Below are 42,569 nucleotides of genomic sequence, written 5' to 3' on the forward strand. Positions count from 1 at the left end.
ATTTTATTAAAAGTTTTCTGAAATTAGTAGAAATTGTATCATCTTTTTTTTCTTTCATCTCTTGTAATTCTTTTAATAAATAATTTTTAATATTATTTATCATTAAATTTTCAAAGTTATAATTAATAAGACAATATTCGATATCTTTTTTATAGCTTAATTTTTTGTTATTATAGTTTTTCTTAATATAAATAGTAATCTCATCAATTGAATTTACAATATTGTTATGGGAAGAAATTTCAGTATTAAATGTTTTTAATTTTTTAAGTCTTTTTTTTAATTGTTCAATTTCTTTTTTATTTAATAAATTTTTTAATAATATTTGTTTAGTGAGATATTTAAAAGCAGGGTAGCCTGTTCCAATGTTCTGTAAAGCTAAGAATCTTAAATTAGATTCTAAATTATCAAAAGATTCGTTAGCTATATAATTATAAAGGTAATCTAATACAGAAGGTGTTTGGATAAGTATAGCTCTATCTCCTATTGCCACAGCAATATTTTTATCTTTTATAATATCATCTATATTTTTATTAGGTAGAAAATTAACAAGCTTCTGTTTTAGTTCGCCTTTTTTTCCTTCAGATATAATTAATTGTTTTATTATATGTTGAAATTTTGAAATTTCAGCAGGAGTGACTCCTTGATTAATTTTTGAAATTTTTTTATAAATCTCAGAAAAGTTATCAGTAGTGATAACAGTAAAGCTACAATTTATTTCTTCATCTGTTCTTATTTCTTCAGAAATATCCATTTTTCCTTCTTCACGATTGACTAAAATAATTCTTTTTCTTAATTTATATTTTTCCTCATCGTCCAAAGAAGTGGAAAATTTTTTAATAATATTTCTTATATTCAAATCTGTTAAAGAATATCCAATAAAAATAATTGGAAAGTCTAATAGTAAAGAAATTATTTTAGAACTAATTAGTATGGAATTTTGATTATATTTTTCATAATCATTTTCTGTAATTACTATGCTGTTTGGTTGTTTACAACAGCCATGAACTTTATATAATTCACAGTAGCCAGTTTCTGATTGAAAAAGTCCTTTTTGTCCTACATAAGTTTTTAAAGAATTTGTATTAAAAGTATCTTCTACAAAAGTATCATAATTAGTTGTAAGAAGGATTCTAGATTTTTCTATCATATGTTTAAAATCTAAAATTTCTGATTTTTTATTATTTTTTAATTCATAAGAAAGAAACATATTAGATAAGTATTGTTTAAAAGGATTAATTTTATGAGTAAAAACAGATTTAGGGTTGATATTTTTAATTTCAAGATTTCCTGAATTAAATTTTTCTTTTATTATCTTTTCTATTTGGCTAGCAATTTTAATATTTATTTCAAAATTTTTTTTTAATTTAGAACAATTTTTATCTAAGCTATCTTCTATTTTATTCAATTCAGAGTAAAAATTTTCATTACTTACATTTTTCCAAATTGTTTCTAATAATTCTATCCAACTAGGTGAATTTTTCAAATATCTTTTTGGAATTCCAGAACCTATAAAAATGATAGGAAATTCATTGTTTTTTATTAATTCATCTAAAATAGCCATAATTCCTCCTCTTTATGAAATGTTTTAGTTTATAGATAGTAAGTTATCTATAAATTTTTCTGAATTGTTAAAAATTTCAGTATTTATTTTTTTAATATTAAAATGAATAATTTTTCTTCTAAATTTTTTGTTAATGGTTTTTTCTACTTGTTCTGGATTATTGTCATAAATATATAAGTTGTGATGTTCATCATTAAATTCTTGTTTTTTTAAAAGTTCTATTATATGTGGTTCATTTTTTAGAGAGTTTCCTATAATAATAAAATTTTTACAAGTTTTAAGTTTCTCTTCAAAAATATAAAAATATTCTCTTAAAACATTATCTTCCATAATTTGTTTTTTCTTTAGTTCAGGTTGATTAAAAATCATTAGTGGATTTAAATTTTCAGAAGTTTGTCTTAATTTGATAGTTTCATAGAAATCTTTTTTAAATTTGTATGATCCATGAATATGGAAAAATAGTTCATCTTTATTAAGATTATCTTCTATCAAAACTAAATCTCCATGTTTATTTTTTCCAAAGCCATCAGGAATAAAAGTACCGTGGTTAGTTAAAATAGTATCTTCAATCCCATCATAGTTTGTAGTTAAAAATAAAGGTTGAATATTTTTTTCAGTTAAGCTACTTCTAATTTTATCTCCAAAGTTAGGAAATAGTTTTTTAATTAGTTTGTAATTATCACTTTGTTCAAAAGTTCTAAATTTATTACATATTTCTAATATTTTTTCCCCAATAGCTTTTTCCATTCCTAGTTTTATAGGAGCTATATGTTCTTTACAATCGGGTATTAATTTTTCCAAAGTATCTGAATTTGATAAAAAATTTAATACTAGATTAATCATTTTTATAATTTCTTCACTATTTAAAGTTGGATATTCTTTCATTAAATCTTTGAAAAATTTATCAAATTCTTTCCATAATGCAGTTATTTCTTGTATTTTATCATTTAAATCGTTGAGTTCTTCTTGAGTAAGATTTAGTTCGTTAGTATAATTAGAAATACTATTTTTGATAAAATTCATTATCATATAATTAAAACCATTACCTGTAAGTATAGTCATAAAATTGCTTCTCCTTTATATTAAAATTAATTTGTCATTTAATAAAGATAAATCACTTTAAGTATATACCTTTATGTATTTTTATTCAAGTAAAGCAATAATTTAATTACTTTACTTTTGTTTTTATGAATAGTATACTTATTAGTGAATTACTAATCATATAAGGGGGCAAAATGGCTAAGAATAAGAAGGAAGATAACATTAAAGATCAACTTTGGAAAGCATGTGATAAATTAAGAAATAATATGGATCCAGCAGAATATAAATATGTTGTTTTAGGGTTGGTGTTTTTAAAATATATAAGTGATAAATTTGAAGCTAAAAACAAACAATTAATTAAAGAAGAATCAGAAGGTGGTTATGAAAAAGGAGAAATATCAGAGGATAGAGATGAATATATAGCAGAAAATATATTTTGGGTACCTGCAACTGCAAGATGGTCTGAAATAGTAAAGCAGGCAAAAACTCCAGAAATAGGAAAGATAATAGATGATGCTATGTTTGAAATAGAAAAAGAAAACGAAACTTTAAAAAATGTGTTATACAAAGTTTTTTCTAATCCAAATCTTGATAAAGGAAAATTGGGAGAATTAATAGATATCATAGGAAATATTAATTTAGTAGCTAAAGAGGATGAAAAAGAAGATATTTTAGGACAAGTATATGAGTTTTTCTTAGGAAAATTTGCAAATTCTGAAGGAAAGAATGGAGGACAATTTTATACTCCTAAATCAATAGTTAAAACAATTGTAGCTTGTCTTGAGCCAACTAAAGGAAGAGTATATGATCCTGCCTTGTGGAAGCGGTGGTATGTTTGTTCAATCTGAAAAATTTGTGGAAGATCATAGAGGACAACTAGGAGATATTTCTATATTTGGTCAAGAAAGTAATGGTACCACATGGAAACTTTGTAAAATGAATTTAGCTATTAGAGGAATAGAAGTTGACCTTGGAAAAGAACCAGCAGATACCTTTACAAATAATCAACATGCTACAAAGAAAATGGACTATATAATGGCAAATCCTCCTTTTAATGTGAAAGATTATTGGAATGAAAGTTTAGCTGGTGATGTAAGATGGAAATACGGAACACCACCTGAAAATAATGCGAATTATGCTTGGCTTCAACATATGGTACATCAATTAAAACCTACAGGAGTTGCAGGGATTGTTTTAGCAAACGGATCTCTATCATCAAATACTTCAAATGAAGGAGAAATAAGAAAAGCTATGGTAGATGGGGATATTGTTGATTGTATCATTGCTTTGCCAGATAAATTATTCTTAACAACAGGAATACCTGCTTGTATATGGATATTAAATAGAAATAAATCTAATCCTGATCATAGAGAAAGAGAAAATGAAACTTTGTTTATTGATGCTAGAGATTTAGGAGAAATGATAGATAGAAAAACAAGAGAATTTAAAGAAGAAGATATAGAAAAAATAGCTAAAACATATCATTCATGGAGAAATAAAGATGGAGAATATAAAGATGAAAAAGGATATTCCAAAGCAGCTAAACTAGAAGAAATTCAAAAGCAAGATTATATATTAACACCAGGAAGATATGTTGGAATAAAAGATGAAGAAGATGATGGAATACCATTTGAAGAAAAAATGCAAACTTTAACAAAGAATTTATCTGAACAATTTAAAAAATCAGCAGAACTAGAGGCAGAAATAAGAAAAAATCTAGCTTCTATAGGATTTGGGGTGAAATAATGAAAGATATATTAGAAGAAATAAAAAAAGGTGAAAGTAAAACTTTAGAATTTAAAGAGATATTGCCTAATAATAAAAGTATAGCAAAAACTGTAATAGCTTTTTCTAATGCGGCTGGTGGAAAATTAATTGTAGGAGTAACAGATAAAAGAGAAATAGTTGGAATAAACGAAGATATATTTGAAGTAAAAGATAAAGTAATATCTATTATTTATGAAAGTTGTTGCCCTAAAATTAATCCAGAAATTTATACAAAAAATATTGATGGGAAAATAATTTTAGTAATTGAAGTTTTTAAAGGATCGTTAGTTCCTTATTATCTTAAAGCAAAAGGAAAAGAAGAAGGAACATATATAAGGATAGGAGCAACAAATAGAGTTGCTGATTATGGAAATATATTAAATTTAGAAAGAAGAAGAAAAAATATTTCTTATGACGAGGAAATTGAGTATGATGTAGAATATTCCAAATTAGATTTAGGGGTATTGTATCATAAATTTAAAAAATTAGGAAAAGAAATAAACGAAGAAAAAATGTTAAATATGAGGTTATTAAAAAAAGATAATGAAAAAATTTATCCTACAAAAGGACTATTAATTTTATTAGGAAAATATGAAAATGTTATAACTAAATGTTCCTTGTTCAAAGGAAAAAATATGAGTATCTTTTTAGATAAAAAAGAATATACAGGTGATTTATTTTCGCAATTAGAAAATATACAAATATTTATAAAAACACACTTAAATTTATTTGCAAAAATAGAAGGCTTACAAAGAAATGATTATTTAGAAATCCCAGAAGTAGCTATTAGAGAAGCACTTCTTAATGCTATGGTACATAGAGATTATTCTAATGAAGGTAGAGATATAAAAGTTGCAATATATGAGGATAGATTAGAAATTATTTCTCCAGGAGAATTTCCTTTAGGAATATCTAGTGAAAATATTTATAGTGGACGTTCTGAGATAAAAAATAGAGTAATAGCTAAAGTTTTTAAAGAACTAAACTACATTGAACAATGGGGTAGTGGTATAGTAAGAATATTAACTTTATGTGAAGAATATAATTTGAAAAAACCAAAAATAGAAGAGAGTGGAACTTTTGTAGGGGTTACATTATTTAGAAAAATTAATACTTCAAAAGAAATTGAAAGTACTGGAAAAGTACTGGAAAGAGATAAAAGTACTGGAAAAGTACTGGAAAGAGATAAAAGTACTGGAAAAGTACTGGAACCATCACAAGAAGAAAAAATATTAGAATATTTAAAAACAAATGAGAGCATAAAAAAATCAGAGGTAGAAGTTTTATTAAAGGTTAAAGACTCAAGAGCTAGAAAAATATTAGCAGAAATGGTAGAAAGAGGATTTATAGTCAAAGAAGGAAAAGGGAAATTAACTCACTATAAATTGAAAAGTGAGGTAGAATAGATGAAAGAAAATACAGAATGGAAAGAAATTGAGTTGGGAGATGTTATACAATTTAATCCAAGAGAAAGCATAAGAAAAGGTGAGATAGTAAAAAAAATATCTATGGATAAACTGAAAGAATTTTCAAGAGAAATAGTTGGATATGAAGAAACCTTTTTTACAAGTGGGACTAAATTTAAAAACGGGGATACTTTAGTTGCTAGAATAACACCTTGTTTACAAAATGGGAAGACAGCTCAAGTAAATATTTTAAATCAAAATGAAATTGCTTTTGGTTCAACAGAATTTATAGTTTTAAGGGAAATTGAAAATAAAACAGATAAAGATTTTATATATTATCTATCAATTTCAAATAAATTTAGAGATATTGCTATAAAATCAATGACTGGAACTTCAGGAAGACAAAGGGCTCAAAGAGATGTTATTGAGAAAACAAGTATTTATCTCCCACCATTTTTAGAACAAAAAAAAATAGCAGCTATTTTAAAATCATTAGATGATAAGATAGAACTAAATAATAAAATGAATGAGACTTTGGAAGAAATGGCTCAAACTATGTTTAAAGAATGGTTTGTTAATTTCAATTTTCCAAATGAAGAAGGGAAATCTTATAAAGATAATGGCGGTAAAATGATTGAATCAGAACTTGGGATGATTCCTGAGAGGTGGAGAGTAGAATCATTAGACGAGATAGCTAACTATCTGAATGGTTTGGCGATGCAGAAATATAGACCTGAAGGAGAAAATAAATTAAAAGTTATTAAAATCAAAGAGATGAATAATGGGGTATCTAATGAAAGTGATTTATGTTCTACTTTAATACCGGACCAATATAAAGTATATAGTGGTGATATTTTATTTTCATGGTCAGGAACATTAAAATTAATGTTATGGAATGGTGAAACAGGCGGTTTAAATCAGCATATTTTTAAAGTGATTCCTAAAAATTTCCCCAAATGGTTCGTATATTTATGGACAAAAATGTATATGAAAAAATTTACAAATATAGCAAAAGGGAAAGCTACTACAATGGGCCACATAAAAAGAGAGGATTTAAAAAAGGCAAAAGTGGTAGTTCCTTATGAAGAAGAATTAAATAAAATCAATATAAAAATAAAGAATATTTTTGATGAAATAATAAAGATAAATCAAGAAATAAAAACGTTGAGTCATATTCGGGATTTTTTGCTTCCTAAACTTATGAGTGGAGAAATAAGAGTGAAGTGATTGTATGAATAAAAAATTTTAGAAAAATTAATTTAAAGGGAGGAGAAAATATGTTTGGGCAAAATGACAATAATAAATTTTCTTTAAAAGAAAGAATATTTATTTCACATATAGGACAATCATATAGACTTTCAACATTTCTTAGTTTATATGAAAATTCTTGTAATATTATTTATAATTCTCTACAAGAAAAAAAGATGGAAGGTATAGATATGGTTTCTGTTCCTTTAATTTTTCTTATGAGACATAGTATTGAAATAGGATTAAAGGGTCAAATACAAAATTTAATGAAATTAAGTGAATGTAATGATTCTAAAAACTCTTTAGAAGGTCACTCTTAAAAAAAATTATTAGAATGTTTCTCTCTTCATACAAAAAAATGTTTTGAAAAACTTAGTATTAATGATAAAGTAAAAAAACAATTTGACGAAAAAATGATATTTATGTCAGAAATAGTTAATGTGTTGGATCTTTTAGATGAAAAAGGAACAACGTTCAGATATCCAAAGGATTTAAATGGCAATAAAAATATAGAGTCTAATAAAAAAATAAATTTATTGGAATTAAAAAATAATTTTGATCATTCTATGAGTCTCTTATATTTAACAGATCAGGTTCTTTATGATTATACAGATGAGATTATATATTGACGAACAAATAATTTTGTTTTAAGAAGATGTTTAGTAGAGTAAAAATAAAAAAGGAGATTGATTGTGAATAGACATTTAAGTATTTTTACACCATATCAAATTACTTCAAGGGAAAATAATCTTACAAGATCATTAGCTATTATGCTTAAAAATGAACCGTTATTTTTTGATTTGTTTTATACAGAGATTGTTGGAAAAAGTTTAGGAAAAAATCTTTTATCTAAAAATATTATTGTAGATACCGAGGTGTTTGCAAAAGATATAAGTATTAAAGATTCTGGTATAGGAAATATTTATGGAGTTACATTAAATACAGTAAAATACAGAGATAATTTAAATACAAGTAAAACTACTAAAAAACCAAGAATGGATTTAATTATTCAAGTTGAAGAAACTTTAATTGTTGTAGAGGTTAAACGTTTAAATGAAGATCCTAGAGAGCAATTAAATAATCAAATAAAACGTTTAAATTGGGGAAATGTAAATCAAAATTTTAAATATAAATCTCTTATATGGTCAGATATATTAGATATAGCATTTAATCTTCATAATTTTAGGGAACAATTAGCTTCTCCTAGTTTATATCTTAATGAATTTAAAATGTTTATTGAGAACAATTTTCAAGATTTACTTCCTATACAAAAATTATCAATTGAAGGTTTAGACAATAAAATACTTACTAACAGAAGAATTATGCAAATAAAAAAAGAAATAAATATTAAAATTCATGGTGAAGATTTTGAAGAGGAAGTTAATTGGGTAGTTTTAAAAGACCAAAAATTTGCTGAAAGGTGTGAATTATTAGTAGGGGAGAATAAAACTTTAGATTTAATGGTTTGGCCTGGAGATAACAGAAAACAGGGTATTAAGTTATATAAAAATAAATTTATTTTAGAAGATGTTTTAAGTAACATAAAACAAGGAATTAAAAATTTTGATAAAAATATTAAATTTAAAGTTTCAGGTCATACCTATATAAGATTTGCTCATATTATGGGAAAAGGAATTTTCTGGGAAGATATTCCTGATGATAAAATAAGAGATGTATCTGAAGTTTTTAAAGAAATAGGAAAGATGGTTTATAAAAAGGATAATAAAAAATGGGAAAAATCAAAAATTAATATTTCTAAATATGTCAAAGATAAAGAGGAATTTATTAAAAAATTTAGTAGATATTTTGAAGAAACTAATAGAAGTTTTACTAATATAAATGTAGGAAATGAGATTAAACTATCTATTTCTTTTGAACAAATTGAAAAATGGGAACAAGAATGTAAGACTGCTGATTATTTAAAAAATATTATAGAAAATATGATGAAATATATTTATTATAAAGCTTAAATTAAGGAGAAATCTTATGAATTTTACAGAAAATCAATTGGAAGAAATATATATAGAACTTCTAGAAGATCTTGGATATGAACATAAAATTGGTAGTGAAATAGAAAAAGATCAAAGAGGAAGCTATCAGGAAGTATTGCTATTAGAAGAATTAAGGAATGCAATATATAGAATAAATAAAAATATATCAAAGGATTCTAAAGAAGAAGCTATAAAAAAGATAAGACATTTATCAAATCCAATTCTAATAGGTGCCAATGAAGAATTTCATAATATGATAACAAATGGAATAGATGTTCCTTTTAGAGATGAAGAGGGAAATGATAGGTATGATAAAGTATACATATTTGATTTTAATAATATAGTAAACAATTCATTTTTAGCAGTAAACCAATTTACTATAATTCAAAAAACAAATAGAAGACCAGATATAATCTTATTTGTAAATGGAATTCCTTTAGTTGTGATAGAGTTAAAATCTATGATAAATGAAGATGTAGGGATAAATACAGCATATAATCAAATTCAAAGATATAAAGATGAAATATCAGATTTATTTAAATATAATTCATTTATTGTTTTGAGTGATGGGATAAATGCTAAGGCAGGAACTATTTCTTCTAAATTAGAAAGATTTATGAGTTTTAGAAGTGTTGATGGGGAAGAGATTAGACCTAAAGATGAAATGATGATGGAAACTCTTACTCAAGGAATGCTAAGCAAAGAAAGAATTTTAGAGATAACAAAAGATTTTATTTTATTTATGAAATCTAAAAATGAAAGTATAAAAATATTAGCTCAATACCATCAGTTCTTTGCTGTAAAAAAAGCTTTACAAAATACAAAAAAAGCAAAGGAAAGTGGAGGTAAAATAGGTGTTGTCTGGCATACTCAAGGTTCTGGGAAATCATTGACAATGACATATTATACAGGGCAATTAATGAAAAAATTTAATAATCCTACAATAGTAGTAGTTACAGATAGAAATGATTTAGATAATCAATTATTTGATACTTTTTCCAAATGTAAAAGTTATTTAGTTGAAACTCCAAAACAAGCAGAAAATAAGGATGAATTAAGAGAATATTTAAATGTTCAAAGTGGGGGAATAATATTTACAACTATTCAAAAGTTTGCTCCTAAAAAGGATGAAGAGTTTATTGATATTATATCCAATAGAAAAGATATAGTAGTAATAGCTGATGAGGCACATCGTAGTCAATATGGCTTAGATGCAAAGGAAGATGAGAAGGGAAACATTACTTATGGTTATGCTAAGCATATTAGAGACGCTCTTCCTCAAGCTAATTATATTGGATTTACAGGAACACCTATAGATTTTGAAGATAGATCAACTGTTTCAGTTTTTGGAAACTATATTGATACTTATGATATGACTAGAGCAGTTGAAGATGGATCTACAGTTAAAATATACTATGAAAATAGATTTATAAAATTAAAATTTAATAGAGAATATTTGGATCATTTGGATACTGAGGTAAATGAAACAATAAAATATCTAGAGGAATATGATACAGAAAAGAAAAAAAGAGAATTTTCTAAATTAGAAGCCCTTAAGAGTAGTCCTTCTAGAATGAAAGAACTAGCTTTAGATATTGTTAATCACTGGGAGAAGAGAAGAAGTGTTGCCTTTGGAAAATGTATGATTGTTTGTATGTCTAGGAGAATATGTGTAGATCTATACAATGAAATTATAAAATTAAGGCCACAATGGCATAATGAAGATAAAGAAAAAGGTAAAATAAAAGTTGTTATGACAAATAATATTTCAAAGGACCCTATGGAATGGAAACAGCATTTTACAACAAAAGATGAAAGAAAAGATCTAGCAGAGAGAATGAAAGATATTGGTGATGAGCTTGAAATAGCAATTGTAAGAGATATGTGGCTAACTGGTTTTGATGTCCCTTGTATGAATACAATGTATATTGATAAAAGTATGGAAGGGCATAATTTAATGCAGGCTATAGCTAGAGTAAATAGGGTATTCAAAGATAAAGATAGTGGTTTAGTTGTTGATTATGCAGGAATAGCAGATAATCTAAAAAAAGCTTTAAATCAATATTCTGTTTCAGATAGAAAAACCACAGGAATAGATTTAAAAAAAGCAATAAGTGTTATGGAAGAATATTATGAGATTGTAAGAGATATTATGCATAAATATAATTATGAAAAATATGAAAGTAAAAAACCATCAGAAAGAGTAAGAGCTATTATAGGTGGAATGAATTATATTTTACAATTGGATATAGAAAAAGAAGGAATGGAAAAGGAATTTATTAAACAAGTTTCTGCTTTAGCAAAAGCACATGCTCTTTGTATATCAACTTCAAGAGGTAAAAAAATAAATGAAGAAGTAGCTTATTTTAAAGCTGTAAAAGCAACTCTTGTAAAGATAGAAAAACCTAAAAAAGAAAGAGAATTAACAGAGGATCAAATTAATAAAAAGATGGCAGATATTTTAGGAAATACAATTATTTCTGAAGAAGTTATAGATGTATATAAAGAATTAGGGATGAAAAATCCAAATATGTCTGTATTATCAGATGAATTTTTAGAAGAAATTAAATCAATGAAATATAAAAATTTAGCTGTAGAAATGTTGAAAAAATTAATAGAAGGAAAAATAAGAATCAGCTCAAAGAAAAATTTAGTTATGTCAGAAAAATTTTCAGATAGATTGAAAAATTCTATGGAATCTTATAAGAAAAAAGCTATAACAAGTTTTGAAGTAATGGAAGAATTAATAAAAATGGCAAAAGAATTTCAAAAAAAACAAGAAGAAGGAAATTCTTTAGGATTAACAGATGATGAGATAGCTTTTTATGATGCTTTAGCAACAGAAGATATCTTAGCTCAGTTAGAAGATTGTGAAATTTTAAAAACTATTGCAATAGAATTAACTAAATCAATAAAGAAAAATTTAAAAGTTGATTGGTATGAAAAAGTATCAGCTCAAGCATTAATGAGAAGGAATATAAAAAGATTACTTAGAAAATATAAATATCCACCAAAAGGGCAAAAGGAAGTTATAGAAACAGTGTTAAAACAGGCTAAATTAATGTGCCAAGAGATACCAGCTTAAAATCTATGAAATCCAGGAAAAGAATACCTGTTTTTGTAGTTTAATAATTTTTAAGTGTTTAATATTTTTAAGTTAAAGGATAAAAATCATTTACTTTTATATAAGAAAAGAGTAAAATAAAGAAGAAGAATGAAATTAAAAAAACAGGTGATAATAATGGAATTTTTTTTAAATTTTAAAATTATAAATTGTAACTTTAAGGATTATTTTTGCATAGTTTTTAAAGCTTGTTTTTTAATGTTAAATATGAATAAATAAAACTCCCTTTGTAAAAGGGAGTTTTTTTATACTAAAAATAATAAAATAAGGAGATAATTATGTTTGGAATAGGTAGAAGAAATGAAATGAAAAGCATTGAAAGAAAATCGAATTCTTGTGTTAGGGATATTGAAAATAATCTAAGAGATATTATGAGAAATTTAAACGAAACAATAGAAATATCTAAAGAAAGTAAATTGCCTGAAAATAATATTTTAAGTCAAAAAGAACAAATGATTTTAGATATAAAAAAAGGAAAAGAAATTTTAGAAAAGTATAAAGGTAAAATAAGAATAGAAGGATTAAACATAGCAAAAGAATTGGCTTTAGAGGATTTTAAAGTAGGAATATCAGAATGCGAAGAAATGGTTTATTCTATGAAGAATATGGAAGTTCCTCAATCAGAAGATATAAAAGATTATTTTCAAGAATATTCAGACAATTATGAAGCGGCAATGATTGGTGCAAAATTAGCAGCAGGTGTTGGATTAGCGGCTACAGGAGGAGCAGCTGTAGGAAGTAGTTTGGCCTTAGCAGGATTTGCAACTTTTGGAATAGTAGGGACTTCTCTTTTAGGAGTTGGGAGTGTTTTAGGAGGAATAGGAGCATTGGCAGCAGGTCCTGTTGGATGGATTGTTGGAGGAATAGGTCTTCTTGGATTTTTAGGAAGTGCTCCGTCAAAAGAGGAAATAGCAGATGCTAGACTAGAATTATATAAGATGGAAAATAAAAGATCACAAATTTATAAAAAATATATGGAAACACACAGGGTTCTTGGAAAAGCAAAGGGAGTAATAAAACTTTCTAAAAATTTTACAGATATAAGAGAAAGATTGACTTTTATTTTTAAATTAAAAAGAGAAAAAATGGAAAAACTTATTGAAGATAATTTAAAAGAAAATAGAATTATTTTAGAAGAAAAAGTAAAATCAGATATAAATACTGAAATTAATAAAGTGGCAAGTTATTTATACCAAACTTACAAAGAAAAAAAGAAATTTTTCTGTTTTAAAAGAAAAAAAACTATATGGGAATTAATTGAAAATTCAGAAAACATAAAGGAAAGTTATTTATATATAAATAAATATTTAAGATTGCCTAGAAAATATAAAAATCCTGAAAACAAATTAAGTTTTATATTAAGAGAAATAAATTTAAATGAGATTGAAATTATAGATAATTTTAATAAAAAGGATAGTTATGAAATATTTAAAGATAATTTTAAAGATTATTCAGAAGAGAAAATAGATAAGAATTTAAAAATTACAAGTTTAGAAGCAAAGAAGAAAATAAAAGAAGTTGTAGATTTTATGAAATTATTAAAAAATATAATAATAACACCAATGATTAATTTAGATGCTACTAATTTAGAAGTTTCAGAAGAAATATTAAAAATTTCTCAAAGCAATGATTTAGAATATAAAGAAAATTATGTTAGAGATTTTTTAAATTCAGAAGAAGTTAAAAGTTTATTAGAATTATTGTCCTTAAGCTTAAAATTTCAAGAAAAGGGTGAATTAAACAATCAAGATTTAAATATACTAAATAACAAAATCAAGAAAATCTATCCAGAATTAGTTACAAACAAAAAAATAAATAAAAAAGATTTAGATGAAATTTTAGAAGAAAAAGAGAAAAAATTAGAAAATGAAATTAAGAAAATTGAAAGTTTTAACCTTACAGAAGACCAATTAGAAAAAGTAGGATTTAATAAATTAAAAAAATTTATAGCTTAGAAAGGATGAATATGAAAATTTTAGATTTTTTAAGAAAAAAGAAAAAAGAAGAAAAAACTATAAAAATAAATGAGGTTTCTTTTATTGAGAGTAATATATCTGAAAATAATTTTGAAGCAAGTAGGCAAGCAACCATTGGAAGAGAAATGTTTCAGGAAATTGATATGAAAAGAAAAAATGTAGATATTGAAAAAAGCAAAGGTTGGTACACGGAGAGTGAAGGAACAGCAACTTTTAATATAAATGCTGCAAAACAAGGTAGCAAAGCAAGAGCAACTATGCTGGATTCTAAAGTTAGTTGTAATGAAAATAAAGTAAAGGCTAATAGTGGTTCTCCTTATGATATAAGAATAAGTGAGCCTGAAAAATCAAAGAAAGTGGATGTTCAATCTAAAATGTCTAACAACTATAAATCAGCAGCTAAATATCAAGATGAGGAAAAATATAAAGGTATGCAAAGATTAGTGGCAAAAGGGCAAAGAAAACTTATAAAAGAAAATAATAATTTAAATATTAGTGACGAAACAAGAGGGAACATAACTGAAGAAATAAAATATACTGATAGTTCTGGAAAAATTGTTAAGTCTGATAAAATATCTTTAGACTTAATGAAAAATAAAAGAAAATTAAAATCGAAGGTCTTTAAAAAAGAAGCAAAAGAAACAATGACTAGTTCTTTAAAGGCGGCAGAAAATTCAATAAAAATGGGTTTTTTGGTGAATATGTTTGATGATATTTTTGAGCAAAAAGAGATAGATTTAAAAAAAAATGCAAAATATAGTGTGGATATGGGAGTAAAAGCGTTTGCCTATACAGGAACAAAAGATTTGGTTGTTAATAAATTAAAATATATTTCGAAGAATTCGTTTTCTACAGTGGCGACTGCATTAAATCTAGGACCAGAACTAAAAAAAATTTATTTATTAAATGAAAGCAACACTCCTAAGGAAACAATTAAAGAGGAAATAGAAGCTCTCATTTTAAAAACAAGTGTTGGATTTTTAGGATGTCTAGGAACAGCTATTCCTTTCGGAGGAGGAGGCTTAGTAGCAATAAATTACATAGGGAATAAAATCATAGCTAAATATTTTTATTCGGAAATTTCTTTATATGTAAGAGAATTAAGAATGAAAAATAAAGAGCAAGAGAAACTTTTTAAGATGTTAAAGGATAAAAAAAAGGAGCAGGATAATCTAATTGATGAATTTTTAAATTTGGTAGATGATTGTTGTGCAAAAAGACAAGAGGTAACAAAAGAGCTTTTGCTAGATTCCAGTCGAGAAAATATATCTAAAGCTTCAGCTATATTAACTAATAAAAAAATTAAGTCAACTACTGATCAGGAAATAGATCTTTTATTTGAAGAAGAACTTATAATTTAAAAGATACTTAATCCAGGAAAAAAATACCTATTTTTGTACTAATAAAATGGAAAATTGTACATTTCATAGTGAAAACAAGTGTTATTTAACAGTTTTTTGAACTTTTTTAAAATTTTATTTTCGTAAATAATTTAAAATAAAAGGATTACAAATAGAAATATAGCCGTTTATATGGGCTTTTTAGAGGGAGAAAATAGACCTATGCAATCCTAGTATAAAGGTTAAAAAGCTCTTTATAATGGAAATCACAAGGTCTATTTTTAGCTAAAATCAATAATTTTTAGTATTGTAAAGATATTTAATTAATGGATTTGATTGAAAGGTGTTATGATGAATTTTTCAAGTAATTTCATTACATATTTTTAATAAATAAAGAAAATAAAATTATATTTAAGATAGTTTTATTAAAAATTTAAAAAAGGAGGTGAATAATATGCCACTAAAACCAGGACCTAAACCTATTGCACAATCTACAGGAAAAGTAGATCAAAGATACAGAGACAACAAAAATACTCCAGGAAACACAAAAGAATTAAAACCATCTAAAAGTACAAAGAAAAAATAGGTCTAACAACAAAAAGGATGCTGTATATCAGCATTCTTTTTGCGTATACATTTGGTCTAAATGTTAACTAATTTTAAAGTGCTGGAAAGATATTGGAATAACAAATGGTTTTTGAAATAATAAAAAGTCAAGTTTTTAACGTTAAAAACTTGACTTTTTATGTGATGAATATATTTTAGAAACCTTTAAATATTTTCAATTAGATTTTCCTTATCAAGTTTAACATCCTTAATTTTTTCAAAACGATTTCAAATTTTATTTGTAGTTGTTGCGATATCTTTAACATCTTTAGTAACATTATCTATATGTTTTGCTAAAGCTTCCCATCTAACTTTATATCTATTAAATTCTGTTCCAAGTCTGTTTAATTCTTGATAAATAATGCCAGAATATTTTTCTCTTTCTAAATTTTTAAGAACTACTTGCATTGTTGATAACACTGACATTAATGTTGTAGGAGAACATATCCACACTTTTTTATTTTGTGAATATTCAATTAAATCAGAATGATACGCATTTAATTCTGCAAATATAACTTCAGCTGGTAAGAACATAATAGCTTGATTAGATGTTTCTCCAGGAATGATATATTTATTAGCTATAGCATCTATATGATTTTTAATATCTTTTTTAAATGCTTTTTCAGAATCTAATTTTTCTGTTTTACTTAGTAATTTATCAGTCATTTTTTTATAATTTTCTAATGGGAATTTAGAATCAATGGCGATGGTTCCCACTGGCTCAGGTAAGAATAATACAGAATTAAAATTTGTTTTTAAATCTTCACTTAAAGCATCTTTAAATTTAGTAATACTTTTGTTTAAATTTTCTTTTAATTCAGCTGAATCTTTTAAAACTTTTTCATTTGTAGTATTTATTTTATTTAATCATTTCCATTCTTTTTTTGAAAGAAGACTTGCAATTATTTCTACAGTTGGCAATGTTTCTTTTTTATCAAGGCTATCTTTCAATATATCTTTTAAATCTTGAAAACGATGACCTTGAATTCCTCCAGGTGAAGTTTTTATATAGTTGGTTTTATAGAATTTATCAACTATTGTATATTCATATTCACAACTCCCTAAGTCCCAATCTAACTCTTTATAGGAATCAGTTATTATATTTTGTATTCTATTTGTTTCATCTTCATTTAAATCTTCACTTGATTTTAATATTTTTTGATTTTCAACAGTTACATTAACTCTTTTCTTTACTTTTCCAATACCAATTACTTTTTTGTCGTGGTATATTCCAATATATCCATGTTCTCCAACATTTCTAGAACTAGGCATATAGTAAATATTATATTTCATATTTAGATTATAACTATTTCCACATGGGATAATTCTTAATCTTGAGGCGTTGTCAGTTATTAGTCCTGAGCTTCTACAATATTCTTCATAGTCATCTATAATAGCTATTAAAGTTGTATCATATTCATTGATAGTATCTCTAAAAACTAAGACAATGTCTCTAAAAGTTGTATTGATTAAATTAATACTTTTATCCTTCTCTTTAATAATTTCAGTCAAATCTTTAAATTGCTCATGTTTCATTTTAGTTGGGCTAAGTGTTAAGAGAATTTTTTGATCTTCATTATTAAAACTATTTAAGTGATTTAATAATTGAGAATTCTTAAAATTTTTAGCACTATCCATTTTAGTTTCAATTACTATTTTGAAACTGTTTTGAGTTATGGAACCGTCAGGAATAGAATTGCCATTTTTTTTCTGTTGTTCAAAATTGATTAATTCTAAGTGAGAATTAAGTTCTTCTCCAAGTAATGAGTTAATAAAATCTATAAATTTATTTGAAGATTCATTATAAAGTCTAGAAAATAAAAGTAAAGTATTGTTTGTTGCTACATTTTCTTTCTGGTGATATCTTTGAAAATAGTGTATATTTGACATAGTTTCATCTCCTTTATATTTTGAGAACTCTTTCATAAGTATACTTCAATAAAATATAATTTCAAAATAAATTCCATGAAATTCAGGAAAGAACACATATTTTTGGATTTAAGTTTAATAAATCACAAAAAAGCTTTACATTTAAAGGGTAAAGGAGTAAAATAAAATTAAAAAAATAGGTGATTATAATGGAATTTTTTTCGAATTTTAAAATTATAAATTGTAACTTCAAAGGTTATTTTTTTATAGTTGTTAAAAATCCTTGTGATAGCACTATATATAAATATTTGGAAGAACTCTCTTTTTAAGGGAGTTCTATTTTTTTATTGTAAATATTAAAGAGGCGAAGATTATGGATGAAGCAAAGGAGTATAGCGAAGGAATAAAAACATATACAATTACAGCTGAAGAAGCTCAAAAAAAATATGGAAAAACAATTTCTTATGATAGACATAAATTTTTCTGTAAATATTGCGGAGAATATGTGACTTTTGTTAGAGAAAATAAAAAGAAACCTTATTTTAGACATAGAGACGAAAATGAAGATACTAGAGCATGTAATCTTAGAGCTGAAAAAAATGAAAATGTATCTCTTTATGAAAAATTAGGGCCATCTTTATATTTGGAAGAATTTAAAAATGATTTTTTTAAATTAAAAGTTGGATTTTCGGGAATAAGAGAGGAATTTAATGAAATTTTAGAGAAATATGATCCAGAAATAATTATAGAAAAAGGGAATAATGAAGTTAAATACTCGCTTAAGAACTTTAATAAAAATGAGATTAATTTTAAAAATTTAGAACCTAAATCTAAATATAGTATTTCTTATGAAGCTAAAGAAGGATTACCTAATATAATAAAAAAGAAATTTTTCAATAAATGGGGAGCTAAAATAGAAGGAATCATAGCAGAAGGAAGTCTATTTAACAAAAAAGGTAAGTATCATAGGAAGATAAGAGCCAATGATGAGGTCAGTTTATTTACAGATTACTATTTGGTTTCTAAATATCCTTATGAGTTACAGCAAATGGATGGAATTTTTTTAAAAAAAATAGGGCAGTTATCAATTGAAGAAAGAGCAGTAACTCCATACATAGTATATGATATTAGATTTGATAAAATAAAAGAAAGTGATGTAAGGAAAATTAGAGAGATATTAAAAGTAATACTTGTTGAAAAATTAGAAGAAATTTCTCTTGTTTGGCCTCCAGCCATTGAAAATGATAATATAATTTCAACTATAGAGGATAAAAGAAACCTATTTATTATAAAAAATAAAGAAGAAAGAACTAAAGTTTTTAAACATGAAGGGATTTCAGCTGTGTCTGTTCCCATTGAATATTTTAAAAATTGTTTCTTATTTCAAATAAGAGCTAGAGAAAAAGAGAATCAAATAACTATAAATGATGAATATGGTTCTATTTATTTAATTCTGAATAAATATTTAAAGGAAATAAATGGTTGTGAAAACTATCTTGAATGTTTTGATGAGAAAAATAATTTTTTAGAAAATGGAGATTATACTAAATTACCTTTTAATAAAAAAATTAGAGTAAAATCAGCTAGTAAAACAACAATTATACAACTCAAAAAAAATAACGAAATAATATCTTATAAAATAGATAGAGAAGATGGTGTGACAGTTAATGATATTGAATTTGGAGATAAAATATATCAAATTGATGGCATAGAAAAAAAATTATTATTGTCATTCATAAAAAATAATTTAAAAGATAAAGAAAAATATGATTATGATTTAATATATAGAAAAATTCATAAAGAAAATGGGGAAAAAGTAGAAGTTCCGATTTGGATTAGAAATATATTATATTTTATTCCTTGTGATACAAAGTTATATAATTTAATAAAAAAGTATACATATAGTAATAGAATACCTTTTAAAGTAATACTTATTTTAAAAATATTTTTTAATGGTGATATAAAAAAACTTAAGGAGATTAATTATGGAAAATAAAAATTTTGATATAAAATTTGAAAAAATTGCAGTTGAAAATTTAAAAGATATATTAGAAATAATAGGAAAGAATAAGTTAGAAAAAATAATTCAAGGAAATAAAAAAGATATTAAAAATGAACCTTTAATTAATGGATTTAGATTGGGCCATATGGATTTAAATCTAATAATTGATATCTTTTATTCTCAAATAAAATTAAAAAATCAAAATTTATTAAAAGAAATCATAAAAGAAATAATTCAAAGTATATTTATAGAAACAGAAAAAGAAATATTGAATTTAGAGAAAAATAAAAATTTTGAAGATAATTTTTATAAAATAATTATAGAATCTCCGTTTGTTGAAAATATATCTTTGTACTTAAAATTTTCAGATGAAAAGTATGATAAAAATATAGAGAAGAATTATAAAGAATATAGGCAAAAATTAAAGGAAAAAGAATTATACTTAAATTTAGAAGAAAAAAGAAAAGAAGTAAAATTAAAAGATAAAAAAATTAAAGAAATTGAAAAAGAACATAAAAGTAAAATTGCAAAATTAGAAAAAGATATCAAAACTTTAAATGATTCTTTAGAGAAAAATAAAGAAAATTTAGAGTTTTTAAAAATTAAAAATATAGAGTTAGAGTCAGATAATAAAAAAATTAAAGAGGAAAATAAATCATTAAATAAAAAAGTACTCAAGACCCAAATAAATGTAGATATTAAGAATTTAGAAGAAAAAAAATCTAACTTGGAAAAAACATTGAAATTTTTAAAAGATCAAGAAATAGAAGTAAAACAAGAAATAGAAATTTTAAAAAAAGATGAAGATAAGCTTATAGAAGATTTAGAGTTAAAAGAAAATAAAAAAGATGATTTATTAAGAAAAGAAAGGGAATTGAAGATAGAAAACAATAGATTGAAAGAAAGCATAGATACATTAAATCTTGAAATGGGAAATTTTTTAGATAAATTTAATAGTGTTTTTAAAAATAACACTAAGAATAAAAAAGATGATTCTTTAGATGAGGTCTTAGTTTATCAAGTAGAAGATAATTATAATATCAAATTATCAGATGAAGAATTATCCGATGAGATAAGAAATAAAAAAAATCTTATAGAAGATTTTATGTATGACTTTTCAGATAATTTAGAAAATGTGGGTTTAAAATATGATAATGTTTGGTTAGCAAGATATATTTATTCTATTTTATCAAGTGAAGAAATTCCATTATTTGTTGGCTATAGTGCTGTTGATATATCAAATGCTTTATCAAATACTGTATGTTCTAAAAATGCAGATATAATAAATATTCCCATGGGATTTAATAATTCTAAAGAGCTTATTAATATAGTTGAAAATTGTGAAAGTGAAGTAGTTGTAATTAATAATATTTTAAAAATAAAATATGCAAAGATATTTAATTTATTAAATATAATTTTTAAGAATGAAAACGATAAAACTTTTGAATATTTTTCAAAATTCACTTCAAAATTTCTTTTAGGTGATGAAAATGAATGATTTGATTTATGAGATTAATTCAGATTTAAAAATAAAAAAATTAGCTGATGAGGACGATACTAGCTTTAAAGCTAGAATCATATATTCAGCTATGTCATTTTGGGTAAGAAGATGTACTTTTGATGATAAAGGGATTTCTTCAAAACATATTACTTCAAGATGCTCTAAGGTTCTAGAAAATATAATAGAAAGTTATCCAGAAATAAAAGATTGGTTTTTTATAAATAAAAACAATGTAAATTATCCAATAATAAAAATAAGAAAGAGATTAATTGCTTCTAGTGAAATAAAATATATTAATTTTAAAAAGGAATTGAGAGAATCTAAGCATCAAGAATTAGAACTTATGAAAGGAAAATTTATTCGTGGATATTGTGAGAACAAAGGGCTTACAATAAGTAGCTTAGGATATTTTAAAGATATAAGGGAGATACAAGATGAAGAATTAGTTTTAGCTTTAAATTTTTACTATATAGATAGAATGCCAGCAAAAGAAAAGCTTAAAATGAAAATAAAAAATATAGAATGGAAAAATAGGAAAAAAAGTAATATAGAAGTTTTTAACAGCAGAAAAAGAAGTATATTATCTAATTCCTTTGAAGATAATTATAATCTTCAAGAAGGTGAGTTAAGTGTTTACAGAGAAGGAAGTTATGGTTATGAGTATGGATTTATAAAAAAAGAAGAGGGAGAATATTGGTTTTCTCCAATAGGAGATTATGAAAAGGAACAAAAGGAAGTAAGAAGATATCAATATGCATTAAGAGATATATATGGAAACAAAGAAAAAGTAAGATATAAGTTTATAAAAGAAAGTAATGCATATAGATTAAAATTATTTAGTAGGCTTCCAAACCAAGAAGAAAGTATTTTATTTTTATTAGGATGGCCATCTAAAAATATAGATGATTTTTGTAATTTGATTTTTCCTGGAGAAATTTGGAAATTGATAAAGGGAATAATTAAAAATTTAAACATTAATTTAATAGAGGAGAAATAACATGAATTATGGAATAGAAAATACGCATAGCGCACTAAAAAATAAGCTTGTAGACTACATAACTTCTCAATATTTAGGTGAAAACAGATTACTGTTAAAAGCTTGTAAGAAAGAAATTAACAAACCAGGAGTATTGTTTCAGAAACCATTTATAGAAGCAAATCCAGCCTATGAGACTAAAAAAAATGGAATAAGAGAATCTAAATCCATTCCTCAAGAAGTGAAAAATATTTTATTGGATATGATGGATAAAAGGTTAGGTGTTTTTGAAAATCCATTTTCTCATCAAATTGAAGCTTTGGAAAGTTTTTATAAAAAAAAGGATTTATTTATTACAACAGGTACAGGGTCTGGTAAAACAGAATGTTTTATGTGGCCAATGATAAGTTCAATTGTTTTAGAAGCTAAAAAAAATCCAAACTCTTGGGAGCAAAAAGGAGTAAGAGCTTTAATGCTTTATCCTATGAATGCTTTAGTATCTGATCAAATAGGCCGTTTAAGGAAAATGATAGGTGACCCTGAAGGGAAATTTAGAGAAATTTTCTATAAAAATATAGAAAATAAAGATTTAAGAATCCCAACATTTGGTATGTATACAGGAAGAACTCCTTATCCAGGTGAAGATAAAGAAAGCAAATCAAAAGAATTAGTAAAAACTATGGAAAAAGATTTAGTTGAAAGAGATGAAAAAATAATAAAAAAACTTATAGATATAGGGAAATACCCATCTAAAATAAATTTAAAGAATTTTGTAAATAATTTAAAGCTTAATAATCACATTACAGATGAAAATGACGCCGAATTAATTACGAGACAAGAAATGCAAAAGGAATGTCCTGATATTTTAATAACTAACTATTCAATGCTTGAATATATGCTTAGTAGACCAATAGAAAAAAATATTTGGGAAGAGACTAAGAGATGGTTAAATGAAGATAAAAATAATCAATTATTATTAATAATCGATGAAGCTCATATGTATAAGGGATCTTCAGGTGGTGAAGTATCGTATTTAATTAGAAGATTATTAAGTAAATTAAATATATCTCGAAAAAAAATAAGAGTCATATTGACTAGTGCTAGTATTCCTAAAGATGGGATAAAAAAAGTTGAAGAATTTGCATGTGATTTAACTGGAGAGGAAATAGAAAATAATAATTTTGAAATAATATATGGAAAGCAAGAAAAAATAAATGAAAAAGAAGGGAAAGAACTAGATTTCACAAAATTACTAGATTTTGATATAGATAGATTTCAGATGGAAGATTTTAAAAAACTTTTAGCAATAAACGATTTTATAAAACTAGGGGATATTAATGTAAAGGAATCTTTTTCCAATTATTCACAAGCTCAAGTTTTTTTATATGATTACTTAAACGATTTAAAACCTATGAAAAAAATAATGAAACTTTGCAGGGGGAATGCAGTTTCATTTGAAGAGCTAATAAAAAATATTTTTAAAGATGATAATAAAGAAGTAGCTGAAAGAAAATTAGAAATATTATTAAGTCTAGCTCCATTAGCTAAGAATAAAGAAAATCAAATTTTATTTCCAGCTAGATTACATATGATGTTTAGAGGTTTGCAAGGATTATATGCTTGTAGTAATCCTAATTGCGGGAATGATTCCAAATTAAATTTAGGAGAAATTTTTTTAAGTGAAAGAAAAGATATTTGCCCGAAATGTGGAAGTAAAATTTATGAAGTCGTTAATGATAGACATTGTGGAGCCCTGTTCTTAAAAGGTTATATGTATTTTAATGGGAAATATGAAAATTTCTTTTGGAATAAGTTAGGAGATCAATTTGATGGTAATGTGAAAGAAGTTCATATGTATGTCATCCCTAAAGAGAGCGATATAATAGGAAAGAAAGATATAAAAATAGGATGGCTGAATTCTTTAACTGGAAAATTTTATGAAAATGATAACTATAAAGATGAAAAAGGTTATCTTCATGTTGCTTATAATACAAAAGAATATAAAGGAAAGCCTAACATTAAAACTTTTTACAACTGTCCAAAATGTGGGAGAAGTCATTTAAACATTTCTGATTTTTTCACAAAGGGAAATGAGGCTTTTTATAATGTTACAGCAGAGCAATTACGTATTCAATCAGCAAATATTTTTGATGAGGAAAAATTAAAAAGATTTCCTAATGCTGGAAGAAAAGTATTATTATTTTCAGATAGTAGACAAAGAGCAGCAAAATTGGCAAAAGATTTAACAAGGGCAGCAGATGATGATGCTGTTAGAAAAATAATGGTTCTTGCAGTGAAAAAATTAAATGAATGGGCTGAAAAAAATGATGAAGAACCTAATATAGATTTGTTATATATTCCTTTTTTAGAGATAGCCTATAATAATAATTTACAATTATTTTATGGGGAAGAAAAAGAAAGATTTAAAGAAGATTTAAAAAGTATAGGAAATAAAATTAGAAGAGCAAAAAGGAAGAAAAGATCTTTAAAGTATAAAGATATAAAGGGTGATATTGATAATCCACCAGGTTTATATTATGAGCAGTTGTTAAAATTATTATGCAATAGTTATCACTCTTTGTCAGACATAGGTTTATGTTGGGTTGAGCCTTGTGAAGAAGCTGACAATTTTGAAGAATTTGAAGAGATTGAAGAAATTATAGAAAAGAAGGAAATAAATTTAGCTATGGAAGAATTTATAGATTTATTTTCAGCTTGGGCAAATTATATAATGAAAGATTCTTATTCTTTAGGAGAAAAGATAGATAATGAGATAAGAAGAAATATAAGATCTTTTTCCTTTGATAAATTTGGTGTATCAAAAAGTGATTTTAAACTTCCTAAATATCTAATAAAAATTTTAGAAATAGAAAGAAACTTTTTAGATAAAGATTTTAAGAAACTCAAAGAAATGTTTTTTATATTTTTAAAAAAAGGTGAAAAAGACTATTATTTGAAATTAAATAGGATAAAATTGTGTTATGATAAAAATCAAGATTGGTATATGTGTGAAAAATGTTCAGGGGTATTTCCAAAAAAAATTTTAGGCAGATGTGCTCATTGCGGATCTGAAAAAATTGAGAAAATAAAAGAAAAAGAATTTAGCAAATATAATTTTTGGAGAAAACCAGTAATAGATTATTGTGAGAATAATCCAAAAAAATTAATAACTAGCATAAATACAGAAGAACATACAGCTCAATTATCTCACAAGGATCAAAGAGAAAAAACATGGTCAACTACTGAAAATTATGAAATGAGATTTCAAGATGTTCAAATAGATGATGAGATGCCAGTGGATGTTTTAAGTTGTACAACTACTATGGAAGTAGGGATTGATATAGGATCTTTGACGGCTATTGGTTTGAGAAATATCCCACCAAGAAGAGAGAACTATCAGCAAAGGGCAGGTAGAGCAGGTAGAAGAAGTTCTGCTATTTCAACTATAGTTACTTTTGCAGAAAGTGGACCATACGATAACTATTATTTTAAGTATCCAAAAGAAATAATTTCAGGAAAGGTAAATGATCCTTGGATAGATACAGAAAATTTAAAATTAGCTATAAGACATATAAATATGGTTATTTTTTCAGAATATTTATCTAAAATAAATAAAAGTATGGATGATATTCCTATTTCAAAATTTTATAGTGACTATTATTTAGAATTTTCTAATTTTTTAACAGCTTTTGAAATTAAAAGTGAAAAGAAAAAAGTGTTAATTCCTAGAAAACTTGATTCAAAATTAAATTTAGAAACTTTAAAATATAATTTAAAAGAAAAGTTAGAAAAAATAAAAAAAGTTCCAAGAATAGAAAATGAAGGAAAAGTAAAAGGAAAATCTTTATTAGATATATTATTTGAAGAAAGTATATTACCAACATATTCTTTTCCTAAAAATGTAGTGGGATTTTATATAGAAGATAAAACTGGCAGTAAAATAATCCAAAAACCTGAGCGTTCTTTAGATATGGCAATAAGTGAATATGCTCCTGGAAGAGTAATTGTAGTAGATAAAAAAACATATAAATCAGGGGGAATATATAATAACTATTCAAAATATGTTAAAGGTTATTGTGATAATCCAGCCAAACAATTTTTTAATAATGAAGATTATTTAAAGGAGCTTTATTATTGTGAAGATTATTCTTGTGGATGGTTTGGATTAGAGCCGCCAAAAGGAAATGTATGTCCTTTTTGTGGAGAAAGTGTAAAAACTCATAGTTTATTAAAGCCTTGGGGATTTGCACCTTTAAATGGAGAGAGTATTAAAGAATCTCAAGCTGAAAATGTAGTTTCTTATGCAGAAGAACCTTGTTATTCATTAACCCCTGAAAAAGATGATTTTAAAAGTTTAAATTTTGAAAATATAAGAGTTGCTAAAAGACCAGATCAACCTTTAATTATATTGAATAAAGGTAAAAATTTAAAGGGATTTAATGTATGTAAAGATTGTGGAGCTGCTGTTCCAGGAGATGAAGAGTTTTATAAAGTAAAGAAACCTTTCAAAACAAAATTTAATAAATCATGCAATCATAGCAATTTTCAGAATGTATATTTAGGTCATAAATTTATGACTGATATGGTTGTATTTGAATTTAAAGTGGATAAGAGTATTATAAATTGTAAAGTAGAAAAAAATGGTGATCAGTGGCTTAAAAATTCAGCAATAACATTAGCTGAAGCAGTTATTCTTGCAGGAGCAAGAATATTAGGTGTTGAATTTAATGAGATTAAGAGTGGGAATAGAGTTAGAAACAAAGGGGATTTTGCTTTTATAGATATATTTTTATTTGATAGCTTATCTAGTGGAGCTGGGTATAGTTCTCAATTATTTAATTTGTCGGAAGAATTGTTTAATGAAGTTGAAAAATTGTTATCAGAGTGTACATGTAGTAAATCATGTCATAATTGCTTGGAACATTTTTGGAATCAAAATGTACAAAATAAACTTGATAGATATTCTGGATTAGATTTATTAAGATGGGGGAAAACAGGTTTTGTTAAGAAAAAATTAGATTTTAATATTCAAAGAGAAATATTTAAACCTTTAGAAAAATTATTAAATTTAGATAATTATGAAATTTTTTATGAAAATGAAAAGATAAAAATAAAGAAATTAGATAAAACGATAATTGTATTAGTCTATCCAGTAATGTTAAATGAAAAGAGTATAAAAAAGAATGATAATACAATTTTGTTATCTGATAATTTGATTAAGTATGCACTTCCAGAAGCCTTTAATAGGATCAAAAATATATTATAAATTCCATGAAATTCAGGAAAGAACAGCCAAAAACTTTTGTCAAGTTATAGGCTAAATATGTGCTTTAATGAATCTTTTAATTTTATTTCAGTGTAAAAAGTACTAAAATACTTGATATTTTACAAATAAAGGGGTAAGATTATGGGTGGAGTTAATAAAATAGGAGGGGAAATATGAAACTTAAAAAAACATTATTAGTTTTAGCACTATTTAGTAGTATTGGAGTAATTGCAAATGCAGTGACAGCATCTAGTGGGAAAGAAAATGATAGAATTATTATAGCTCATAGAGGTGCCTCAGGATATTTACCAGAACATACTCTAGAATCAAAGGCATTAGCCTTTGCCCAAGGAGCAGATTATTTAGAACAAGATTTAGCTATGACAAAGGATGATAGATTAGTTGTTATTCATGATCATTTTTTAGATGGATTAACAGATGTAGCTAAAAAATTTCCAGATAGAGCAAGGGAAGATGGACGTTATTATGTTGTTGATTTTACCTTAGCAGAAATTGAAACACTTGAAATGACAGAAAACTTTAAAACTGTAGATGGAAAACAAGTACAAGTATATCCAAATAGATTCCCAATGTGGAAATCCCATTTTAGAATCCATACTTTTGAAGATGAATTGGAATTTATTCAAGGATTGGAAAAATCAACAGGAAAAACTGTAGGGATTTATCCAGAAATAAAAGCTCCTTGGTTCCACCATCAAAATGGAAAGGATATTGCAAAGGCAACTTTAGAAGTATTAAAAAAATATGGTTATACAACTAAAGATAGCCCTGTTTATTTCCAAACATTTGATTACAATGAATTAAAACGTGTGAAAACAGAATTATTACCTGAAATGGGAATGGACTTAAAATTAGTTCAATTAGTTGCCTATACTGATTGGCATGAAACAGAGGAACAAAATGCAAAGGGTGAATGGGTAAATTATGATTATGACTGGATGTTTAAAAAAGGTGCAATGAAAGAAATATCTAAATATGCAGATGGAATTGGACCAGGATGGTATATGATGATAGATGAAGATAATTCAACTAAGGGTAATGTAAAATTAACTCCAATGGCTGGATATATAGAAGTTTCAGGAATGGAATGTCATCCTTATACAGTAAGAAAGGATGCATTACCAGATTTCTTTGATAATGTAAACCAAATGTATGAAACATTACTTTATAAAGCAAATGCAACAGGATTATTTACAGATTTCCCTGATTTAGGTGTTAAATACGTAGAAAGCAAATAGAAATATTAATAAAGGTATATGCTAATTAGCATATACCTTTTATTATCCATACAAGTATGTTTTAGCAGAATAAATATAGAAAATAAAGTAAAAATAATAGAATAACATTCATATGAAGCAGAATATTAAATTCCAATTGAATCTAAAATTATTGCAGTGGCAGATTCCTTTGATGCAATGACTTCAAAAAGACCTTATATTTCAAACCCATTATCTTTAGAACAAGCAATTGTTGAGTTACAAAAATACAATTTGATAAGGCAATTGTTTATGTATTTGTCAATAAGGTATTAAGGCTGATTAATAGGGAACTTTAATTTTTTGAATTTAATTATTTTTTAATATAAAAATAGGAGGGATTATTTATGTTTACAAATTTATTATTAGAAGAGGAAAAAAGTGTGTTTTTAAAATTATTAGTGTATCTTTCAAAAATTGATAATGAGCTTTCTACAAACGAGGTAAATTTTATAAAAAAAGCAGGTCATGATATAGGTATTGAAGTAGATAACAATATCTTTGACTTAAAAGTTGGAAAATTAGAAGATTTATTATTTCAATTTAAAAGTAAAAGATCTAAAAAAATATTATTAATTGAATTAATTAATATTGCTTTAGCAGATAATAATTATAGTGTTGAAGAAAGAGGTGGGATACTTGAAATCTCTAGAATATTAGAAATTTCAAAAAATGAAGTTATAAATATTGAAAATTGGGTAGTAGAAGGAAACAAATGGATTTCTAAAGGAAGTAAAATAATATTAGATTAAGGAGGGAAAAATGGCTAGAGGAGATCATGTAAAAGTAAGTAGATGTTTAGGAGCATACTATCATCATGGTATAGATGTTGGAAATGGCAAAATTATTCATTATACAGGAGAGCCAGGGAAAAAAATAAATGCGTCTATAGAAATAACTTCTATTAATGAATTTTTAAATGGTGGGAAGCTTGAAATAGTAAAATATTCAAAGTGTTTAAGTGAAACTGAGACAATATCGAGAGCATTTGAATTAATTGGAGAAAAAAATTATAATTTGTTTTTTAATAATTGTGAACATTTTGCAAATTATTGTAAAGTAGGAGAAACTAAAAGTGAACAAGTTAATAATATGAAATATGGTACAGGTACAGCAGCAAGTACGGTGATGAGCACAACTGCAGGAATAGGAGCAGTAGCTAGTGTGGGAACAGTTGGCGGCTTGAGTGGAGCTGGAGTTATGTCTGGTTTAGCAGCAATAGGACCAGGAGGAGTAGTGGGAGGGATAGCTACATTATCAGCAGCTCCAGCAATAGCAGCAAATATTGCAATGAACAAAATATTGAATGATAATGATACCTTAACAATGGAAGAAAGAGATGCGAGAAAAGTAGGAAGAACAGCAGCTAAAGTAGGAACAGTAGCAGTAGCTGGCGGTAGTGTAGCAGCCATTTCATCTGCAGGAACAGTAGCAGGTTTAAGTGGAGCTGGTATTACTAGTGGTTTAGCAGCAATAGGGGGAACAGTAGGTGGAGGAATGGTAGCTGGAACAGCAATAGCGGTAGCAGCTCCAGCGGTAGCGGCTGTAGCAGTGGGTACTTGTATTTATAAAGCTTTTAAATGGTTAAGCAATTAAAATAAGATTTTTTAGCAAACAAACTATAAAAATAATATAAAGTTCCTTATTAATTTTAATTAATGTTAGAGTATAATAATTGTAGGTAAATTATCAATAAATAAAAAAAATAATATTTTTGTTCCTTCAGCTTTACGCTGAAGGAATTTTTGTTTCTGTTAAATCACTATAAATACAATTTTTTTTCTTAAATGTTAAAAGCTTCTGTATCCAAATGCGAGTCTCTTAATAACTTTTTTTTATTTATTTGAAAATTTGACATGGAGGAAAATAAGATGTAATATTAAAATGTTTAAGAATACTATTTGAAGGAAGGACGTTATAATGGAGAAAATTTTGCTACAAATTATATCAGGAGCAGCAGCAGCAGGATATATTACAAATGATATAGCTATTCAAATGTTATTCAAAAAATATTTTGGTAAATTTGGTGGGGTTATTGTTAGAACTAGAGATAGTTTTGAAAAAAATGTCAGTGAACTAGTGGAAGATGAAGTTATCAATCATGAAACTTTAAAAAAAGAAATAGATTCCCTTGAATTTAGAAAAGAATTACTTAATGTAGTTTCTGATTTTTATACAGTTAGTTTAAAAGAAAAATGTGGGGATAAAACCTTTGCACATATAAAAAATTATGATGAAAGTAAGGATGTTATAGTTGAAACTTTTAAAAATGAATCAAAGGCATTATTTGATCAAATTATAAGTAGTGGAACTTCTAGTATATATGTAAATAACTTAATTGATGAAAAGGGAAAAGAAATAATAGCAACTAATGTATATGATCTTGCCTATGAAGTTCTTAGGGACAAGGAGTATATATATAAGTTTTATAATAAATTAATAGAAGAACACAGTGAAAAAAAACTTTCAGATCTTGTAACATCAAAGGCATTTAACTTATTTGAAGCTGAAATTTTAAAAAATATAGATGGACTAGGGGAAAGGATACTTAAGGGTTATTCTGGTAAATTACAAAATACCTGTGAAAGTATATATGAGACTTTGGACCTAGCTGAAATTATAGAAGATTTCACAAGGAATATTCAAGATAAATCCCTATTGGATATACTTGGAAAAGAAAAGTCATTTATCTTAATAGAAGAGGTTAAAAATGATTTTGTGGAATTTATAAAGTCAGAAGAGGGAAAAAAAATTCTAAATAGTATATCCACTATGATTATAGAGATACTAAAGGAACAAAAAATAAGCTTAAGTGATATGTTAGATACAAGTATGAAATCAAAAATAGATAAGTTTTTTATAGAACAATTACCTAGTATAATTACTGAAATTATTTCTTGGATTAGAGAAAATAAAGAAAATTTTGAGATAGGCATAGAAGAATCAGTGGATGAGGTTATCTCCCAGTATGGGGTAGTTAAGGAGACTATATTAAAATTTATAAGAAATGTATTTATGGAAGACATAGCTAAGAAATACGCTATTATTAATAAGGGAATAGACTATTTAGAAAAGTATAAGGATGATAAAAAGTTAGGGGAAAAATTATCTGAAAAAGTTTTACAAATGTTTCAGGAAAAAAGTATTGGAGAGATAATATCAGAATTAGAAAAAAACAAGATAATATCTTCTAGTGGAATACAAGAGTTTTTAAAATTTAATATGGAAGAAATTATTAATAGGGTCCCAAGGGAAAATATTTTAACTTTGTTTAACATAAAAATTAGTAAGATGATTCCAAAGACTTTAGACATAAATTCTTTATTGGAAGAAAAAATAAAAGCTGAAATAATAATAATAGTAAAAAACAATCTTGAAAGTGGTAAGTTTGAAAAACAATTAAAAGAAACAGTTAAAAATGAAATATTTATATTAAAAGAGAAAAAGTTACGTGACCTTATAGGAAGTAACAAAACAGTAGAATTTCTTGGAAATTATTCTTTGGAAAAAATAAATGATAATAAACTTAAATTAATAGAAAATTTAAAAAATCAAATAGATGAAAACTTTGGAAATAAGAAATTAAATGAAATATTACCATGTGAGAGCTTCAATGGAGCAAGGGAAAAGTTTAGAGATTTAGTGGGAACTAAATTAGAAGAGGGATTAAAGGATTTAAAGGGAACTATAATAAGTGATCTTGTGGATAATATTTCCAAATCTAAAGATATAGATGAAAAAACAGTGGATATATTTTTAAATATAATAGACAACAAACTAGAAGAAATGTTAAAGGGAAACATAAGTAAGGTAGTGGCTAACAATATACATAGCTTAGATAACAGAGATCTTAATAGTATGGTTAAGGACTTTATGGGTAGAGAGCTAAGGGCAATTAACATAGCAGGAGCTGGACTAGGTGGGTTAGTTGGATTAGGAGCAGGAAATTTATCTGGAAATCTAGAAGTTAATATATTACTATATTCAGCAATTGGAGTAATAACTAATTCCCTAGCCATAGGAATGTTATTTAAACCATATAAACCTTTTATTGGAATTCAAGGTGTTATTCCTAAAAATAAACCAAGGTTTGCTAAGAATATGGCAAAGTTTGTAGATGAGAGACTTCTTAATGAAAAGGTAGCTGGGGAAATGTTTCGTGATAAAAAAGAAAATATTTTAAAATTATTAAAGGATGAAATAAGTGAAAATAATTTTAAATTAGTGGAAGAATTATTTCTTAAAAATAGTGATTCTATATTTAATTTAAGTTATGAAATTATTAAATGCAAAGTACATGAGAATCAAAATAGCATATACAATAAAATAGGGGATTCAATTGGAAAAAATAAAATAGATACAATTTTTTCAAAGGATGTGGAAAATAAATTATCAAATTTAAAAATTAAAATTATTCAAGATATGGATGAAATTTTCTTTAATGAGATGCGTATAAAATTTAGGTCAAATAAAGCCTTAGGTGACATTATTCCAATAAAAGTTAAAAGTCATGTGAATAATATGTTAGAAAATAAAATAGAAAAGTTTATTAGAACTAAAGGAATAGAAAATATTGAAAATACAAAGGTACTTAATTTCATATATGAGAGTTTAAATAAAAAAGATGAAATATTTCACAGGAAATTACTTGAGATAATAGGTAAGGATACTTCCCTTGGGAAAGATATTGGAAATTATATGAAACAATTATTAAATGACGAGAACTTAAAAAAAAGTATAATGGATTCTATAAAAATTGGATTTTCTAAGGAATTTCCTAAAGACAAGAGAATGGATCAATTGTTTAATGGGAAATTAATAGAGATAGTTTATAATAATAAAGAAAAATTTATTGAAACTTTTTATAATAAAATAGAGAACCTATTTAAAAATGAAAGACAGAACTTAATTAATACAACTATTAATGGAGTTACAAGTGAGTTAGGGTTATTTCAAAGGGGAACCTACAATGTAATAGGAGGAGATGAATTAATAGAGAAAATAGTTTCTAATTTTTTATATAATAAGGTTCCATATTTAATAGAAGATAGTAAAGGGATGTTATCAAAAGTTATAGAAGGAATAATAAATGAGTTTGCTAGTTCCAGTGTGGAAGATTTTTCAATAGAATTAAATCCAAGTGGTGTTAAAGACCTTGTTGATAATATTTCCACTTCTAATACAGGGAAAGAAAAGATTCAAGAAATATCTAAGTTAATAATGTCAAACTTCTTAGACAAAACCCCAGAAGATTATTTGAAAGTTATTAATATAAAAAGTCTAGTGGATGTATTTAAACTTTTCCAAGGGGATGTACTAAAGCTTTTAGAAAGTGTTAAGACAGGGAAAGAAGAAAAAATACAAAGTGTTTCTAACATAATAAGTAATTTGTTAGGAGATTTTATAGAAGAAGATGTATATCCTTTGAAAATTAATAATTTAACCACAAAATTTTCTGATGATGACATTAGAGAAGTAATGGGTAAAATATACACCAATGTATTTTACTCAAATACCTTTGAAAATATAGGAAAAGAATACACTAAAGATTTAGGGGATAAAGTTAAAAATATGGATGTTTCTGATTTTGTGGATATCCCTAATTTTAAAGATAATATAAAAAATCTTTTGAATAATGAAGAATGGTATTTGAAAATTAAGGGGAAATTAGGTGAAAATTGTAAACTAGACTTTGAAAAGAATATTTTATCAATATTTAATTCCATAGAATATTCAACTAAAATGGAAATTTTAGATATTCCAATTGATTCATTTATAAATAGTCTTGCAGACAATTTTCAAGGAATTATAAAATCTTTAAACATAGCTAAAGTTACAGAAGAAGAGATAAATCTAATGTCTGATGCTAAGTTAAGGGAAGTTTTCTTAAGGATAGTAGGAACATATTTTAGAAAACTTAAAATATACGGAGTAAATGGATTCTTATTTGGTATTAACAATTTATTTTCTATATTTTTAGTATTCATATATTTAGCACAATTATTAAAATCAAAAAAAGAAACTGAGCATAAAAAATAAAGAAAGAAAGCATATGTTAAACATATGCTTTCTTTTAATCATTTATACATTTTGGGATTACGGATATTAACTTTTTTATGTCCTCAGGATGGATATCCCCAATATTTCCAATTCTAAATGAATTTTTTTCAGTTAATTTCCCTGGATATATTACAAAGCCTTTTTCTTTCAATGTGTTATAGAAATTTTTGAAATTAAAATTTTTATTTTTTGGAGAAAGAAAAGTTGTAATTATAGGAGAAAGAGCTGATCTTTCAATAAGGGTTTCATAACCTAAATTTTTTCATTCCCTCTAGAAGAATAGCGTTATTTTCCTTATATCTTTTTTCTCTTTCTTTTATTCCACCTTCATTTTCAAGTTCCAATAAAGCCTGATAGAAAGCTCTAACCACGTGTGTGGGAGAAGTGAATCTCCATTTTCCATTGAAATCATTCATTGTTTTCCATTGGCTATAAAGATCTAAAGAAAGGGATTTAGCTTTATTTTTACATTTTATTATTGCTTCTATTTTCCCAATAATAAATCCAAAGCCAGGGACACCTTGAATACATTTATTAGAGGAAGAAATTAAAAAATCACAGTTTGTTTTTTCCATGTCTATTGATATTCCTCCAAAACTACTCATTGCATCTATAATATAAGAAAGATTATATTTTTTTGCTATTTCTCCCACTTCATTAATGGGATTTAATCTTCCTGTGGTAGTTTCACAATGAACCATGGCAATATGAGTAAATTTTTCTTCTTTTATTGTTTCTTCTATAGTCTTTAAATTAATAGCTCCCAACTCACCAAAATCTAATATTTTATAATTGTGTTTTAAAATATTTGAAATTTCTCCAATTCTGTTTCCATAAGCTCCATTTGCTATAACTAGCAGTTTTTCCTCTGAAGATATACTACCACCTATAACAGCTTCAACTGAAAAAGTTCCACTTCCTTGGATTAAAACAACAGAATATTTTTTTGAATTGAGATATGCAATATCAAGTAATCTTTTTCTTAAATCTTGCACAAGATTATTATAATCATCATCCCAAGTACATAAATCTTTCATCATAGCTTTTCTTACACTTTTAGTTGTTGTTAAAGGGCCAGGTGTTAATAATAAATAGGGATTTTTTTCTTCTAATTTTTGATTTATAATTTTAATAGCTGCATAAACTTCTGTAATATCATCTATAACCATATGTGCCCCTGCTAAAATCATTTTTTCTTTTACTTTTCTCATTTTTTCTCCAAGTATTTTTTTATCCATAGCATTAACTTCATCTTCCCTAAGTCCAAGTTCATTACTTCCTTTGATTACTCCAATTGTCCAAACCCCTGCATTGATTCCCTCTTTAATATCTGAAATAGTGTCTCCAATTTTTACAACTAGATTGGGATCTTTTATATTAAATAAGCTCATATTTTCATATATCATATAGGGATAAGGCCTTCCAACTGATGTTTCTGTTGGGGTTACAAAAATATCAGGAGAGTATCCTTTCTTTTTTGCTCCATCTATAACTATATCTAGCATTTTTCTAGTATACCCAGTTGTACTTCCAATTTTAATGTTATTGTCTCTTAATTTTTTTGCTAATGGGATGATCCCAGATATTGGAGTTGTATAATTTTCAAGAATTTCAAATAATTTTTTTTCAAAATTAAAGTAAAGGTCACTAATATCATTTTTATTCCATTCTCTGTTATATTTTTTCTTCCATAGGTCAGTTATTCTAGAATTTTTTAAAATAGCTTCTATGTGATCTATTTTTGAAAGTCCCATAGGTTCCCTTGCCTCTCCATAGGTTATATTTATACCCTTTTCTTGAAATATTTTTATAAATACTTCAAGAGGTGCAAAGCAACCATAGTCAACAGTAGTTCCTGCCCAATCAAAAATTACCAATTTAATTTGTTTATTATTTTTCATTTTTCCTCCAATTTTTAATTAATTCATATATAAATTTTAGAAACAAATTTGTTCCAATTATTAAAGCACCCATTGCAGCAGCTTTTGCTTGATCTCCCATATCATTTAAATTTATCATAGCAACAGTTGCCAAAGTTGTTGTGGAAGTATATAAAAATATAACAGCTGAAACAGTTGTCATAGTATTAAAAAAATAATACATAAATATTTCTCCAATTGTATCTAAAGTTAAGGGAATGGTTACCTTAAACAAGGTTTTATACCAAGGTATTCCAATTGAAGAGGCTATTGTTTCAAATTCCTTATCAAGTTTTTTTAATCCTGTAAAAGCAGTCATATATGTCACAGAAAAAAAATGTATTATATTAACTAAAATTAAAATATATATGGTTCTATAGATTAAATTAAAAGGATTAGCTATTTCTCCTATAAAGGGGAGATAAAAAGACTGACTGTTAAAAAAGAAAATATATGAAAGCCCTAATACCATACCAGGCAATGCTAGGGGAATTATAAAAAACAAATTATTTATTTTTTTTATTAAAATAATTTCCTCTGTTTTTAAAGATATGTAGGCACATAAATAAGAAATAATAGTTCCAGCTAAACTTGTAAATAAAGCTATAATTAGAGAATTTTTATAAAATGATAAAGGACCTCCATTAAGATCAAAGAACTTATAATTATTTAAAGTTAATTTAAAATTATAAGGCCACATTTTGATGAAAGAAGTTACAACAGGAGTAATAATTAATAGAATTATAGCTGTTGCAATTAAATATGAAAATACATTAAAAAATATATCTCTAGGTACACATTTTTTCACTTTATATTCAGTGGAGCTTCCGTTGAATACGTCCCTTTGTTTTTTTGAAATATTATTTTCTATAAAAAAGGCTAAAAGAGCTGGAATAATTAAAAGAATGCTTATAACAGCTCCTCTTTCCATGTTTTGTTGCCCAACAACTTGCTTGAAAATATCAGTGGCAAGAACATTGTAATTACCCCCAACAACTTTAGGTCCTCCAAAATCTGTAAAAGATAGTATAAAAGAAACAATCATTGATGAGAAAATTGCATATTTACAACTAGGCAAAGTTACGCTAATAAATTGTTTGAATTTATTTCCTCCTAAAGTTTCTGAAACTTCATACAGTCTATAATCACTATTTTTTAAAGAAACCAGCAATATTAAATAGACTTGGGGAAGTGTATACATAACTTCACTTATAATAATTCCAACAGGACCATATAAATTAATATTCATTTTAAGAAAAGGAAGATGTCCAAAGAATCCAGTGGTAACAAGGCCCATTCTTCCAAATAGATAAACTAAGGATATTCCGTGTAGCATTGTAGGGGCAAATAGAGGTAAGAGAATAGCTAATTTTAAAAATCTCTTACTAAAAAGATTACATCTAGAAATCCCATAGGCATATATAAACCCTAGAATCAATGAAACGCTTGTTGAAAATATACTTATAAAAAAAGTATTTTTAAAGGAGGAAAAAATATTTGGAGATTTTAAGTATTCTGAAAAATTCTTAAGACCAACAAATTCATTATTATAGTTATGGAAAGCCTTTGAAATCAAAGAAATTAAAGGAAGACCTATTCCAATAAAGAAAAATAAAAATATAATAATAACCACTAAATCCCTTAGTTTTTCTGAAAGTAAACTATTAGGCTTAATAACCTTATTTATAAGCATAAATCCTCCTTATAATAGTTTTTGTTAATTTTAAAAAATATTCTTCTTCCTATTTCTAAAATTAAGCTATGATTTTTAGGTAAAGTTATTTCTATTATTTGCTTATTATGTTCTATTTTGAGGATATAGTAAGATCCAAAATAGTCCCAAGAAAGTATTAATCCACTAAAAACTTCAGCATCATTACTTTTAGCAATACTTATATCTTCTGGTCTTGCAAATATTTTTTTATTATTAATTTTGAACTCATTCATTTTTCCAATAAAAGTAGCTACAAAATCATTTTTTGGGTGATTATATATTTCTTCAGGAGTACCAATTTGAACAAGGTTACCAGAGTTCATAACAAGTATTCGATCTCCTAAGGCTAGAGCTTCTTCTTGATCATGAGTTACCATTATAGTTGTAATTCCAAGTTTCTTTTGTAAATTTTTAACGTCATTTCTCAGTTTTTCACGAACTTTTGCATCTAAGGCAGAAAGAGGTTCATCTAACAATAAAATATCAGGAGAGAAGGCTAAAGCCCTTGCTATAGCCACTCTTTGTTGTTGCCCTCCAGATAATTCAGTTGAATATTTTTTTTCACTTCCTCTTAATCCAACCATTTTTAAGGCTTCATCAATTTTTTTGTGAATAATATGATTTTGAATTTTTTTATTTTTCAGTCCAAAGGCTATATTTTCTTCAACAGTCATATTAGGAAATAAAGCATAAGATTGAAATACTATAGCTAAATTTCTTTTGCTTGGATGTTCTTTTGTAATATCTTCTCCATTTAGGAAAATCTTTCCTGAGTTAATGTTTTCTAAACCTGAAATAGCTCTTAAAAGTGTTGTTTTCCCACATCCAGAGGGACCTAGAAAGCATATGAACTCTCCTTTTTTTATTTGAAAACTAATGTTTTTCAAAGCTTTAAATTTTCCATAACTTTTTTCAATGTTTTTTATTTCTAAGTAATCCATATAACCATCCTTTTATTTTGTTTCTGTTTTTGAGCCAAAATTATTTTCCCATTTATGCAATATACTATCCCTATTAGTGGCAGCCCAATTAAAATCATTTTCTATTAATTTATTTATTGGATTTTTAGGGAATCCTTTAGGAACAGAAACATTTATGTCTCTAGATACAATTGCATAGGATTTAGAATATTCTTTCATGGTATTTTCTGAAATTGCCCAATCTAGAAACAATTTAGATTCTTTTTTAATAATTTTTTTGTTAATTAAAGCGTTAGCTTCAGAATCCCATCCACATCCTTCAGTTGGAAAATAGACATTTACAGGGGCACCTTGATTCATTAGTTTAATTCCAGGATAATCATAGGATATTCCTATTGGGGACTCTCCTTTAGCAGCCATTTTAGAAGGCTTTGATCCAGAATGAGTATAAACTCCAATATTTTTATGAAGGTCTTTCATATACTCCCAAGCTTTGTTTTCTCCCATCAATTGTATTAAAGCTGAGACTGTTAAAAATCCTGTTCCAGAAGAATTGGGATTTGGCATGGAAATTAAGCCCTTATAATTTGGATTTAATAAATCCTTAAAACTCTTAGGCTCCTTTAGACCTAACTTTTTTAATTCTATTTTATTTACTACAATTGCATTCATCCAAGCATTATTTCCAACCCATTTAGGTTTAGTTCCACTTTGATCAACAAATTTTTTATTAATGTGTTCAATTCCTTTAGGGGAATATTCTTTTAAAAGATTTACTTTATTTAAGCTCAGTATTCCAGTTGCAGCAGTTCCCCAAATTACATCAGCTTGAGGATTATCTTTTTCAGCTAAAAGTTTGGATATTATAATTCCTGTGGAGTCTCTGATTACATTTAACTTTATATTTGGATATTTTTCCTTGAATCCTTTTAAATATTCTGGAATCTGTTCAGTTTCTAAAGCAGTATAAATATTAATCTCTTTTTTAGGAGTCTTTATAGATTTATCTCCGCATCCTACAATCACCCCAATTAAAGCTAAAGCACTAAATAATTTTTTGATTTTCATATTTCCTCCTAAGTATTATTTTTTATTTAAAATATCTTTAGATTTATTATACAAAGCCTTTGTTAAATTAAAGTGTTTTTAAGGTAAAAGAAAAGTAAAAGTTATGTAAATAAAAACAGTTGACCTTAAAGCCAGCTGATTTAGTAGACTGTTTTAATTTATTTTTATTGAAATGTTTATAAAAATCAAGTATAATAGCTTGGAAAGATTACACTAGATTGACCAAAGGTTAATTTAGCAATTAAATCAAATAGTTTAAAAAAATCTTTAATCTTTAATTTATAATTTTTTAATAATTCCTAGATTATCATTGAATAATAATGTCTTGATTTGAATATTTTATTAAAATATATTTTAAAAGTAATATTGTATTACTTGTTTAAAAGAAATCAAAGCATTTTTATATTATTGTAAAAAATGAAATATTAGGAGGACCAAAAATGAATTTAGAAATTAAAAAGTTTGACAAACTGACAACAAAGGAACTATATGATATATTAAAAGTAAGATTAGAAGTATTTATTATAGAACAAGGATGTTTTTATAAGGATGCAGATGGAAGAGATTTTGAGTCTGATCATTTAATGATTAAGGAAGATGGAAAACTACTTGCCTATCTAAGAATTATAAAGCCTGGAATTGCCTATGATGTCTGTTCTTTAGGAAGAGTTTTAGTAATTAAAGAAGCTAGAGGAAGAGGTCTTGCTAAAAAAATTGTTAAGAATGGAATAGATCATGTGGTAAATAATTGGAATGAAAAAAATATAAGAATAGCTGCTAAAAACTATCTTAGAGAATTCTACGAAAGTTTTGGCTTTAAACCTATATCAGAGGTTTATCTAGAAGATGGAATCCCCCATGTGAATATGACTTTGGAGGTTAAAAAATGAAATTATTAAATGAAAGTTTAAGAATAAGTTTAAAGCTTTTGAAGATAATGCTACCAATAAGTATTTTGGTAAAGGTTGGGAGCTATTTTGGAATAATAGATTTTCTTTCAAAGGCATTAACCCCATTAATGGGGTTAATGGGTCTAAGTGGAGAGATGGGAATAGTATGGGCAGCAGCTTTAATAACTAATATATATGGTGGGATACTAGTAATTTTGACCATGGCACAAAATAATACATTTACAGTAGCTGAAATAACAATAGTAGCTAGTTTAATTTTATTTGCTCATTCACTTCCAATAGAATTAAAGGTTATATCTGAAACAGGTGCAAAGCCTTGGAAAATCTTATGTATAAGAATGTCTTGCGCTGTAATAGGAGGAGTATGTTTAAATTTATTATTTAAATTTCTTAATATCTACCAAGAAACAGCAATTTTTAGATTTACAATGAAGAAACCAAATTCAGGAATTACAAGTTGGATATTAGGAGAATTAAAGAAATATATAACAATATTTATTATTATATTTACTCTTTTAGTGCTGATGGAAGGATTGAAGAAAATAGGTATTTTAGACTGGATAAATAATAAATTTTCCCCAATGATGACTTTTTTAGGAATTAATCCAGGATTATCTCTTACATGTATAGTTGGTTTGACTATGGGGGTTAGCTATGGGAGTGGTCTGATTATAAAAGAAGTGAAGGAAGGCTCTTATAGTAAAAGAGATCTATTTTTAGTTGCAATATTTATAAGTTTATGCCACGCTCTTATAGAAGATACTCTTTTATTTATTCCTTTAGGAGCTAAGATGATAGGTGTATTTTGGGGAAGAATATTTTTTGCAGTAATATTTACATTAATATTTAATAAAATACTGCCAAAGGATGAGATACAAAAGTAGAATAGAGTTAAAAAATGGTTCTTTGTCAACTGGTGTTGGTGGAGAAAAATAAAAAAATAAATAATGTTTTTGTTCCTTCAGCTTTATGCTGAAGGAATTTTTATTTTTGTTAAATTGCTATAAATTAAAATTCTATTTCTTA

General features: G+C 25.8%; 30 protein-coding genes (1 of these 30 only partly in view). 22 read left to right on the forward strand and 8 right to left on the reverse strand.

Annotation, left to right across the window (positions count from 1 at the left end; translation table 11 throughout):
* Both GIL12_RS00840 and GIL12_RS00845 read right to left on the reverse strand, forming a co-directional pair.
* Positions 1-1,561 carry the 5' portion of an SIR2 family protein gene (locus GIL12_RS00840; RefSeq protein WP_163468157.1) on the reverse strand. Its footprint begins 32 nt before the window's first position, so only the first 1,561 of its 1,593 coding nucleotides appear in the window; its start codon is at positions 1,559-1,561; the stop codon falls past the left edge of the window.
* A gap of 24 nt (positions 1,562-1,585) precedes the next feature.
* A complete protein-coding gene (locus GIL12_RS00845) occupies positions 1,586-2,623 on the reverse strand; it encodes a hypothetical protein (protein WP_163468159.1) in 1,038 nt (345 codons plus the stop codon).
* 173 nt (positions 2,624-2,796) lie between these two features.
* Here GIL12_RS00845 and GIL12_RS10020 point away from each other — a divergent pair, with 173 nt between their 5' ends.
* The 11 genes from GIL12_RS10020 (at position 2,797) to GIL12_RS10155 (ending at position 16,040) form a co-directional block, all read left to right on the forward strand.
* Positions 2,797-3,450: a class I SAM-dependent DNA methyltransferase gene (locus GIL12_RS10020; RefSeq protein WP_203522452.1), complete on the forward strand. Its 654-nt coding sequence runs from the start codon at positions 2,797-2,799 to the stop codon at positions 3,448-3,450.
* Positions 3,407-4,348, forward strand: coding sequence for an N-6 DNA methylase (locus GIL12_RS10025; RefSeq protein WP_203522454.1), 942 nt, complete (start codon positions 3,407-3,409; stop codon positions 4,346-4,348). Before GIL12_RS10020 ends, GIL12_RS10025 begins: the two co-directional genes overlap by 44 nt.
* Positions 4,348-5,775, forward strand: coding sequence for an RNA-binding domain-containing protein (locus GIL12_RS00855; protein ID WP_163468161.1), 1,428 nt, complete (start codon positions 4,348-4,350; stop codon positions 5,773-5,775). Before GIL12_RS10025 ends, GIL12_RS00855 begins: the two co-directional genes overlap by 1 nt.
* Positions 5,776-7,002 carry a restriction endonuclease subunit S gene (locus GIL12_RS00860; RefSeq protein ID WP_163468162.1) on the forward strand — a complete coding sequence of 409 codons (1,227 nt, stop codon included), beginning with the start codon at positions 5,776-5,778 and terminating at the stop codon, positions 7,000-7,002.
* 50 nt (positions 7,003-7,052) lie between these two features.
* Complete coding sequence (locus GIL12_RS00865; protein WP_163468164.1) at positions 7,053-7,343, forward strand: hypothetical protein; 291 nt, start codon at positions 7,053-7,055, stop codon at positions 7,341-7,343.
* 93 nt (positions 7,344-7,436) lie between these two features.
* Complete coding sequence (locus tag GIL12_RS00870) at positions 7,437-7,652, forward strand: hypothetical protein (protein WP_163468167.1); 216 nt, start codon at positions 7,437-7,439, stop codon at positions 7,650-7,652.
* A gap of 63 nt (positions 7,653-7,715) precedes the next feature.
* Positions 7,716-8,993: a hypothetical protein gene (locus GIL12_RS00875; protein ID WP_163468169.1), complete on the forward strand. Its 1,278-nt coding sequence runs from the start codon at positions 7,716-7,718 to the stop codon at positions 8,991-8,993.
* 16 nt (positions 8,994-9,009) lie between these two features.
* A complete protein-coding gene (locus GIL12_RS00880) occupies positions 9,010-12,099 on the forward strand; it encodes a type I restriction endonuclease subunit R (RefSeq protein ID WP_163468171.1) in 3,090 nt (1,029 codons plus the stop codon).
* A gap of 317 nt (positions 12,100-12,416) precedes the next feature.
* Complete coding sequence (locus GIL12_RS00885; protein ID WP_163468173.1) at positions 12,417-14,093, forward strand: hypothetical protein; 1,677 nt, start codon at positions 12,417-12,419, stop codon at positions 14,091-14,093.
* Between the two features lie 11 nt (positions 14,094-14,104).
* On the forward strand, positions 14,105-15,475 hold the full coding sequence (locus GIL12_RS00890; RefSeq protein ID WP_163468175.1) for a hypothetical protein: 1,371 nt from the start codon (positions 14,105-14,107) through the stop codon (positions 15,473-15,475).
* A 433-nt stretch (positions 15,476-15,908) separates the two neighbouring features.
* On the forward strand, positions 15,909-16,040 hold the full coding sequence (locus GIL12_RS10155) for a hypothetical protein (RefSeq protein WP_255461003.1): 132 nt from the start codon (positions 15,909-15,911) through the stop codon (positions 16,038-16,040).
* A gap of 248 nt (positions 16,041-16,288) precedes the next feature.
* Here GIL12_RS10155 and rmuC read toward each other — a convergent pair whose 3' ends face one another.
* Both rmuC and GIL12_RS00900 read right to left on the reverse strand, forming a co-directional pair.
* Complete coding sequence (rmuC, locus tag GIL12_RS00895; protein ID WP_163468210.1) at positions 16,289-16,918, reverse strand: DNA recombination protein RmuC; 630 nt, start codon at positions 16,916-16,918, stop codon at positions 16,289-16,291.
* A gap of 9 nt (positions 16,919-16,927) precedes the next feature.
* Positions 16,928-17,950: a hypothetical protein gene (locus GIL12_RS00900; RefSeq protein ID WP_163468177.1), complete on the reverse strand. Its 1,023-nt coding sequence runs from the start codon at positions 17,948-17,950 to the stop codon at positions 16,928-16,930.
* A gap of 352 nt (positions 17,951-18,302) precedes the next feature.
* Between GIL12_RS00900 and GIL12_RS00905 the strand changes: the two genes are divergently transcribed.
* The 9 genes from GIL12_RS00905 to GIL12_RS00940 all read left to right on the forward strand — a co-directional run bounded on the left by GIL12_RS00905 (position 18,303) and on the right by GIL12_RS00940 (position 34,990).
* Positions 18,303-19,925, forward strand: a complete 1,623-nt coding sequence (locus tag GIL12_RS00905) for a hypothetical protein (protein WP_163468179.1) — start codon at positions 18,303-18,305, stop codon at positions 19,923-19,925.
* Complete coding sequence (locus tag GIL12_RS00910; protein ID WP_163468180.1) at positions 19,915-21,429, forward strand: hypothetical protein; 1,515 nt, start codon at positions 19,915-19,917, stop codon at positions 21,427-21,429. The genes GIL12_RS00905 and GIL12_RS00910 overlap by 11 nt, the downstream gene beginning before the upstream one ends.
* Entirely contained in the window at positions 21,422-22,429 is a 1,008-nt protein-coding gene (locus GIL12_RS00915; protein WP_163468183.1) for a hypothetical protein, read from the forward strand. Before GIL12_RS00910 ends, GIL12_RS00915 begins: the two co-directional genes overlap by 8 nt.
* Position 22,430: 1 nt before the next feature.
* Positions 22,431-27,674: a DEAD/DEAH box helicase gene (locus GIL12_RS00920; RefSeq protein ID WP_163468185.1), complete on the forward strand. Its 5,244-nt coding sequence runs from the start codon at positions 22,431-22,433 to the stop codon at positions 27,672-27,674.
* A 173-nt stretch (positions 27,675-27,847) separates the two neighbouring features.
* Complete coding sequence (glpQ, locus tag GIL12_RS00925) at positions 27,848-28,933, forward strand: glycerophosphodiester phosphodiesterase (protein WP_163468187.1); 1,086 nt, start codon at positions 27,848-27,850, stop codon at positions 28,931-28,933.
* 135 nt (positions 28,934-29,068) lie between these two features.
* Positions 29,069-29,227, forward strand: coding sequence for a hypothetical protein (locus GIL12_RS10185; protein ID WP_370456690.1), 159 nt, complete (start codon positions 29,069-29,071; stop codon positions 29,225-29,227).
* A 71-nt stretch (positions 29,228-29,298) separates the two neighbouring features.
* Positions 29,299-29,703: a hypothetical protein gene (locus GIL12_RS00930; protein ID WP_163468189.1), complete on the forward strand. Its 405-nt coding sequence runs from the start codon at positions 29,299-29,301 to the stop codon at positions 29,701-29,703.
* Between the two features lie 10 nt (positions 29,704-29,713).
* Positions 29,714-30,547 (forward strand): lecithin retinol acyltransferase family protein, encoded by an 834-nt coding sequence (locus tag GIL12_RS00935; protein WP_163468191.1) that lies wholly within the window; start codon positions 29,714-29,716, stop codon positions 30,545-30,547.
* Positions 30,548-30,871: 324 nt separating this feature from the next.
* On the forward strand, positions 30,872-34,990 hold the full coding sequence (locus tag GIL12_RS00940; protein WP_163468193.1) for a DUF445 family protein: 4,119 nt from the start codon (positions 30,872-30,874) through the stop codon (positions 34,988-34,990).
* A gap of 266 nt (positions 34,991-35,256) precedes the next feature.
* Here GIL12_RS00940 and phnW read toward each other — a convergent pair whose 3' ends face one another.
* The 4 genes from phnW to GIL12_RS00960 are packed head-to-tail and all read right to left on the reverse strand — an operon-like array spanning position 35,257 to position 40,632.
* A complete protein-coding gene (gene phnW, locus GIL12_RS00945; protein ID WP_203522456.1) occupies positions 35,257-36,912 on the reverse strand; it encodes a 2-aminoethylphosphonate--pyruvate transaminase in 1,656 nt (551 codons plus the stop codon).
* Positions 36,902-38,623, reverse strand: a complete 1,722-nt coding sequence (locus GIL12_RS00950) for a putative 2-aminoethylphosphonate ABC transporter permease subunit (RefSeq protein ID WP_163468194.1) — start codon at positions 38,621-38,623, stop codon at positions 36,902-36,904. Before GIL12_RS00950 ends, phnW begins: the two co-directional genes overlap by 11 nt.
* Positions 38,614-39,585, reverse strand: coding sequence for an ABC transporter ATP-binding protein (locus GIL12_RS00955; RefSeq protein ID WP_163468196.1), 972 nt, complete (start codon positions 39,583-39,585; stop codon positions 38,614-38,616). Before GIL12_RS00955 ends, GIL12_RS00950 begins: the two co-directional genes overlap by 10 nt.
* Before the next feature lie 12 nt (positions 39,586-39,597).
* Positions 39,598-40,632 (reverse strand): putative 2-aminoethylphosphonate ABC transporter substrate-binding protein, encoded by a 1,035-nt coding sequence (locus GIL12_RS00960; protein ID WP_163468198.1) that lies wholly within the window; start codon positions 40,630-40,632, stop codon positions 39,598-39,600.
* Positions 40,633-41,072: 440 nt separating this feature from the next.
* Between GIL12_RS00960 and GIL12_RS00965 the strand changes: the two genes are divergently transcribed.
* Both GIL12_RS00965 and GIL12_RS00970 read left to right on the forward strand, forming a co-directional pair.
* Positions 41,073-41,522: a GNAT family N-acetyltransferase gene (locus GIL12_RS00965; protein WP_163468200.1), complete on the forward strand. Its 450-nt coding sequence runs from the start codon at positions 41,073-41,075 to the stop codon at positions 41,520-41,522.
* Entirely contained in the window at positions 41,519-42,427 is a 909-nt protein-coding gene (locus tag GIL12_RS00970; RefSeq protein ID WP_163468202.1) for a nucleoside recognition domain-containing protein, read from the forward strand. The genes GIL12_RS00965 and GIL12_RS00970 overlap by 4 nt, the downstream gene beginning before the upstream one ends.
* The last annotated feature ends 142 nt before the right edge of the window (positions 42,428-42,569 follow it).

The sequence above is a fragment of the Fusobacterium sp. IOR10 genome (assembly GCF_010367435.1).
In the GTDB taxonomy this organism is placed as follows: Bacteria; Fusobacteriota; Fusobacteriia; order Fusobacteriales; family Fusobacteriaceae; genus Fusobacterium_B.

Excerpts from the sequence above, each read along its gene's own strand:
- GIL12_RS00890 (WP_163468175.1), top strand. The coding sequence starts at position 14,105 with ATGAAAATTTTAGATTTTTTAAGAAAAAAGAAAAAAGAAGAAAAAACT.
- GIL12_RS00855 (WP_163468161.1), top strand. The coding sequence starts at position 4,348 with ATGAAAGATATATTAGAAGAAATAAAAAAAGGTGAAAGTAAAACTTTA.
- GIL12_RS00870 (WP_163468167.1), top strand. The coding sequence starts at position 7,437 with ATGATATTTATGTCAGAAATAGTTAATGTGTTGGATCTTTTAGATGAA.
- GIL12_RS00910 (WP_163468180.1), top strand. The coding sequence starts at position 19,915 with ATGGAAAATAAAAATTTTGATATAAAATTTGAAAAAATTGCAGTTGAA.
- GIL12_RS00970 (WP_163468202.1), top strand. The coding sequence starts at position 41,519 with ATGAAATTATTAAATGAAAGTTTAAGAATAAGTTTAAAGCTTTTGAAG.
- GIL12_RS00940 (WP_163468193.1), top strand. The coding sequence starts at position 30,872 with ATGGAGAAAATTTTGCTACAAATTATATCAGGAGCAGCAGCAGCAGGA.
- GIL12_RS00960 (WP_163468198.1), bottom strand. The coding sequence starts at position 40,632 with ATGAAAATCAAAAAATTATTTAGTGCTTTAGCTTTAATTGGGGTGATT.
- GIL12_RS00860 (WP_163468162.1), top strand. The coding sequence starts at position 5,776 with ATGAAAGAAAATACAGAATGGAAAGAAATTGAGTTGGGAGATGTTATA.
- GIL12_RS00915 (WP_163468183.1), top strand. The coding sequence starts at position 21,422 with ATGAATGATTTGATTTATGAGATTAATTCAGATTTAAAAATAAAAAAA.
- GIL12_RS00930 (WP_163468189.1), top strand. The coding sequence starts at position 29,299 with ATGTTTACAAATTTATTATTAGAAGAGGAAAAAAGTGTGTTTTTAAAA.
- GIL12_RS00905 (WP_163468179.1), top strand. The coding sequence starts at position 18,303 with ATGGATGAAGCAAAGGAGTATAGCGAAGGAATAAAAACATATACAATT.
- GIL12_RS00955 (WP_163468196.1), bottom strand. The coding sequence starts at position 39,585 with ATGGATTACTTAGAAATAAAAAACATTGAAAAAAGTTATGGAAAATTT.
- GIL12_RS00935 (WP_163468191.1), top strand. The coding sequence starts at position 29,714 with ATGGCTAGAGGAGATCATGTAAAAGTAAGTAGATGTTTAGGAGCATAC.
- glpQ (WP_163468187.1), top strand. The coding sequence starts at position 27,848 with ATGAAACTTAAAAAAACATTATTAGTTTTAGCACTATTTAGTAGTATT.
- GIL12_RS00965 (WP_163468200.1), top strand. The coding sequence starts at position 41,073 with ATGAATTTAGAAATTAAAAAGTTTGACAAACTGACAACAAAGGAACTA.
- GIL12_RS00845 (WP_163468159.1), bottom strand. The coding sequence starts at position 2,623 with ATGACTATACTTACAGGTAATGGTTTTAATTATATGATAATGAATTTT.
- GIL12_RS10020 (WP_203522452.1), top strand. The coding sequence starts at position 2,797 with ATGGCTAAGAATAAGAAGGAAGATAACATTAAAGATCAACTTTGGAAA.
- GIL12_RS10025 (WP_203522454.1), top strand. The coding sequence starts at position 3,407 with ATGATCCTGCCTTGTGGAAGCGGTGGTATGTTTGTTCAATCTGAAAAA.
- GIL12_RS00900 (WP_163468177.1), bottom strand. The coding sequence starts at position 17,950 with ATGTCAAATATACACTATTTTCAAAGATATCACCAGAAAGAAAATGTA.
- GIL12_RS00880 (WP_163468171.1), top strand. The coding sequence starts at position 9,010 with ATGAATTTTACAGAAAATCAATTGGAAGAAATATATATAGAACTTCTA.
- GIL12_RS00920 (WP_163468185.1), top strand. The coding sequence starts at position 22,431 with ATGAATTATGGAATAGAAAATACGCATAGCGCACTAAAAAATAAGCTT.
- GIL12_RS00885 (WP_163468173.1), top strand. The coding sequence starts at position 12,417 with ATGTTTGGAATAGGTAGAAGAAATGAAATGAAAAGCATTGAAAGAAAA.
- GIL12_RS00865 (WP_163468164.1), top strand. The coding sequence starts at position 7,053 with ATGTTTGGGCAAAATGACAATAATAAATTTTCTTTAAAAGAAAGAATA.
- GIL12_RS00950 (WP_163468194.1), bottom strand. The coding sequence starts at position 38,623 with ATGCTTATAAATAAGGTTATTAAGCCTAATAGTTTACTTTCAGAAAAA.
- phnW (WP_203522456.1), bottom strand. The coding sequence starts at position 36,912 with ATGAAAAATAATAAACAAATTAAATTGGTAATTTTTGATTGGGCAGGA.
- GIL12_RS10155 (WP_255461003.1), top strand. The coding sequence starts at position 15,909 with ATGCCACTAAAACCAGGACCTAAACCTATTGCACAATCTACAGGAAAA.